The sequence below is a fragment of the Streptomyces radiopugnans genome (genome assembly GCF_900110735.1).
Lineage (GTDB): Bacteria > Actinomycetota > Actinomycetes > Streptomycetales > Streptomycetaceae > Streptomyces > Streptomyces radiopugnans.
On sequence record NZ_FOET01000010.1, the window covers coordinates 55,779 to 113,449 of the forward strand.

Sequence of the window (57,671 nt, forward strand, 5' to 3'; positions counted from 1 at the left end):
CGGCGGCGCGGACGGCCAGGTTGGTGCGGTCCAGCGGCACCTGGTCGGTGTCGGGTCCGGAACAGGTGACGCGCGGGCCCTCACCGGGCGCCGTGGCGGTGGCGGTGACCTCGTCGTACAGGCCGACGGCGAGGAAGACGTTGGCCAGGTCGTGGAAGCCGTCCGGCCGCAGCCCGCCCACCGCGAGCTGCACGTTGACCTTGGCGGGTACGCGTACGGTGACCGGCGCGGCGGTACGGGCGGTGCCCGTGCCGGCCGTCTCTGCGGTGCTCATGCGCTGGTGGTGCCCTTCCGCTCCGCGATGGCCGCGAAGTCCTCGATCGTCAACGACTCCCCCCGGGTACGGGGGTCGATCCCCGCGGCCGTCAGCGCCGCCTCGGCCGCCGCGGCCGAACCCGCCCAGCCCGCCAGCGCCGCCCGCAGCGTCTTGCGGCGCTGGGCGAAGGCGGCGTCCACCACGGCGAAGACCTCCCGCCGGGTGGCGCCGGTGCGCGGCGGGTCGCGCCGGGTCAGCGACACCAGCCCGGAGTCCACGTTGGGCGCGGGCCAGAAGACGTTGCGCCCGATGGCCCCGGCCCGCCGCACCTCCGCGTACCAGGCGGCCTTCACCGACGGCACCCCGTAGACCTTCGAGCCCGGTTCGGCCGCGAGCCGGTCGGCGACCTCGGCCTGGACCATCACCAGGCCGTGCTCGATGGAGGGGAAGGTCGCCAGCATGTGCAGCAGGACGGGCACGGCGACGTTGTAGGGGAGGTTGGCGACCAGCGCGGTGGGCTCCGGGCCCGGCAGCTCCGCGACGCGCATCGCGTCGTGGTGGACGAGCGCGAAGCGGTCGGCCCGGCCGGGCAGCCGGGCGGCGACGGTCGCGGGCAGCGCCGCCGCCAGCACGTCGTCGATCTCCACCGCCGTCACCCAGGCGGCCTCCTGGAGCAGTGCCAGCGTCAGCGACCCCAGCCCCGGGCCGACCTCGACCACCACGTCCTCCGGGCTCACCCGCGCGGTCCGCACGATACGGCGGACGGTGTTGGCGTCGATGACGAAGTTCTGGCCGCGCTGCTTGGTGGGGCGAACCCCCAGCGCGGCGGCCAGCTCGCGGACGTCGGCGGGGCCGAGGAGGACGTCGGCGCCGGAACCGGGACCGGTGCCGGAACCGGGACCGGTGCCGGGACCGGTGTCGGCGCCGGGAGACGGGGGAGGGGAGGGGGCTGAGCTCACCGGTGCAGTTTACGGCCGCACACCGGCCAGGGACTCGCGCCCTTCTGCACGTACAGCTTCTTCGCCCGGTAGGTCTGCTCGGCCGGGGGCGCGTCCTGCGGACGGCCCTTCCCGCCCAGGCCGCGCCAGGTGCGGGTGTCGAACTGGTAGAGCCCGCCGTGGGTGCCGGTGGGGTCCACCGCGTCCGGCCGGCCGCCGGACTCGCAGCGGGCCAGAGCCCCCCAGTCCAGGCCGTCGGCGCCCCGCACCGAGGAGGGCGGCTCGGCGGTGCCCACGCGCACGATCCGCGGCCTGGGCTCGCGCACCACCACCGTCCCGGTGTGCCGGGGTCGCTGCCGCACCCCGTTGACCGTGCGCACCTCGTAGGTGAGCCGGCGCAGCCCCGGCACGCCCGTCCGCTCCACCACCTCGGTGCCGCGGAACAGGGTCGGGTCCTCGCGCCGCTCGGTGGTGTACGGGACGGGCTCGTCGCGCACCTGCTCGGTCTCGGTGATCCGCAGCACGGTGACGGCCTGGCCGTCGCGCGGGAAGGAGTCCAGGGCCACCGAGGCGCGGTCCGCGCCGCGCAGTTCGACGCCCGCGTCGGCCAGCGCCCCGCGCACGGTCGCGGCGCTGGTGCGCACGGTGTGCTCGCGGCCGTCGGCGAGGACGGTCACGCTCCGCTCGGTCCACACGGTCAGCGCCAGGCCGCCGCGCCCGATGCGCCGGTCGCGGGGCACCGACACGCGCGCCCCCTCCGGGCGCACCCCGAGCCCGCGCAGCGCAGCCTCCACGGTGGCGGCCGTGGTCCACACCCGCCGGGGACGGCCGTCGAGGGTGAGGGTCAGCGGGCGGCCGTAGCGGACGGTGACGCTGTCGCCGTGGGAGAGGGGCTCGCCGGGGGCGGGCGAGACGGCGTCGTGCGCGCCGACGGACACGCCCTCGTCGGCCAGGAGTTCGGAGACGTCGTCGGCGAAGGTGTGGAGGGTGCGCGGCCCGTCCTCGCCCTCCACCGACAGGCTGACGGCCTTGTCGTCCACGACGAAGGCGCAGGTGCCGCCCGCCAGGAAGGCGACGACGAGGGCCTGCGGCAGCAGACGGCGCAGGGCCTCGGGGCGCTGGGCGGCCTTCCGCTCCCGCGCGGCCCGCCGGGCGGCGGCCCGGCCCCCGGTGGGGCCGCCGGGCGCCTCGCGTGCGGCGTCGCACGCGGCGCCGCCGTCGGGACCGCCGGCGGACTGCCGGGGCAGCCACAGGGCGGGGCCGAAGGCTCCGGGGTGCCCGGGGGACTCCTGGTACGCGGGTGCATCCGGGAGCGGGGGAGCCTCGGGCGGCCCGTAAGCACCATGCTCCCCGTACGCGCCGTACCCGTCGCACGCGCCGTACCCGTCGTACGTGCCGTACCCGTCGTACGCGCCGTACGGCGCGCCGTGGAACTCGTACGAGGGCCGGTAGGTGTCGTACGGGTCCCGCCCGTGCTCCGGCCCGCCGTGCCCCTGGGTGTGGTACTCCCACGGGTTCCACGGCTCCCACGGCCGGTGCGGCGGCGCGGAGGGGTACGCGTACTCGTACTGCTGGATCCCCTGCGGATGGCTCACGACGTACTCCCAAGCGGTCCTGGTGGCGGGCCGGGACCCTAGCGGAGCATCCGTCACTCTCCCAAGTCGTATGACTACCCAACGTTGCGAAAAGCGGGCCGCCGCGCCGCGCGCGCCCGCCGCCGCGCGCCCGTCAGTAACCGAACGCGCGGGCCGTGTTGGCCGCGACGTGCTCCGCTAGCGCGTCCTCGTCCAGCCCCTTCACCTCGGCCATCGCACGCAGCGTGTACGGGATCATGTACGGCGCGTTGGGGCGCCCGCGGTAGGGGGCCGGGGTCAGGAACGGCGCGTCGGTCTCCACCAGCAGCAGCTCCGGCGGGGCGGCGGCCAGCGCCTCGCGCAGCGGCCGCGCGTTCTTGAAGGTGACGTTGCCGGCGAAGGACATGAACCAGCCGTTCGCGGCGCACACCTCGGCCATGGCGGCGTCGCCGGAGAAGCAGTGGAAGACCGTCCGCTCGGGGGCGCCCTCCTCCCGGAGGACGCGCAGCACGTCCTCGTGGGCGTCCCGGTCGTGGATCACCAGGGCCCTGTCCAGCCGCTTGGCCATCTCGATGTGGCGGCGGAAGGAGTACCGCTGAGCCTCCCGCCCCTCCTCGCCCGTCCGGAAGTGGTCCAGGCCGGTCTCGCCGACGGCCAGCACCTCCGGCCGCGCGGCCAGCTCGGCGATCTCCTCCAGGGCGGCGTCCAGCGCCTCGCGCCCCCCGCTCAGCTCCAGCCGCGGCGCCTCGTTGGGGTGCAGGGCGACGGCGGCCCACACCGCGTCGTGCTCGGCGGCCACCCGCGCCGACCAGCGGGAGCGCTCGAGGTCGCAACCGACCTGCACCAGGGTCGTCACGCCCACCTCGGCGGCCGCCGCGACGGTCCGGCCGACCGTGGCGTCCTGCATGTCGATGTGGGTGTGCGAGTCGGCGACCGGCACGTTCAGCGGTACGGGCGGCGGCGCGGGCTCCACGGCCCCGCCGGCCTGCTTCGCGGGCCTCGCGGCCTTCGCGGACTTCTCCATGCCCGCGATCCTAGGCCGCCCGGCGGCCCGGACCGCCGGCCGCCCGCCCGTGCGGCGGGGTCCGGCGGCCCGCGCGGGCGTCACTCCTGCGGCAGGGCGTGCTCCGTCGTGTACACCTGCCCCGCCCGCATGATCCGCACCACGTGCGATTCGCAGTTCGGGCAGACCGGGCGCGTCAGCGGCGACGGCACCCGCCCGCCGTCCACCGGATCGTGGTAGGTGACGAAGGGCCGTCCGTCGAGGTCGGTGTGGTGCCGTATCTCATACGCGCGCTCCCAGCCGTGGCCGCAGTGCATACAGGCGAAGGAGTACTCCTCGTGGCCGGTCGTGTCCCTGGGGTCCATGGGAACCTCCTCCCGGTTCTCCTTCCTACCAGTGGACTCCTTCCCGGCCCGAAATGCACGGGCAGGCCCGCCGCCCTCCGCCCCGGGTCCCCGCCGACGCCGGCGCCCTCTCCGCCCCGGGCCCAGCCCGCCGTCCGGCCCTCTCAGGCCGTCTCCGCGTTCTTCGCCGCGACCACCGCGTCGAACACCTCCCGCTTGGGCAGCCCCGCCTCGCGCGCCACCTCCGCGATGGCCTCCTTGCGGCGCTCCCCGGCGGCCTCGCGCACCGCCACCCGGCGCACCAGCTCGGCGGCGTCCACCGTGCCGGGCGCCTCGGCGGGCGCGCCCTCGACGACGACGGTGATCTCGCCCCGCACGCCCTCCTCGGCCCAGGCGGCCAGCTCGCCCAGCGTGCCGCGCCGCACCTCCTCGTAGGTCTTGGTCAGCTCCCGGCACACCGCGGCCCGGCGGTCGGCGCCGAAGGCCTGGGCCATGGCGGCCAGCGCGGCGGCCAGCCGGTGCGGGGCCTCGAAGTAGACCAGTGTGCGGCGCTCCCCGGCGGACTCGCGCAGCCGCGCCAGCCGCTCGCCCGTCTTGCGCGGCAGGAAGCCCTCGAAGCAGAACCGGTCCACCGGCAGCCCCGACAGCGCCAGCGCGGTGAGCACGGCGGACGGTCCGGGCACGGCCGTGACCCTGATCCCGCGTTCGACGGCGGCGGCCACCAGCCGGTAGCCGGGATCGGAGACCGACGGCATCCCCGCGTCCGTGACCAGCAGCACCCGGGAGCCCTCCGACAGCGCGTCGGCCAGCTCCGGCGTCCGCGCGGCCTCGTTGCCCTCGAAGTACGACACCACCCGGCCGGAGATCCGCACCCCCAGTGCCTGGGTGAGACGCCGCAGCCGCCGGGTGTCCTCGGCGGCGACGATGTCGGCCCCCTCCAGCTCTGCCGCGAGCCGGGGCGGTGCGTCGGCGGTGTCGCCGATGGGTGTGCCTGCCAGTACGAGTGTTCCGCTCACCCCGCCATCCTCGCAGCTCCGGCGGGGACCGGGGGCGGCGCGGCGCCGCCCGGCCACCGGTGCGCGGCGCCGCGCCGGGGGGCCGTTCCCTACGATGGCCCGCGTGACCAGTGACACCGCGACTCAGGCCCGGCACGGGGAGCCCGTCGGGGAGCAGACCCCGTCGTGGCGCGGGCGGCTGCGGCGCTACGGATACGCACCGCCGCCCCGGGCGGGCGCGCGGGAGCGGCTGGTGCCGCCGTACCCGGAGCCCGGCCGCGGCCGGGTGTGGAGGCTGTTCGGACTGGACGGGGACGACGCGCGGCTGCTGGGCCGCTGGACGGCGTGGGGCGGCCCGGTCCTCGTCGCGCTCCTCGCCGGACTCCTGCGCTTCTGGAACCTCGGCTCGCCGCACGCGGTGATATTCGACGAGACGTACTACGCCAAGGACGCCTGGGCGCTGTACAAGCTCGGCTACGAGGGCACCTGGTCCGACGGCGCCAACGACACCATCCTCGACAACCCCGCGGCGGCCCCGCTCAGTGAGGCCGCCTCGTACGTGGTGCACCCGCCCGTGGGCAAGTGGATCATCGCCCTGGGCGAGGCGGCGTTCGGCCTCACGCCGTTCGGCTGGCGCTTCATGATGGCGGTGCTCGGCACGCTGTCGGTGCTGATGGTCTGCCGCATCGGGCGCCGGCTGTTCCGCTCCACGGCCCTGGGCTGCCTGGCGGGCCTCCTGCTGGCCGTGGACGGGCTGCACCTGGTGATGAGCCGCACCGCGCTGCTCGACCTGGTGCTGATGTTCTTCGTGCTGGCGGCCTTCGGCTGCCTGCTGATCGACCGCGACCACGCCCGCGCCCGGCTGGCCGCGGCCCTGCCGCCGGACGGGCGGCCCGACGCGGGCGTCGGCGACCGGCTGGGCCTGGGCGCGCGCCCCTGGCGCCTGGCCGCCGGGCTCTGCCTGGGGCTGGCCTGCGCCACCAAGTGGAGCGGCCTGTACGTCCTGATCGCCTTCGGGATCCTGACGGTCCTGTGGGACGCGGCCTCCCGGCGCACCGCCGGGGCCGGGCGCCCCCACCTGTCGATGCTGCGCCGGGACGCCGCCCCCGCCTTCCTCTCCCTGGTGCCGGTCGCCGTCGCCGCCTACGCGGCCTCCTGGGCCGGCTGGTTCGCGAGCCGGGACGGCTACTTCCGCACCTGGGCGGAGGGCCGCCGGGGACTGTCGCCGGAGTCGCTGCCCATCCCCTTCACGGGGCTGGAGCTGTCCCTGCCCCAGTTCGACATGACCTGGGTCCCGGCCCCGCTGCGCAGCCTGTGGCACTACGAGAGCGAGGTCTACAGCTTCCACGTGGGGCTGACCTCCGAGCACACCTACCAGTCCCACCCCTGGAGCTGGCTGGTGACCGCCCGCCCGGTGTCGTACTTCTACGAGTCCTCCGACAGGGGCGAGAACGGCTGCACGGCGGAGGGCGGCTGCGCCCGCGAGGTGCTCGCGCTGGGCACCCCGCTGCTGTGGTGGGCGGCCTGCTTCGCGCTGCTGTACTGCCTGTACCGCTGGGCGCTGCGGCGCGACTGGCGCGCGGGCGCGATCCTGTGCGGGGTGGCGGCGGGCTGGCTGCCGTGGTTCCTGTACCAGGAGCGCACGATCTTCTACTTCTACGCGGTCGTCTTCGTGCCGTTCCTGTGCCTGGCGCTGGCGATGGCGATCGGCGCGCTCCTCGGGCCGCCCGGCTGCGCCGAGCGGCGGCGGGCGGTGGGCGCTGTGGGCGCGGGTGTGCTCGTGCTGCTGATCGTGTGGAACTTCGTCTACTTCCACCCGCTCTACACCGGGGTGCAGATCCCCAAGGACGCCTGGCAGTCCCGTATGTGGCTGGACACCTGGATCTGATCCCGACCTCCGGGACCCGCAGGCCCCGCAGCCCCGCGGACCCCGGGAAAAGCGGCGCCGCCCGCCGGTGAGACCGGCGGGCGGCGTTCTGAGACGTTCCGACGCGGGGCGCCGGTCGCTTCAGTGCTTCTTGAAGGCGTTCTTGTTCTCGAGCTCCTGCTCGCCCTCCTGCTTCTGGCCCTGCTTGTTCTCCTGGCCCTGGCCCTGACCCTGGGCCTGCTCCTGCTTCGGAGCGACGTGGATGTCGGACTCCTTCTCGACCTTCACGATCTTCTTGACGTGGACCTCCTCCTTGGAGTTCCGCGAGCAGTCGAGGTTGTTGATGTCGCTCGACAGGATCGGGATGTTGATGACCTCGAGGTTCGGGCAGGGCAGGATCTGCGCGTTGTTCTCGAACTTGGCCTCACCGGCGTGGGCGCTGGCGGCCCCACCCGCGAGGGCCATGGCGGCGGCGAAAGAAACGACGAGCGTCTTCTTCAGCATCATGCTGTCTTGTCTCCTTGACGAGAGAAGGAAGGTTCCGATGTCCCCGGCCGCCGCCGAGCGGCCGGATAACCGGTTTCCGGATTGCGGCCGCAGTTCGGCCGGCTCACCGGAAAGGCGGGAGTTGCCCCCACGTCGGCGACATTAACCCACCGAATCCCCGATTGCGCGCTTCTGTGTTTCTGCGTGTCCTGTGGAAAGTGGCGCCGGATCATCTCCGATCGGCGCGCCACCTGGGCTTCTGTACCACCACTGCGCCAAGCGGGTGTTGTTTCGGTCTATATCCCGTGAGCGTGTCGTGGAAAGGTGAAAGGCCGCCCCGGTGTGCCGGGGCGGCCTTTCGGAGTGCTGTGCCGGTGGTCCGGTCGGCTCCTCAGTCCCTGAAGGACTTGTAGGAGGCAACCTTCTTCGACTCCACGTAGGTGACCGAGCAGTCGAGGTTGTTGATGTCCGCCGACGCGATCGGGACGTTCAGCAGCTCCAGGTTGACGCAGGGGAGGATCTGCGCGTTGTTCTGGAACTTCGGGCCGTCTCCGGCGTGGGAGACGCCGGCCCCGCCGATCACCAGGGCGGTGGCGGAAAGCGCGACGGCGGCGGTCCGCTTCATCTTCATGGCATGTACCTCCAATGTACGAAGCCGCTTCACGGGCTTGCATGCGTAATGCTAGGAACTAGCGAGCCGAGTACACCGTAAGCCTTGCCGCGCGCCGCGCGACTCTTTTCTGCTCCATACGTGTCACGGGCCCGCGCCGCCGGCTGCGGCGCGGGCCCGTGACGTTAATTGCCGGAAGGAGGATCGGCCTTCTGCTTCGCAGTGACAACGACGGTGAGGGGCGATGGTTGTGCTTCCGGAAGAGTGAAAGAAGTGATACCGGGTGCATGAGCGGGTAATCGGAGCCTCTTTCCGCCATTCATCTTCCGAAAAACATACTAATCATTCCCGTGGTGGAGCCCGTGGTGGAGGGGAAAGCCGCGCGGCCGTTTTGCGGAGCCCCGCCGGGCTCCGGCCCGGACGCCTGGCCCCGGTCCGCGCCGCCCGTGTGCTCTAGGGTTCTTCGCACGGGTCCCCGGCGGTGTCGGTCCGGGGCAGGGGCGGAGATTCGGGAGACTCATGCGTGACGGTCGGAAGGTGGCGGTGATCGGAGCGGTCTTCACCGCCGTGGTCGGAGCCGCCGGGTTCGGGGCGTACACCCTGATCGGCGACAGCGGCGCAGCCGGCGGCGAGGGCAGGCAGGACGTGGCCTTCTCCGACGGCAGGGCCGGTGAACCGGCGGTCGAGACGGGCCCGCCCTCACCGGAGGAGGTCCGCGAGACCGCCGGGAGGTTCCTGAGGGCGTGGCAGGAGGGGAAGGCCGACGAGGCCGCCGCGCTGACCGACGACGAGGCCGCGGCCGCCGAGGCCCTGACCGGCTTCCGCAAGGACGTCCGGGCCTCGGGCGTGCGCCTGGAACCGGGCGCCGCCGCGGGCGCCGACGTCCCGTTCACGGTGACGGCCGAGGTGGAGTACGACAAGGGGGAGAGACCCGCCACCTGGACGTACGAGTCGGAGCTGACGGTCGTACGGGACGACCGGAGCGGCGAGCCCGTCGTCGACTGGGAGGCGTCCGTCCTCCACCCCGCGCTCACCGATGGCCAGAAGCTGGAGACCGCCGAGGCCGGGGCCCCGCCCATCAAGGCCCTGGACCGCAACGGCGCCGAGCTGACGGCCGAGGCGCACCCCGAACTGGCCGCGATCCTGGCCGACCTGCGCAAGCGCTTCGGGGACAGGACCGACGGGAAGCCCGGTTACGAGACCCGGATCGTCGACGCCGCCGGCAAGGAGGTCAAGACCCTCAAGCGGCTCAGCAAGGGCACCCCGGGCGAGCTGAGGACCACGCTGGACGCCAAGGTGCAGAAGGCCGCCGTCCAGGCCATCGCGGGCAAGCCCAAGGCGTCGGTCGTCGCGCTGAAGGCCGGCACCGGCGAGATCCTGGCCGTCGCCAACACCCCGGCGGACGGCTTCAACACCGCCTTCAAGGGCTCCCTCGCCCCCGGCTCCACGATGAAGGTCGTCACCGCGTCGATGCTCATCGAGAAGGGCCTGGCCTCCAGCGCCAAGCAGCACCCCTGCCCGAAGTACTTCACGCACGGCGGCTGGAGGTTCCAGAACCTCGACAAGTTCGAGATCAACGGCGGCACCTTCGCCCAGTCCTTCGCCGCCTCCTGCAACACCGCCTTCATCAGCCAGGCCGGCGAGCTGTCGGACGACGACCTCACCAAGCAGGCCCGCGACGTCTTCGGCATCGGGCTGAACTGGCAGGTCGGCACCGCCACCTTCGACGGCTCGGTGCCCGTGCAGTCCGACGCGCAGATGGCCGCCTCGCTGATCGGGCAGGGCGGGGTCCGGGCGAACCCGCTGATCATGGCCTCGGTGTCGGCGACGGTGAAGAGCGGCGTCTTCCGCCAGCCGTACATCGTCTCGCCCGAGGTGGACGGCCGCACCCTGGCCAAGGCCCCGCGCACCCTCTCCCCGGCCGTCGCCCAGGAGCTGCGCTCGCTGATGCGGCTGACGGCCACCAGCGGCTCGGCGGCCGAGGCGATGGCCGGCGCCACCGGCGACTTCGGGGCCAAGACGGGCTCGGCCGAGGTGGACGGCCAGAAGAAGCCCAACGCCTGGTTCACCGCCTACCGGGGCGACATCGCCGCGGCGGCGGTCGTCCCGGCCTCCGGCCACGGCGGCAAGAACGCGGGCCCGGTCGTCCGCCAGGTGCTCGACTCCGTCGGCTGACCCCGCCCCGGGCGGCCCCCCGGACTCCGTACGGCCCGCGCGAGACGGCATCGCGCGGGCCGTACCCGCTGTGCGGAGGAGGTCGGCGCCGGCGCGGTGCGGTGACCGGGCGGAGCGGAGGCGTACGCGGGAGCGGGGGCGCCTCGGCCCGGCCGGGCGCGCCCCACCGGGATCGCGCTGCGTGAACTCTCTGTGACGAACATCTCCCCGTAGCCGTTGCGGAACGATACGGTACGGCCCTGAAACGCAAGACCGACGCCGCGAGAGAAGGCGGCTTCGGAAGAAGGGGGGACCCGTGCCCACTGACTACGCGTGCCAGGCGGCGGCCGAGCAGGCCGCCCGCGGCATCGCGCCCGTACGGGCGCTTCTGCTGCCGGCCCAGCGATCCGCCCCGGCGCAGCAGGAGGAGGTCTCGGTCGTCATCCGGTCGTTCCTGGGCCCCGACGCGGCCGGCAGGCCGCCCGCGCCCGACGACTCCGCGCCGCGCGTCGAGCCCGTCAGCGCTCCCATGGGCGCCGCGGTCCTGCTGAGCTTCCTCGACGGGCTGCGGGCGGACCTGAGCGGTGCGCTGGTCGACTGGTACTCCTCGATCCCCGCACAGCTCCCCGTGACGCTCGGCGCACCGGGCGCGGAGTCGCCGGGGCAGAGCCCGGCGCGGCTGCCCAACGGCTGGCAGTCCCTGGCCGACCTGCAGAGCAACGCCCAGGACGTGCTGACCGTCCTGGCGAGCCGGCCGCGCGACGGACAGCAGGTCGGCCCCGCCGAGCTGAGCTGGCGGCTGGCCCTGCTGGAGGACGTGTTCTCCGGGGCGCTGCGCCGGATGGGCATTCCGGACCAGCCGGCGGCGGACTGCGCCGCCGAGCTGACGGCCGCCACCGGCTCGCTGTTCGGCCTCAACCGGCCGACCCCGCGCTCGGCCCCGGCCCAGCACAGCCCGTCGTACTGAGCTGGGGGCCGGAAGGGCGGTCCCGGCGCGGGCGGCGGCGGGCCCTCGCCGACCCGGGCCGTGAACGCCGCCCGCGCCCGCGGCGGGCCCGTGGCGGCGTCCGCGGTGGCGCGGGGCCCGTGGCGGCGCCGTGGCCGGCGGGGCGGTCGCCCCAGGGCGGGCATGAGCACGTGCGCCCGGACGGCGACTAGGCTGAGAGGCTGACCAGCCCACCCGAAGACCACACCAGCCCGGCGTGCCGGGCAGCGGGAGCCCCATGGCCACGAACCTCGTCAATCTGGAAGCCGTCGGCAAGGTGTACGGCACCCGTGCGCTGCTCGACGGCGTCTCCCTCGGCGTCAGCGAGGGAGACCGGATCGGCGTCGTCGGGCGCAACGGCGACGGCAAGACCACCCTCGTCCGTATCCTGGCGAAGCTGGAGCCCGCCGACGACGGCCGGGTCACCCACGCCGGCGGGCTGCGGCTGGGAGTGCTCACCCAGCACGACTCGCTCGACCCGGCCGCCACCGTCCGGCACGAGGTCATCGGCGACATGGCCGACCACGAGTGGGCCGGGAACGCCCGCATCCGCGACATCCTCACCGGGCTCTTCGGCGGACTGGACCTGCCGGGCTTCCCGCAGGGGCTGGACACCGTCATCGGCCCGCTGTCCGGCGGCGAGCGGCGGCGCATCGCACTGGCGAAACTGCTCATCGCCGAGCAGGACCTGATCGTGCTGGACGAGCCCACCAACCACCTCGACGTCGAGGGCATCGCCTGGCTCGCCGGGCATCTGCGCACCCGGCGCTCGGCGCTGGTCTGCGTCACCCACGACCGCTGGTTCCTGGACCAGGTGTGCACGCGGATGTGGGACGTGCAGCGCGGCACCGTCCACGAGTACGAGGGCGGCTACAGCGACTACGTCTTCGCCCGCGCCGAGCGCGAGCGCATCGCGGCCACCGAGGAGGCCAAGCGGCAGAACCTGGTCCGCAAGGAGCTGGCCTGGCTGCGGCGCGGCGCCCCCGCCCGCACCAGCAAGCCCCGCTTCCGGGTCGAGGCCGCCAACGAGCTGATCGCCGACGTGCCGCCGCCGCGCGACAGCGCCGAGCTGATGAAGTTCGCCAACTCCCGGCTGGGCAGGACCGTCATGGACCTGGAGGACGTGACCGTCCAGGCCGGGCCCAAGGTGCTGCTCAAGCACCTGACCTGGCAGCTCGGACCCGGCGACCGGATCGGCCTGGCCGGTGTCAACGGCGCCGGCAAGACCTCGCTGCTGCGCGCGATGGCGGACGCGGCGTACAGCGGCGGCGAGAAGCAGCCGGCGGCCGGCCGGATCAAGGTGGGCAGGACGGTGCGGCTGGCCTACCTCTCCCAGGAGGTCGCCGAACTCGACCCCGCCTGGCGCGTGCTGGAGGCCGTGGAGCGGGTGCGCTCGCGCGTGGACCTGGGCAAGGGGCGCGAGATGAGCGCCTCCCAGCTGTGCGAGCGCTTCGGCTTCGGCAAGGAGAAGCAGTGGACGCCCGTCGGAGACCTCTCCGGCGGTGAGCGCCGCAGGCTCCAGCTGCTGCGGCTGCTGATGGACGAGCCGAACGTGCTGTTCCTGGACGAGCCGACCAACGACCTGGACATCGAGACCCTGACCCAGCTGGAGGACCTGCTCGACGGCTGGCCCGGCTCGCTGGTCGTCATCTCCCACGACCGCTACTTCATCGAGCGGACCACGGACCGGGTGTACGCGCTGCTGGGCGACGGCACGCTGCGGATGCTGCCGCGCGGACTGGACGAGTACCTGGAGCGCCGCGAGCGGCTGCGCCGGGCCACCACCGCGCCCGGCGCCCCGGCACCGGGGACGGCCGCCGCGGCCGCCACCGCCCCGGCGGGGCAGACCGGTTCCGCCGGTTCGGCCGGTTCAGCCAAACCCGCCGCCATCTCGCGGGCGGCGCAGAAGGAGCTGCAGCGCATCGAGCGCAGGCTGGAGCGGATCGAGGAGCGCCAGGCGGTGCTGCACGCAGAGATGGCCGAGCACGCCACCGATTTCGGGAAGGTCGCCGGGCTCGACGCCGAGTTGCGCGAACTGGCCGGTGAGCGCGATGAGTTGGAGACGCGCTGGCTGGAACTGGCCGACGGGGACTGACCGGGAGCGGCGGAGGCCGGCGGGGAACGGCCGGAGGCGGCCGCGCCGGACGGGTAACGGCGAGGTCGCGGGCCGGTCTCACCTGGTGGCCCGGAACGGGAACCGGAGGCGGCTTTCCGGGTGTCCGGTGATAGAAAGAATCCCCTTCCGACCGTCGGCGCCAAGGGCCGACAACAGCCGAGAAGCGGCGGGCCGTGTCCGATTCGCTCTGCCCCACGGGGGGCGAGGGGCTGGGCAGTCGGTCCGCGCGTGAATGAGGAAACCCATGTCGCAGCCGCCTCCGCCACCAAGTCAGCCGCCGTCCGGCGGCTTCGGTCCGCCCCCGGAGCAGCCGGACGACCGGCCGGATCAGCCGGAGCGGCAGCCGGAACAGCAGCCGGAGAAGGCCGAGCGGGAACAGCCTCCGCAGGTTCCGCTGTCCAAGTCGCCGCAGTCTCCGGCGGATCCGCCGGGGCAGCCGCCGCAGGCGCCCGCGGGCCCGCAGACGCCTCCGGGCCCGCCGTCGTACGGCTATCCGCAGCAGCCCGGTCAGCCCGGTCAGTTCGGCGGGCCGGAACAGCCGGTTCAGCCCGGCCAGTTCGGCCAGGCGCCGCAGTTCCCGCCCGGCCAGCCCCAGGCGTACGGCTATCCGCAGCAGCCCGGCCAGATGCCCCAGGCGCCGTACGGCCAGGCCCCCGCGTACGGCCGGCCTCCGGCGTACGGGCAGCCTCCGTCGTACGGCTATCCGCAGCAGCCCGGATACGGCCAGTACCCGACGCAGCCCATGTACGGCGGCGGTGCGCAGCCGCCCGGCGGCGGCAACGGCGGCAACAAGAGCGCCAAGATCCTGGCCGTCGTCGCCGCGGTCGTCGCGGTCCTGCTCGTCGCGGGCGGCGGTGTCTGGTTCCTGACCAAGGACGACGGCGGCACCGAGGCCAAGAAGGGCGACAAGGGCACCACCCAGGGCGCCGACGGAGGCTCGGGCGACTCCGGTGGCTCCGGCGGCGAGAAGGGCCTGATCGACGCCGAGCTCGCCTGGACGGTCGACCCGCCCAAGGTGGACAAGCAGGACATCATCGCGGAAGCGCCCGGCACGTGGTTCGTCGGCGGGAACATCGTCAAGGCCACGACGAGTTCCACCACGGCCTACGACATGAAGACCGGCAAGGTGGCGTGGTCCATCGACATGCCCCGCCCGAAGGACTGCACCGCCGCCTTCGAGATGTCCGAGGACCGGACCGTGGTCCAGTACGGCCGGCGCTGCGAGTTCGTCATGGGCATCGACCTGGCCGCGGGCAAGAAGCTGTGGAACAAGGAACTGCCGTCCAAGCGCGACAGTTCCTCGGAGTTCAGCTACACGGAGATGGCGGTCAGCGGCGACATCGCCGCGGCGGCCTGGATCGGCAACGCCGTCGGTTACGACCTGTCGACCGGCAAGGAGCTGTGGCAGCAGGAGGAGGGCTCCGACTGCAAGGACCGCGGCTACTCCGGAGGCGCCCAGCTCGTCGCCAAGCTGGAGTGCGGCTTCGGCGGCTCGCAGAAGGTCCAGGGAGTGGGCCCGGGCGGCAAGAAGAAGTGGGAGTGGGACGTCCCCGACGGCATCGAGGTCCTCAAGGTCCTGTCCACCGACCCCCTGGTCCTCGGGGTCAACGCCGGCGGCGAGTCCAGCATCGACATCACGGACGTGATGGTCCTCTCGGACAGCGGCGAGCTCCAGGACAAGATCTCCATCGACAAGGACCGCCACGAGCTGGGCTGCCGGGGCATCACGCTCAGCAACTGCCCCGGCACGGTGGTGGACGGCGGGACCATGTACATCTCCTCGAAGCCCCACCAGGGCGGCGAATACGGGCAGACCAGCGAGATCATCGCCTTCGACCTCACCACCGGGAAGTCGAAGTGGCTGGGGGAGCCGACCACGGGCGGCCGGATCGTCCCGGTCACCGTGGAGGACGGCTCGCTGCTCGCCTACGAGCTCCCCGGCTACGACAAGCCGGGGCAGGTCGTCACGCTCGACCCGAAGACCGGCAAGCCGTCCCCGCGGATGAAGCTGCCGGAGAGCGGTGTGAAGCAGGAGTACGACATGGCCACCGGCTCCGATGTGCACCCGTTCTGGAAGGACGGCCACTTCTTCCTGGTGAACCACAGGTTCTACGCCACCGCCGGCCTGAGCGACCTGGCGATAGCCGCCTACAGCTGAGGTTCCGCGGCCGCTCCCGGCCTCCCGCGGCGGACCGCCGCCACCGCATCGGCCCCGCGCCCCTCCTGTGGAGGGACGCGGGGCCGCTCGCGTGGGTCCGCGGGAGTTCCCGCCGGTTCTTGCCGGAAGGGACGCGGGATGCCGGGGGAGCGTGTAGCTTCCGGGGGCAAGACGGAGCCGGGTGGCTCGAAGGGCCGTACGGGGGCCCGGCCCGGCCCCGGGACGGGGCCGACGGAACGACAGGGGTGTGGATGACCGTGCGGCTCATGGTGGTCGACGACCACCGTCTGCACGCCGAGGCGCTCGCCTCGGCGCTGAAGTTGCGCGGGCACCGGGTGCTCGCCGCCGCCGCGCCGGCCGCGGGGGCGGCGGAACTGGTGGTCAGCAGGGCCCCCGAGGTGTGCCTGTGGGGCACGGCGTCGCCCGCCGAGCCCGGGGCGTTCGATCCCGTGGCGAGGATCAGGCGGGAGCGGCCGCAGACCGCCGTGGTGGTGCTGGGCCCGGTGCCCAGCCCGCGGGGGATCGCGGCGGCGTTCGCGGCGGGGGCGTCGGGCTACATACGGCACGACGAGCGGATCGAGGGCGTAGAGCGCGGCATGGTCAGGGCGCGGGCCGGGGAGGCGGCGGTGGCGCCGCAGCTGCTGCGGGGCGCCTTCGCGGAACTGCTCAACCCGAGAACCGAGCCGGACGACGAGGGCGTCAGGCTGCTGCGGATGCTCACCCCGCGCGAGACCGAGGTGCTGGTGCGGGTGGCCGAGGGGGAGGACACCCGGACGATCGCGGTGGGCATGGGGATCGCGCCCAGCACGGCCCGCACCCATGTGCAGCGGGTGCTGATGAAGCTCGGAGTCGGTTCGCGGCTGGAGGCGGCGGCGCTGGCGGCCCGTACCGGACTGCTGGACCGGGCGGCCGGGGCGCGGGGCGGGGGCCTGCACGGCGGCACGGACAGAGGCACGGACAGGGGCATGGACAGGGGCGCGGGGCCGGGCTGACGCACCGGCCCCGCGCCCCTGTCCGCACGGCGGGAGGCGCGTGTCACTCCCCGGCGGACGGTACGGCTCCCGGGCCGCCGTCGTCGGCCTCCCGCCGCGACGGCGGCGGGACCGTGGGGCTCAGCCGCAGCCAGAGCAGGAACAGCAGCCCCAGCACCAGCATCGACAGCCCGGCCCAGAGGTTGATGTTGATGTCCTGGGCCTTGGCCAGGTCGGCGTCGGAGACGAAGATGCCCGCCGCGGTGACCAGGACGCCGTAGATCACGAAGAGCAGGCCGATGACACGGCGGATGTCGAACAGCCGGGCGGCGCTGGCCGAGCGCTCCTCCAGTTCGCGCTCCTCCTCCCGCCAGTCCGGCTCCGGGTCGCCCTTGCCGACGCCGGGGACACCGGGGTCGGCAGGGTCGGCGGGGTCGGAGGGACCGCGGGAGCCCGAGGGCCCGCGGTACTCGTGGGCGCCGTGCGGACCGCCTGCGCCGTTGTTGCCGTTCTCGCCGTTGCCGTCGTTCGTCATGGTGGATCACATCCTTCGCTGTGCGGTGCGCGGGGCGCTCAGAAGGAGAAGGGGATGTAGCAGAGGGCGGCGAGGATGATCGCGCCCCAGCCCAGCAGCGCGGGCCTGCGGTACCAGGCCTCGTCGCCCGCGGCCGGGGGTTCGGCCAGACCGGGGGAGCGGGTGCCGTACACCAGGCCGGCCAGCCGCTCGACGGGCTTGGGCCTGGTCAGGGGGGTGAGGACCACGACGACGAGCGTGCCCACGACGAAGGCGACGATGGCGGAGACGAAGTTGGCGCCCTGGTCGGTGGGGATGTCGACCAGCCCGCCCCGGTAGAACCAGAAGTAGTTGACCATCGCCGCGACCGTGCCCGCCAGCAGCCCCCAGAAACCGGCCGCTGCCGTCATCCGCTTCCAGAACATGCCGATGATGAAGACGGTGAACAGCGGCACGTTGAAGAAGGAGAACAGCGTCTGCAGGTAGTTCATGATGTTGCTGAACGTCGCCGCGATGAACGCCGTCCCCATGCCCAGCAGCACGCCGATCGCGGTGACCACGCGCGCGGTGAGCACGTAGTACGAGTCCGGGCGGCCCTTGACCAGGTAGGGCCGCCAGATGTCGTGGGTGAAGACGGTGTTGAAGGCCGAGACGTTGGCCGCCATGCCGGCCATGAAGGCGGCGAGCAGACCGGTCACCGCGACGCCCAGCACGCCGTTGGGCAGCAGGTCCCGCATCAGCAGGGGGACCGCCTCGTTGTACTCCAGGCCGCTGCCCGGACCGATGTCCGGCGCCACCACCAGCGCGACCAGACCGGGGATGACGACGATCGCCGGAATGAAGACCTTGGGGAAGGCGGCGATCAGCGGGGTGCGCTGGGCGGCGGAGAGGTTCTTGGCGGACAGGGCGCGCTGGACCTCGGCGAAGTTGGTCGTCCAGTAGCCGAAGCTGAGGGCGAAGCCGAGGCCGAGCACGATGGTGAGCCAGTTGGCGCCCAGCGGGTTGTCCGAGCCGATGCCGGTCCCGCCCCAGGCGGAGACGAAGTTCTCGCCCTGCGAGGCGGTGAGCGAGTCGCGCAGCCCGCTCCAGCCGCCCACCCGGGTCAGTGCGAGGACGGTCAGCGGGATCAGGCCGGCCAGGATCACGAAGAACTGCACGACCTCGTTGTAGATGGCCGAGGACAGACCGCCCAGGGTGATGTAGAGCAGCACGAACAGGCCCGAGACCACGATGGACACCCACCGCGGCCAGCCCAGCAGCGCCTCCAGCACGATGGCCAGCGCGTAGAGGTTGACACCCGCGATCAGCACCGAGGCCGCCGAGAACAGGATGCCGCTGAGCAGGTGGGACGAGGGCCCGAAGCGGTGCAGCAGGAACTCGGGGACCGAGCGCACCCGGGACCCGTAGTAGAAGGGCATCATCACCAGGCCGAGGAAGACCATGGCCGGGATGGCGCCCACCCAGTACCAGTGCACGGTGTAGACGCCGTACTGCGCGCCGTTGGCCGCCATGCCCAGGATCTCCAGGGCGCCGAGGTTCGCCGCGATGAAGGCGAGGCCGGTCACCCAGGCGGGCAGTGAGCGGCCGGAGAGGAAGAAGTCCAGGCTGGTCTTGATGCTGCGCCGGGCAGCGAACCCGACTCCCAGGATGACGAGGAAATAGACGGCCAGGATCGTGTAGTCCAGGGCGTTCGTGGGGAGCCGAAGATCCTGGGCCAACTGGTACGACGGCATGAGCAGGTCGCCTCCATGGCGTGACGGGGCCTTCTGTGGGGGTGGGTCCCTTGACGTCAATGTTCACTCATGGTTTTTTATGTTCGATTATGTTTGGGTCGTAGTATAGGGAGACCCCAGGTGAAAAAGACCTCGACCCGCCTCGCCGACGGTCGCGAACTCGTGTACTACGACGTTCGCGGCGGTCACGGCGCCGCGGAACGCGACGCGGTGGACCGGCGCCCCCTGGACGCCGTCGCCACGGCGTCGGAGATCCGGCACGACCCCCTGCTCGGCGAGTGGGTCGCGGTCACGGCGCACCGCCAGGCCCGCACGTACCACCCGCCGGCCGACGAGTGTCCGCTCTGCCCCTCCCGGGACGGGCGCATGACGGAGATCCCGGCCGAGGACTACGAGGTGGCCGTCTTCGAGAACCGCTTCCCCTCACTGGCCGGCCCCCCGGGCCCGGCGGCCGCGGAGGACGGCACCGGCCTCTTCCTGCGGGCCCCGGGCGCCGGGCGCTGCGAGGTGGTGTGCTTCACCTCCGACCACGAGGCGTCCTTCGCCGACCTCACCGAGGAGCGGGCCGCCCTGGTCCTGGACGCCTGGACCGACCGCACCGCCGAACTGTCGGCGCTGCCGGGCGTGCGCCAGGTGTTCTGCTTCGAGAACCGGGGCCGGGAGATCGGCGTCACCCTCGGCCACCCCCACGGCCAGATCTACGCCTACCCCTTCGTCACCCCGCGCACCGGGCGGATGCTGCGCTCGGCCGCCGCCCACCGGGAGCGCACCGGCGGCAACCTCTTCGACGACGTAGTGGAAGCCGAGCGCGCCGACGGACGGCGCGTGGTGCTGGAGACCGGCCACTGGACCGCCTTCGTGCCGCACGCCGCGCGCTGGCCGTACGAGGTGCATCTGTACCCCAGGCGGCGGGTGCCGGACATGACGGAACTCCAGGCGGACGCCCGAGCCGACTTCCCCGGCGTCTACCTGGAACTGCTGCGGCGCTTCGACCGGATCTTCGGCCCCGGCGAGCCGCCCACGCCGTACATCTCCGGCTGGCACCAGGCGCCGCTGGGCCCGGACGGGGGCAGGGACTGGGCCGGACGGGCGGACTTCGCCCTCCACCTGGAACTCTTCACGATCCGCCGCACGTCCGGGAAGCTGAAGTACCTGGCGGGCTCGGAGTCCGGTATGGGGGTCTTCATCAACGACGTGCCGCCCGAGACCGCGGCGCAGCGACTGCGGGAGGTGGCGAGCCGGTGAGCGGCACGTATCTGGTGACCGGCGGGGCCGGCTACGTCGGGAGCGTCGTCGCGGCGCACCTGCTGGAGGCGGGACACCGGGTGACGGTGGTGGACGACCTGTCCACCGGCTTCCGCGCGGGCGTGCCGGCGGGAGCGGACTTCGTCCGGGGACGTATCCAGGACGCCGCCGACTGGCTGGACCCTTCCTACGACGCCGTGCTGCACTTCGCGGCCAGCTCCCAGGTCGGTGAGTCCGTCGTCCACCCCGAGAAGTACTGGCGCAACAACGTCGGCGGCACGATGGCGCTGCTGGACGCGATGCGCGGGGCCGGCGTGCGCACCCTGGTCTTCTCCTCCACCGCCGCCACCTACGGCGAGCCCGAGGAGGTCCCCATCCGCGAGGACGCCCCCACCGCCCCCACCAACCCCTACGGCGCCTCCAAGCTCGCCGTCGACCACATGATCGCCGGCGAGTGCGCCGCCCACGGCCTGGCCGCCGTCTCGCTGCGCTACTTCAACGTGGCCGGCGCGTACCGCAGCGCGCACGGCGCCCTCGGCGAGCGGCACGACCCCGAGTCGCACCTCATCCCGCTGGTGCTCCAGGTCGCGCTCGGGCAGCGGGAGGCGATCTCGGTCTACGGCGACGACTACCCCACCCCCGACGGCACCTGCGTACGCGACTACATCCACGTCGCCGACCTCGCCGAGGCCCATCTGCTGGCGCTGGACGCCGCGGAGCCCGGGGAGCACCTGGTGTGCAACCTGGGCAACGGCAGCGGCTTCTCCGTCCGCGAGGTGATCCGCACGGTCCGCGAGGTCACCGGCCACCCCGTGCCCGAGAGGACGGCGCCGCGCCGCGGAGGCGACCCGGCGTTCCTGGTCGCCTCGGCGGACCGGGCCAGGCAGCGGCTGGGCTGGCGGCCCTCGCGCACAGACCTGAAGGACATCGTCGCCGACGCCTGGGCCTTCGCCCGGGGCAGGGCGCTGGACTCCGCCGGCGGCGGCGAGGGGAGCGGAACGTGAACGGGCCCCTGGACCCCGAGGCCGGGGCGGAGGCGGAGGCGCTGAACGCGGCGCAGACGGCGGAGGCGGCCGAAGGCTTCCGCGCGGTCCACGGCGGTGAGCCCACCGGGATCTGGGCCGCGCCGGGCCGCGTCAACCTCATCGGCGAGCACACCGACTACAACGACGGCTTCGTCATGCCGCTCGCCCTGCCGCACACCACCCGGGTGGCGGCGGCCCGCCGCGACGACGGCGTGCTGGGCCTCCACTCGGCCGACGTGTCGGGCGGCACGGTGCGCCTGCCGGCCGAGAAGCTCGCGCCCGGCACGGCCGACGGCTGGGCCGCGTACCCGGCCGGCGTGGTGTGGGCACTGCGCGAGGCCGGCCTGCTGTCCGGCAGGGAGGGAGGCGCCGACCTCTACATCCGCAGCGACGTGCCCACCGGCGCGGGCCTGTCCTCCTCGGCCGCCCTGGAGGTCGCCACGGCGGTGGCCCTGAACGACCTGTACGGCCTGGGGCTGGCCCCCGAGCGGATCGCCCGGCTCTGCCAGCGGGCCGAGAACGAGTTCGTCGGTGTCCCCTGCGGGATCATGGACCAGATGGCGTCGGCCTGCTGCACGGCCGGGCACGCCCTCCACCTCGACACCCGGGACCTGGCCGCCCGCCAGGTCCCGTTCGACCTGGCCGCCGCGGGCCTGCGGCTGCTGGTGGTGGACACCCGCGTCAAGCACGCGCTGGGCGACGGCGAGTACGCCCGGCGCCGGGCGGGCTGCGAGGAGGCCGCGGCGGCCCTGGGGGTCGCGGCCCTGCGCGACGTCCCGTACGGGGAGCTGGACACGGCGCTGGCCGGGCTGGCCGATCCGGCGCTGCGGCCGCTGGTGCGCCACGTGGTCACCGAGAACCGGCGGGTGGAGGAGGTCGTCGGCCTCCTCGACGCGGGCGACCCCCGCTCGATCGGCCCGGTCCTGACCGCCGGGCACGCCTCGCTGCGCGACGACTTCGCCGTCTCCTGCCCCGAACTGGACCTGGTGGTGGAGACGGCGAACGCGGCGGGCGCGCTGGGCGCCCGGATGACCGGCGGCGGCTTCGGCGGCTCCGCGGTCGTCCTGGTGGAGGCGGCCGGGGCGGAGGAGGTCGGCGCGGAGGTCGCCGACGCCTTCGACGCCGCGGGCCACCCGGCCCCGCGGCTGTTCGAGGCGGTGCCCTCGACGGGAGCACGCCGGCTGGACGGTTGAGGGCGCCCGGCCGGCGGACCGGGTGTGCGCGGGCGGTGTGCGGCGCGGCGAACAGCGCGGCGAACGGTGCGGTGTGCGGCGCGGTGATCGGTGTGATGATCGCAATGTGTCGGAAGCGATCGGTCCGTGCCGCGCCGCACACCGCCGACCGTGCACGTCCGGTCGCCGCGGACCGTGCCGGCGGTCGGTTTCCGCCAATCCGCCTCGTCGGCCCCACCCCGGCCGTACGCTGATGGACGGCACCGGCCGCCGGGGGCCGGTGCGCATCAGGGGGCGGCACACGCCGGATGCGGCGCACGGAGGCCGGGTACGAGCAGGGCACGGCGGCGGCCGTGCGGCCCGCCCGGCCCCCGCACCGGGCGCCGCGCCGAACGCGGGTGGGCCTTTCGGCGGCAGGGGGTGTGCGTGCAACGTATCCGGGTTCTCGTGGTGGACGACCACCGCATATTCGCCGAGTCGCTCGCCGCGGCACTCGCGGTGGAGCAGGACGTGGAGGTGGCCGCGGCCGGCAGCGGTCCCGCGGCGCTGCGCGCCCTGGAGCGGGCGGCGGCCGACGGCCGCCGCTTCGACGTCCTGCTGATCGACGCCGATCTGGGGGTCGCTCCCCCGGATGCCGGCGAGACGCCGGCGCCGGACCCGGCCGCCGCCGACGCGCCGGCCGCGGCCGGCGGCATCGCCCTGGTCTCACGGGTGCACAGCGACCACCCCGAGGTGCGCACCGTGGTGCTCGCCGAGCGCGACGACCCGCGTCGCGCGGCCGCCGCGCTCCAGGCGGGGGCGTCGGGCTGGGTCGCCAAGGACTGCTCGCTCTCCCGGCTGCTCCAGGTGGTCCGGGGGGTGCTGCGCGGCGAGACGCACCTGCCGCCCGCCCTGCTGACCGGGGTGCTGCGCGAGCTGACCGCGACGCGCCGGCACCGCACCGAGAGCGAGCGGCTGGTGGAGTCGCTGACCCCGCGCGAGCACGAGGTGCTGCGCTGCATGGTGGCCGGGCTGGGCCGCAAGGCGGTCGCCGAGCGGCTGTACCTCTCCCCGCACACCGTCCGCACCCACATGCAGAACGTGCTGGGCAAACTGGGGGTGCACTCCACGCTGGCCGCGGTCGCGCTGGCCCGCAAGGCGGGCGTCGGCCCGGTGGACCTGGAGCACGTGACGACCTAGTCCCCGCCCGCGCCGGGCCCGTGGCACGGAGCCGTCAGGGGATGTTGTCGAACGGCGCGGTGAGCTGCCGCAGCAGCCCCGCCAGCTCGGCCCGCCGGCTCGACGGGAGTTCGGCGAGGATGGCCCGCTCCTGCTCCAGCAGTCCGGCCAGGGCCCGGTCGGCCCGGTCGCGCCCGGCCTCCGTCAGCCGGACCAGTACGCCGCGCCGGTCGCTGGGGTCGGGCAGCCGCTCCACCAGCCCCTTCTTCGCCAGCCGGTCGATGCGGTTGGTCATGGTGCCGGAGGTGACCAGGGTCTGGGTCAGCAGTTGGCCGGGGGAGAGCTGGTACGGGGCGCCGGCGCGGCGCAGCGCGGTCAGCACGTCGAACTCCCAGGGCTCCAGCCCGTGCTCGGCGAAGGCGATGCGGCGGGCCCGGTCGAGGTGGCGGGCGAGCCTGCTGACCCGGCTGAGCACCTCCAGGGGCTCCACATCGAGATCGGGGCGCTCGCGGCGCCACGCTGCCACCAGTCGGTCGACCTCGTCCTCCATACGGACAGTGTAGTAGTTCTGTCGATGTGAAGTCTCTTGACATCGAGATAACTCCGGCGGACCCTACTGCCATGGAACCAGCCGACCCGCTCCGGCGCACCGGCGTCCCGGTGTGGGACCCCGCGCAGTACCGCAGCCATGCCGGCCACCGCCTGCGTCCGCTCCACGACCTGCTGGCCCGCGTCCCCCCTCTGCCCTCGCCCCGGCCCCGCATCGCCGACCTGGGCTGCGGCCCCGGCGAGCCGACCGCTCTGCTGGCCGAACACTGGCCCGCGGCCCGGATCACCGGCTACGACCTGTCCGAGGCGATGCTCGCCGAGGCCCGTGCGCACGCCGGGCCCACCTCCGGGGGCGGAGCCGTGGACTTCGCCCGCGCCGACCTTGCCGCCTGGCACCCCGGAGAGCCGCACGACCTGATCGTCTCCAACGCGGCGCTGCACTGGTGCCCCGGACACATCACCCGTTTCCCCGACTGGATCGCGGCGCTGCGCCCCACAGGTGTCATGGCCTTCCAGGTCCCCGGCAACTTCGCCGCTCCCGGGCACACCCTGCTCACGGACCTGTGCACCTCACCGCGCTGGCGCGACCGCCTCGGGGCCGGAACCCGCCGCACCCCCGTGGGCGAGCCCGCCGAGTACGCCGAGACGCTGGCGGCACTCGGCTGCGAAACGGACGTGTGGGAGACGACGTACGTGCACGTCCTCACCGGCCGGGATCCGGTGCTGGAGTGGATGAAGGGCACCGCCCTGCGTCCCGTCCTCACCGCACTCGACCCCGACGCGGCCGCACGCGAGGCGTTCCTGACCGAGTACCGCGACCTGCTGCGCGAGGCCTACCCGCCGGGCCCCCACGGCACCCTCTTCCCGTTCCGCCGGATCTTCGCCGTCGCCGTCAGGTGTACCTGACGGCGCGAGCGCCCAGGAACCCACGCCAGGGCGCCCGCCGGACGGGCCTTCGGAAGGAGACACCGTGATCGAGGCACTCGACCACGTACAGCTCGCCGCCCCGCGCGGATCCGAGGAGGTCCTGCGCGCCTTCTACACCGGACTGCTCGGTATGGCGGAGACCCCCAGGCCGCCCGCCCTCGCGGCCCGCGGCGGCTGCTGGTTCGAAGCCGGCTCCGTCCGGCTCCACCTCGGGATCGAGGAGGATTTCCGACCCGCGCTCAAGGCCCACCCCGGCCTGCGGGTGGCGGACGCCGAAGCCCTGGACACCCTGGCCGCCGCCTGGCGGACGCCGGCCACCCGGTGGCCTGGGACGACTCCGTCCCCGGCATGCGCCGCTTCCACAGCGCCGACCCCGTCGGCAACCGGCTGGAGTTCCTTCAGCCGGCCGGGTGACGGGGCGCGGCAGGGGAAGCGCGCGGAAGGTGGAACGCGCGGGAGGCGGCCCGCCGGCACGCCCGCGCGCGGGGGCCACGCCGCCGGCCCGGCCGCCGGGCCTCAGCTGCGGCGGTGGCCTATCAGGCGCGGCTTGGGCTCCAGGCCGTCCAGCCCGTGCCAGGCGAGGTTCACCAGGTGGGCGGCCACCTCGGGCTTGTTGGGCTTGCGGGCGTTCAGCCACCACTGGCCGGTCAGGGCCACCATGCCCACCAGGGCCTGCGCGTACAGCGGCGCCAGCTTCGGGTCGAAGCCGCGCGCCTTGAACTCCAGGCCCAGGATGTCCTCCACCTGGGTGGCGATGTCGCTGATCAGCGAGGCGAAGTTGCCCGTCGACTGGGCCACCGGCGAGTCCCGCACCAGGATGCGGAACCCGTCGGTGTACTGCTCGATGTAGTCCAGCAGCGCGAACGCCGCCTGCTCCAGCAGCTCGCGCGGATGGCCGCCGGTCAGTGCCCCCGTCACCATGTCCAGCAGCCGCCGCATCTCCCGGTCGACCACGACCGCGTACAGGCCCTCCTTGCCGCCGAAGTGCTCGTAGACCACCGGCTTGGAGACCCCGGCCTTTGCCGCGATCTCCTCCACCGACGTGCCCTCGAAACCGCGTTCGGCGAAGAGCGCGCGACCGATGTCCAGCAGTTGCTCGCGGCGCTCCTTCCCCGTCATCCGGCGGCGGGTCCGCCGGGTGGAGCCTGAGTGCCTGCCCTTGGTACTGCTGTCGTCGGTCGCCACTCCTCCATCATGCCGCTTCGGCGGCCTCCTCCCGGCGGCGGGCGTCGATCCGCTTCCTCGACGGCCAGCGCACGTCGTACGCCCAGCCGGCCTTCTCGAACCAGCGGATCAGCCGGGCGCTGGAGTCGATCTGCCCCTTCAGCACGCCGTGCCGGGCGCAGGTCGGATCCGCGTGGTGCAGGTTGTGCCAGGACTCCCCGCAGGAGAGCACCGCCAGCCACCACACGTTGCCCGAGCGGTCACGAGACTTGAACGGGCGCTTGCCCACCGCGTGGCAGATGGAGTTGATCGACCAGGTGACGTGGTGCAGCAGCGCCACCCGCACCAGGGAGCCCCAGAAGAAGGCGGTCAGCGCGCCCTGCCAGCTCATCGTGACCAGCCCGCCGACCACCGGCGGAATGGCCAGCGACACGGCCGTCCACAGCACGAACTGGCGGGAGATGCGGCGGATCACCGGGTCCTTGACCAGATCCGGGGCGTACTTGTGCTGCGGCGTCTGCTCCTCGTCGAACATCCAGCCCACATGGGCCCACCACAGGCCCTTGAGCAGGGCGGGGACGGTCTCGCCGTAGCGCCAGGGGGAGTGCGGGTCGCCCTCGGCGTCGGAGTACTTGTGGTGCTTGCGGTGGTCGGCGACCCACCGCACCAGCGGACCCTCCACGGCCATCGACCCGGCGACGGCCAGCGCGACGCGCAGGGGCTTCTTCGCCTTGAAGGCGCCGTGGGTGAAGTAGCGGTGGAAGCCGATGGTGATGCCGTGGCAGCCCAGGAAGTACATGCCGACCAGCAGCCCGAGGTCCAGCCAGCTCACCCCCCACCCCCAGGCGAGCGGAACCGCGGCCACCAGGGCGATGAAGGGAACGGTGATGAACAGCAGCAGGGTGATCTGCTCGACGGAACGGCGCTGATCGCCGCCGAGCGTGGCCGAGGGGAGCGGTTCCCCGGACGCCGGGGCGGATTTCGCCGTGTCTTCGGAGTTCTCGGAGTTCGTGCGAAGCACGTCCGGACTGATCGTCATAAATTGCTCTCGTTTGAAGCTGAGGGACGGGGGTCGCGTTACTTACGGTTCCGTAACCTACGCAATCGTAAGTATGGCAGCCGTGGGTGTGGGGGCAAGAGGGGCCGCATGGTGGACTGGATGATCCACGCGCCCCCGAGGCGGCCTATCCTGGGGGTCGTCGGACAACGCGGTCCGTGACCTGCCAGAAGCATCGCCGCAAGGAGCCGCACCTGTGAGCAGTGCCGACACCTCCCCGAACCCGGTTGGCAAGAATCCTTCCCCGGCCGTGGAGGTCCCCACGACGGGCTGTCCGAGTACCCCGGACGCCCGAAATGAATCCAGTGCCCCCGAAGCTCCGCCGGAGGCCTCCGCCGAGGCCCGTGCCGAGACCAGCGCGGCCCTGCGGGCCGACATCCGCCGGCTGGGCGATCTCCTCGGCGAGACGCTCGTCCGCCAGGAGGGCGCCGAGCTGCTGGAGCTCGTCGAGCGCGTACGCGCCCTGACCAGGACCGACGGCGAGGCCGCCGCCGCCCTGCTCAGCCGAACCGACCTCGCGACGGCCACCAAGCTCGTGAGGGCCTTCTCGACCTACTTCCACCTCGCCAACATCACCGAACAGGTCCACCGCGGCCGCGAGCTGCGCGCCAGGCGGGCCGCCGAGGGCGGAAACCTCGCCCGCACCGCGGACATGCTCAAGGACGCCGACCCCGCCCACCTGCGGGAGACCGCGGCGAACCTCGGCGTGCGCCCGGTCTTCACCGCCCATCCCACCGAGGCCGCCCGCCGGTCGGTGCTCACCAAGCTCCGCAAGGTCGCCGAGCTGCTGGAGAACACCGACCCCAACGAGCGCCGCCGCACCGACCTGCGGCTCGCCGAGAACATCGACCTGATCTGGCAGACCGACGAGCTGCGCGTGGCCCGCCCCGAGCCGGCCGACGAGGCGCGCAACGCCGTCTACTACCTCGACGAACTGCACCGCGACGCCGTCGGCGACGTCCTGGAGGACCTCGCCGCCGAGCTGGAGCGCGCCGGAGCCCCGCTCCCGCCCGCATCCCGCCCGCTGACCTTCGGCACCTGGATCGGCGGCGACCGCGACGGCAACCCCAACGTCACCCCCGCCGTCACCTGGGAGGTGCTGCTGCTCCAGCACGAGCACGGCATCACCGACGCCCTGGAGCACATCGACGAGCTGCGCGCCGCCCTGTCCAACTCCATCCGCATCAGCGGCGCCACCGAGGAACTGCGGGACTCCCTGAAGCGCGACCTCGAACTCCTGCCGGAGATCAGCCCCCGCTACAAGCGGCTCAACGCCGAGGAGCCCTACCGGCTCAAGATCACCTGCATCCGGCAGAAGCTGCTCAACACCCGCGAGCGCCTGGCCGAGGGCGACCCGCACGTGCCCGGCCGCGACTACCTGGGCACCGCCGAACTCCTGGCCGACCTGGAGCTGGTCCAGAGCTCCCTGCGCGAGCACCGCGGCTCGCTGATCGCCGACGGCCACCTGGAGCGCGTGATGCGCACCCTGGGCGCCTTCGGCCTCCAGCTGGCCACCATGGACGTGCGCGAGCACGCCGACGCGCACCACCACGCCCTCGGGCAGCTCTTCGACCGGCTCGGCGAGGAGTCCTGGCGCTACGCCGACATGCCGCGCGACTACCGGCGGCGGCTGCTGGCCAAGGAACTGCGCTCCCGCCGCCCGCTGGCCCCGCAGCCCGCGCCGCTGGACGCCGCCGGGGCCAAGACCTTCGGCGTCTTCGAGACCGTCCGCAAGGCGCTGGACACCTTCGGCCCCGAGGTCATCGAGTCCTACATCATCTCCATGTGCCAGGGCGCCGACGACGTCTTCGCCGTCGCCGTCCTCGCGCGCGAGGCGGGCCTGATCGACCTGCACGCCGGCTGGGCCCGCATCGGCGTCGTGCCGCTGCTGGAGACCACCGACGAGCTGCGCATCGCCGACGAGCTGCTGGACTCGATGCTCTCCGACCCCTCCTACCGGCGTCTGGTCGCCCTGCGCGGCGACGTCCAGGAGGTCATGCTCGGCTACTCCGACTCCTCGAAGTTCGGCGGCATCACCACCTCCCAGTGGGAGATCCACCGGGCCCAGCGGCGGCTGCGCGACGTCGCCCACCGCCACGGGGTGCGGCTGCGCCTGTTCCACGGCCGCGGCGGCACCGTCGGCCGCGGCGGCGGCCCCACCCACGACGCGATCCTCGCCCAGCCCTGGGGCACCCTGGAGGGCGAGATCAAGGTCACCGAGCAGGGCGAGGTCATCTCCGACAAGTACCTCATCCCCTCCCTGGCCCGGGAGAACCTGGAGCAGACGGTGGCCGCCACCCTCCAGGCGTCCGCCCTGCACACCGCGCCCCGCCAGTCCGACGAGGCGCTGGCCCGCTGGGACGCGGCGATGGACACCGTCTCCGAGGCCGCGCACAGCGCCTACCGCGCGCTGGTGGAGAACCCGGACCTGCCCGCGTACTTCTTCGCCTCCACCCCCGTGGACCAGCTCGCCGACCTCTACCTCGGCTCCCGCCCCTCGCGCCGCCCCGACTCCGGCGCCGGCCTGGACGGACTGCGGGCGATCCCGTGGGTGTTCGGCTGGACGCAGTCGCGGCAGATCGTGCCCGGCTGGTTCGGTGTCGGCACCGGGCTGAAGGCCGCGCGCGAGGCCGGGCTCGACAGCGTGCTGGACGAGGCCTACGAGCGCTGGCACTTCTTCCGCAACTTCCTGTCCAACGTCGAGATGACGCTGGCCAAGACGGACCTGCGGACCGCCCGGCACTACGTGGAGACGCTGGTGCCGCAGGAGCTGCGGCACATCTTCGCCACCATCGAGGCCGAGCACGAGCTGACGGTGCGCGAGGTGCTGCGGATCACCGGCGAGCGGGAACTGCTGGACGCGCAGCCGGTGCTCAAGCAGACCTTCGCCATCCGCGACGCCTACCTGGACCCGATCTCCTACCTCCAGGTCACGCTCCTGGCCCGGCAGCGCGAGGCCGCCGAGCGCGGCGAGGAGCCCGATCCGCTGCTGGCCCGCGCCCTGCTGCTGACGGTCAACGGTGTCGCCGCGGGCCTGCGCAACACCGGCTGACGCGTGCGCCGGCCCCGGCGGGCACCCGCCGGGGCCGGCGCACGTGAGCGGACACGCGAAAGGCGATGGGCCCCTCTCCCGGGTGGGAGAGGGGCCCATCGCCCTGTCTGCGGCCGTGCGCCGTGCGCCGTGCCCGTTGCGCCCGGTGCCGTGACCACGGCCCGGCACCGGGCGCTCGGGGATCAGCCCTGGGTGGCCTTGCGGCGGCGCATCACCAGGTACGAGCCCGCGCCCAGCAGCGCCGCGGCGGCCGCCGCGAGCGCGGCGACGGGAGCCTCGGAACCGGTCTCGGCCAGGTTGCCGCCGTCGCCCGTCGAAGCGCCCGGCTCCTCGCCGCCCGCGGCGCCCTCGGTGGCCTCACCGGTCGAGCCCTCGCCGGTGGAACCCTCGGTGCCGCCGGTGGTCTCCTCGCCGCCCGCGGCGCCCTCGGTGGTCTCACCGGTGGTGCCTTCGGTGGTCTCGCCGGTGGAGCCCTCGGAGGCGCCCTCGGTGCTGCCGCCGGTGGTCTCCTCCGAGCCGCCGGTGGTGCCCTCGGTGGTCTCACCGGTGGAGCCCCCCGAGGTCTCGCCCGGGGTGTCGGGGTCCTCGCAGTCGGTCCAGAAGACCTTGTGCTTGGCCCGGCCGTTCTCGCCCTCGAAGTTCCACTCCAGCTTGTAGTGGCCGTCGGGGAGGGTCATGTCGTCGGTACGGCCGTGCCCGTCGCCGTCGAGGGTGATGCTGCCCTCCTCGGCGAGTTCCCTGCCGGTGGGCGGGTGCTGGTAGATCTTCCAGGTGACTTCCTGGACGGCGTCGAAGCCGAAGGCGTCGAGATAGAACTCGCAGACCTTCGGCTCGTTCTTGCGGAACTCCTCGCCGGTCTTGCTGTCGTGGATCTTCACGGTGCCGTTGTCACCGTTGCCGCCCTTGGTTACGGGCGAGATGGCGTGCGAGGTGGGGGCCAGGAGCAGACAGGCCGCTGCGGCCGCCGTCACCACAGACGCCGAAGAGAGAATGCGCATGAACTACCACCTTCGGTGGCGGGGGACATCTTGGACGTGTGGGGAGTGAGGGGGGTGGGCGTAGCCTTTCCCGCCATACGGAACCGGTCAAGCGCGATGCGTCACCTCTGACCCCATGTGTCACACTTGTCCCGGAAGGCCTCGTGTAACAATCAGATCAATCTCAAGATCAAAAAGATTGAAGCGGAGAGACACCGGAAGGCGCCGCTCACAGCAGCGCGAACGCCGCCCCCATCAGCGCGAGCCCCGACAGCCCCGCCCCCCACGCGGTGCGCCGCATACCCAGACCGCCCGCGATCACCGGCGAGGCCAGCACCAGCGCGCCCGCCAGCGGCAGCCACGCGTACAGCACACCGGCGGTACCGGTGCGCACCGCCTCGGCCCCGCCCGCCCTGCCCGACCCGTCCGATCCCTCCCGGCCGGGCCACAGCGCCACCGGGAGCCGCTCACCGGCCTCGTACGACACCGGCGCCTCGACGGCGACCTCCGCCCGCGCGCCCCCGCCGCCGCCCTCCGGCGCGAACGGCCCCGTGCACGTCCCCCCGTCGCACTCGGCGACGGTCATCGTGCCGCGCACCGCGCCGCGGTCGGCCACCGCCTGCCGCGTCCCGTCCAGGGAGACCCACACGCCGGCCATCAGCAGCACCGCCGCGACCGCGCCCATCAGCGCCGCCCTCGCCAGCAGCAGCAGACCGTACGCGCTCTCGCCGGCCCGGCGCACCCGGCTGCGCCCGACGGAGGTGCCCAGGAACCCAGGAGACATGGCGGGATCCTGGGGCACCGGAAGCGGACGGTCAACCTCCATGCGCCCCCGGCGTGCGCCCCGGGGCTGCGAGGCTCGGTGCGGCTCGGACGCGGCTCAGGAGTTGTACGTGCCCTGCGCCCGCTCCAGGCCGTCCACCACCAGGCACTCCACGGCGTCCGCGGCCCGGTCCACGAAGTAGTCGAGCTCCTTGCGCTCGGTGGAGGAGAAGTCCTTCAGCACGAAGTCGGCCACCGGCATCCGGCCCGGCGGGCGGCCGATGCCGAAGCGCACCCGGTGGTAGCCGGGACCGAGCGACTTGGTGATCGACTTCAGCCCGTTGTGGCCGTTGTCGCCGCCGCCCTTCTTCAGCCGCAGCACCCCGTAGTCGATGTCCAACTCGTCGTGGATCACGACCAGATGCTCCACGGGCACCTTGTAGAAGTCGCGCAGCGCGGTGACGGGGCCGCCCGAGAGGTTCATGTACGACATCGGCTTGGCCAGCACCACCCGGCGGCTGCCGGCGCCCGGAGCGCCCAGCCGGCCCTCCAGCACCTGGGCCCGGGAGCGGTGCGTCCTGAACTTCCCCCCGATCCGCCCGGCCAGCAGGTCGGCGACCATGAACCCCACGTTGTGCCGGTTCGCCGCGTACTCCGGGCCGGGGTTGCCCAGGCCCACCACCAGCCAGGGGGCGTCGGCGTCGCTCATCGTCGTCCTCTCCTACAGCGGACCTACAGGGGGGAAGAACCACGGCCGCCGGCCCGCGCCCACGGCGCGGGCCGGCGGCCGGAGGAAGGGGGTGAGCCCGCGGGTCACTCCGCGGCGGTCCCGCCCTCGCCCTCGGCGGTCTCGCCCGCCGCGGGCGCCTCGGCCTGCGCGGCCAGCACGTTGAGGACGACGGTGTCCTCCTCGACGGCCAGCGAGGAGCCCTTGGGCAGCGGGATGTCCTTGGCCAGGACGGAGTCGCCGGCGGTCAGACCCTCGATGGAGACGGTCACGGCCTCCGGGATGTGGGTGGCCTCGGCCTCGACCGGCAGCGTGTTCAGCACGTGCTCCAGCAGGTTCGCGCCCGGGGCCAGCTCGCCCTCGGTGTGGACCGGGATCTCCACGGTGACCTGCTCGCCGCGCTTGACGACCAGCAGGTCGATGTGGACCAGGAAGCCGCGGATGGCCTCGCGCTGCACGGCCTTGGGGATCACCAGCTCCTGGCGGCCCTCGACGTCCAGCGTGATCAGCACGTTCGAGGTCTTCAGGGCCATCATCAGGTCGTAGCCGGGAAGGGCCACGTGGACCGGCTCGGTGCCGTGCCCGTAGATGACACCGGGAACCTTGTCCTCGCGGCGGAGCCTGCGGGAGGCACCCTTGCCGAACTCCTTGCGGATCTCGGCGGAGATCTTGACGTCAGCCATGACGCACTCCTCGTCTCTCAAGTCGGTTCTGTGGCGGTTGCCAGAGCTACTCGGCCACGACTGACCTGCTGCGAAGAGCGCGTCGATAACGGATCACCGTGCCACCGCGGGCACGGCTCCCTCGCCGAGCAACTCCACGAGTCTACCGCCCCGCGAAAGCGGCGGCGGACACGGCGGGGGCGCCGCACCCGGGCACGCACCCGGGTACGGCGCCCCCGCCGAACCGTTACGCCTGCTCGTCGAAGAGGCTCGTCACCGAGCCGTCCTCGAACACCTCGCGCACCGCGCGGGCGATCGTCGGCGCCATCGACAGCACCTTGATCTTGTCGACGTCCACCTCGCTCGGCGTCGGCAGGGTGTTGGTGAAGATGAACTCGCTCACCTTGGAGTTCTTCAGCCGGTCCGCCGCCGGGCCGGACAGCACACCGTGCGTGGCCGCCACGATCACGTCCTCGGCGCCGTTGGCGAACAGCGCGTCCGCCGCGGCGCAGATCGTGCCGCCGGTGTCGACCATGTCGTCCACCAGCACGCACACCCGGCCCCGCACGTCGCCGACGACCTCGTGGACGGTCACCTGGTTCGCCACGTCCGGGTCGCGGCGCTTGTGCACGATCGCCAGCGGCGCGCCCAGCCGGTCGCACCAGCGGTCGGCGACCCGCACCCGGCCCGCGTCCGGCGAGACCACCGTCAGCTTGGAGCGGTCCACCTTGCCGCCCACGTAGTCCGTCAGCACCGGCAGCGCGAACAGGTGGTCCACGGGACCGTCGAAGAAGCCCTGGATCTGGTCGGTGTGCAGATCGACGGTGAGGATCCGGTCCGCGCCGGCCGTCTTGAGCAGATCGGCGATCAGCCGCGCCGAGATCGGCTCACGGCCGCGGTGCTTCTTGTCCTGCCGCGCGTAGCCGTAGAACGGCACGATCACGGTGATGCTCCGGGCCGAGGCCCGCTTGAGCGCGTCCACCATGATCAGCTGCTCCATGATCCACTTGTTGATCGGAGCGGTGTGGCTCTGCATCAGGAAGCAGTCGGCGCCACGGGCGGACTCCTGGAAGCGCACGTAGATCTCGCCGTTGGCGAAGTCGAACGCCTTCGTCGGGACCACGCTGACACCGAGATGCCCCGCGACCTCCTCCGCCAGACTGGGGTGGGCGCGGCCGGAGAAGAACATCATTTTCTTCTGGCCGGTCGTCTTGATCCCGGTCACAACACAATCTCCTTGCGAGCATCGATTCGTCGGGGCGCACCACGGTGTGCGCTTCTCACGGTACGCCCTGGTCGGGGCGCCTCCGCCGGGTCATCCCCCGGTCACGGGGCCGTCGCCGCTCTCCTCCGCGGCGGCCTGGGCCGCCCGCGCGGCCGCGCTCCCGGGGCGCTTACGGGCCACCCAGCCCGCGATGTTGCGCTGCTGGCCGCGCGCGACGGCCAGCGAACCGGGCGGCACATCCTTGGTGATCACGGACCCGGCGGCGGTGTACGCCCCGTCCCCGACCGTGACAGGAGCCACAAACATGTTGTCCGACCCCGTCCGGCAGTGCGAGCCGATCGTGGTGTGGTGCTTGTTCACCCCGTCGTAGTTCACGAACACGCTCGCGGCACCGATGTTCGAGTGCTCGCCGATCGTGGCGTCGCCCACGTACGACAGGTGCGGCACCTTCGTGCCCTCGCCCACCTCGGCGTTCTTCATCTCCACGTACGTGCCGGCCTTCGACCTCGGCCCCAGCCGCGTCCCGGGCCGCAGATACGCGTACGGGCCCACCGAGGCGCCGGGGCCGATCTCCGCCGAGTCCGTCACCGCGTTGGACACCACCGCGCCCTCGCCGACGACGGTGTCCGCCAGCCGGCAGTTCGGCCCGACCTCGCAGCCCGCGCCCAGACGCGTGGACCCCAGCAGCTGCGTACCCGGATGCACCAGCGCGTCCGGCTCGTACGTCACCGTCACGTCCAGCCACGTCGTCGCCGGGTCCACCACCGTCACCCCGGCCAGCATCGCCCGCCGGAGCAGCCGCTCGTTCAGCAGCCTGCGCGCCTCGGCGAGTTGCACCCGGTTGTTGATGCCGACGATCTCCCGGTGGTCGCCCGCCACACAGGCGCCCACCCGGTGCCCCTGGGCGCGCAGGATCCCCAGCACGTCGGTCAGGTACTCCTCGCCCTGGCTGTTGTCCGTGCCGATCCGGCCCAGCGCCTCGGCCAGCAGTCGCCCGTCGAACGCGAAGACCCCCGAGTTGATCTCCCGGACCGCCCGCTGCTCCTCGGTGGCGTCCTTGTGCTCCACGATCGCCGTCACCGCGCCGTCCTCGGAGCGCACGATCCGCCCGTAACCGGTCGCGTCCGGCACCTCGGCCGACAGCACCGTCACCGCGTTGCCCTGCTCGGCGTGCGCCGAGACCAGGTCCGACAGCGTCTCGCCGGTCAGCAGCGGGGTGTCGCCGCAGACGACCACCACCGTCCCCGCGGGCCGCACCCCGTCGGCCGTCAGCGCCCGGAGCGCCGTGCGCACCGCGTGCCCGGTGCCCCGCTGCTCGGCCTGCACCGCCGTGCGCACCTTCGCGTCCAGCGCCGCCAGATGCTCGGTGACCTGCTCGCGGCCGTGGCCGACGACCACCACCAGCTCCTCGGGATCCAGCTCACGGGAGGCCGCCACCACATGACCCACGAGCGACCGCCCGCAGATGTCGTGCAGGACCTTGGGCCTGGCGGACTTCATGCGGGTGCCCTCACCCGCTGCGAGGACGACGACGGCTGCCGGGCGGTTGGCGCTCACGGGTGTGCCCTTCGGCTTCGGGACGGAACTTCGGACGTCTTGTGGACGGATGGCGGGACGGGCTGCCGGACCGACACGGAACCCACCCGGGGGACCACTCCCGCACACCCGGCGGTCACCGCCGGTTCACGGGAGGGACCGCGGCGAAACCGCGCGGGAAGGTGTGGTGTCCTCCGCAGGATACCGGGGGGAGCCGGTCATTCCGGCGGTGCCCCCTGGCCCGGCACAGTCGCACCGCCCGTACCGCCGGGGCCGTCCGCACCGCCGCGCCCGCTCATGCCCTCGGCGCCGTCTGCGCCGTCTGCGCCGTCCGGGGCGTCCACACCGCCCGGACCGCGCCCGGTGATCGCCGCCAGGCTCGCGCGCACATGCGCCATGTGCTGCCGCACCGCCTCCCGCCGCTGCTCGTGCGCACGCACGATCCGCTCCGTCTCCCGCTCCACGCGCTCCTGCCGCAACCGCGCCCGCGCCAGCAGCTCCGCCGCCCGCTCCTCGGCCTCCGCCTGGAGCCGCCGCGCGTCCTCCTCCGCCCCGGCGGCCTCCCGCCGCGCCCGCTCCAGAACCGCCTCGCCCCGCGCGGACAGTTCGGCGACCCGCTCCGCCACCGCCGACTCGCGCCCGGCCAGCTCCCGATCCCGCTCCTCGGCCTGCTCCGACTGCTTCCTCTCCTGCGCCAGCAGCAGCGCCTCGCACCGCTCGGCCATCTCCCGCAGCTCGCGCTCGCCCGCGCCCCGCAGCTCGTCGGCCTCCGCACGCGCCTCCGCCCGCAGCTCCCCGGCGCGCTCCCGCGCCCGCCCGAGCAGCGCCTCCGCCTCCGCGTCCGCCTCCGCCCGCACCCGGGCCGCACCGTCGTGCGCCGCCTCCCGCCGCGCCCGGCCCTCCTCCTGGGCCCGCTCCAGCACCCGGCGCGACTCCTCCCGCGCCCGCGCCCGCAACTCCCCGGCCTCGGCTTCCGCCTCGGACAGGATCAGCAGGGCCCGTTCACCCAGCGCCTCGAACGTCTGCGGAGGCAGCGCGGCGACCACCCCCCGAAGCCGGTCCGCCTCCGCCTCCAGCTCCCCGGCCAGCACCCCCAGCCGGGTCAGGCGCTCCCGCGCCTCCTCCAGATCCCCGTAGAGACCGCTGGTGAAGCGGTCGACCTGCTCGGGCCGGTAACCGCGGCCCCGTACGACGGCGAAGCCGTGAGGCGACCTGGACGCAGACGACGCAGACATCGTGAACCCCAACCTCGACACAATCCGGCGGATATCCCACCCAGCATGCGCCATGAGACCCCGTGCGCCGCAACCGACACAAACCCCGCGAACACCCACGGAAGCGTGATCCTCCCGGCACGCCCCCTCGACCGGAGGAACAGCCGTGCCCGGCCCCCGCTCAGCGGAGACCGGGCACGGACACACCGGGAACGGCCGGGCGCGACGGCTACAGCAACCCGTCCCACATCTGCTCGAGCAGCACCGACCACCAGTTCTCCGGACCGGCCAGCGCCGCCGGATCCAGGCACGCCAGCATCCCCTGGAAGTCCACCGTCCAGCGGCCCGCCTGCTCCGGCGTCAGCCCGTACCGCAGCCGCCACATCCGGCCCAGCAGCGCCAGACACCGCACGAACTCCGGCAGACCGCTGTTGACGAACTGCACCGCGGCCGGCCCGCCCCCCGCCGGGGCCTCCAGCGGCACCGCCACGATGTGCGCCGTGCCGTACTGCACACACAACTGGCGCCCGTAGTCGTTGCCCATCACCAGATACGAGGCCGCGTCCGCCGCGGACAGCACCCCGCGCTCCTGCGCCAGCTCCGCCAGCGTCGGCACCGGGCGCCCGGGCTGCGCCTGCGCCCAGAAGAACGGACCGAACTCCACCGGCAGACCCGCCCACATCAGCGTCTGCGCCACCACGTCCGGCACCCCCTGACGGGAGACCGCACGCTGGTCGAAACGGAACACCGCCTGCGGGCCGAACGCCTGCGCCAACTCCTGCGCCACACCCTCCGGCCCGGCCGGCGGCGCCGGCTGGAGCAGATGCGGCGGCGGCAGCGGCACCCGGACCGGCGCCGGACGCGCCGGGCCGTCGGCCACCTGGTGCAACTCGCCCTGGTGCTCTATCAGATGACGCACACCCTGCTGGCGGGAGGCCACATCGCGCCCGTACGGCGCGGTGTGGCTGATCCGCACCTGCGGCCAGGACTCCCGCACCATCCGCGCGCAGTAGCCACCGGGAACGTCGCAGCACTCCAACTCCGTGTGCAGCTCCAGCACCTGCTGCGGCGGAACGTTCATCGCCCGCAGCTCGTGCAGGATCTGCCACTCCGGATGCGGAGTGCCCGGCGCCGAACGGCGGATCAGCTGCTGCTCGGAACCGTCCGGCGCGCGGTAGCGCAGCACCGCCATGTAACCGGGCCCGACCATCGGCACACCGGAGGGCTGCTGCGGATAGCCGTACGACGGCGCACCGGGAGGAACCCCCGGCGCACCCGGCGCACCCGGCGCTCCAGGCGCCCCCGGCGGCGGCGGAGTCCCCGGGCCGCCGGGGCCCGCCAGCATCGTCGCCGCGTGGTGCACCCCGCCGCCCGGGGCGCCCGGCGGTGCAGGGGCCCCCGGCGGCGGGGGAGTGCCGGCACCCCCCTGGGACGCCACCTCCTCCGCCGACACCAACTGCGTCGGCGCATAGGCCGCACCACCGGAGGAACCCCCCGGCGAAGCCGCCCCCGCGCCCCCCGGACGAGCCCCGGGCACACCCGGAGCACCGGGCGGCGGCGGCACGGACGACCCGCCGCCGCGCTTCGGCGCACGGCCCGTGGCGACGTCCCCCGGCACACCCGGCGCACCGGGCGGCGCGGGAGCACCCGGCGCACCCGGCGGCGGGGGAGTGCCGGTGCCGCCGGCACCGCCCGCCGACGGGTCGGCCAGCATCGTCGCCGCGTGGTGCACCCCGCCCGGCGGAGTCCGCGGCGGCAGGTCCTGATCCCGCCCCTGCGACGGCCGGCCCGGATCCTGCGCGGAACCCTGCGGGTCCTGCGGACCGCCGACCGCCGGAGCCACCGTCGTCCTCGGCAGCGCACCGCTCTCCGGCAGCAGCGCCGTCTTCGCCTCCGCGCTCGCCCCGGGCGCCTGACCCGGCCCGCCGTCCTCGTCGTCACTCCCGCTGATCGGCGGCGCGAACACCGTCATCGGCGGCCGCACCGAGGCCACATCGCCCCCGCTGCCGCTGGTGTCCGCCGCATCCCACTGCGAACCGGAACCGGAACCGGGACCGGGAGCCGCCGCCGGAGGAGGCGTGGGAGCGGACGCGGACACCGGGGCGGGCCCCGGCGCCGGCGGCACCGAACCGCCCGACGACCGGCCCGAACCGTCCGAACCCTCCGAGCCGGAGGCCTCACGGCGGCCCGGAATCCCCAACTGGTCCGCCGCCTCCTGCAACCACTCCGGCGGCGTCAGCAGGAACGAGGTCGCCTCCAGGTCCACCCGCCGCGGCGGAGCCGCGGGCACCGGCGCGGCCGACGCCCCGTACTCCTCCTCGTACCGCCGGATCACCTCACCCACCGGCAAAGCCGGCCACAGCGTCGACTCACCGCTGTCCCGCGCGATCACCAGCCGCTGCCGGCCACCGCCCGACGACGGACCATCGGAGCCGGGGGCACCACCCGGGCTCCCCGAGCCCAGGGGGCCCTCCGCCCACGCCACGAAACCCAGATCGAACTCCCGCACCCGCACCTCACGGTGCTGATACGCCGGAACACCGCCGTTGATCCAGCGCTCCGCACGCTCCTGCGCCTGCGCGAACGTCACCATCGAGCCTCACCCCTCCACCGGAACGGCACGCGCGAACCCGCCGTCCACCATCAGGCCGGCCACGGTCTCCAACTCCGGCGGATTGCCCGCCAGCCGCAGCAGGAAGTCGTCGAAATCCGCACCGCACGGCAGCAGAAGCCCCGCCACCCGCTCCTGCACCGTCAACCCGTCCCGGTCCCGCGCGTCGTCGTACGCGCAGAACCACACCGACCCCGGCGCCTCACCGCGCACCTTCACCGCGACGATCCCGCCCTGCACGAAGGCCACGGCCAGATAGTCCTTCGTCAGGTGGTCGCGCAGACACTTGTTCACGTACACCAGATCGTTGACCGCCGCCTCCTCACGCACCGTGAAGAACGGCTGATCCACCAGCAGCCCCGACTCCGCGTCCAGCGCCACCCCCGCCGGCGCACAACCACCCGCCGCCTTCAGGAACGACCGGTACGCCTCCGGCAGCCGGTACCCCAGGGCCTCCTCCACATCCAGCACCTGCTCCTCGGACACCGCCACACCGTGCGGCACCTCGAAGTGCACCGGACGCGTCTCCTGCAACGGCCGCGTCCCCCGCTTCCCGTGATCCACCACAGCCGTCGCCAGACCACCGTGGTGCCGCAGCAGCGCCTTCACCTCCACCGGCACCAACTCCAGCCGGCGGCAGCCCGCCACGTGGTGCCACGTCCAGCCGTGCGGAGTCGCCACCGGCGGCAACTCCGCCCACAACTCGTGACCCTCCGCATGCAGCGCCGCGTTCGCCGACACGTAGTCCGTCAGCCGCAACTCGTCCGCACCGAAACCCTCCGGCGGCTCCGCGATCTCCACCGCCGCACGCGCGAACGGCGAGAAATCCGGATAACCCCGCTCGTCCACCCGCACACCGCCCGGATACCGGGCGGCCCGCACCGGATCCGGAAAACGCACGACCTGCCCGGCATAGGCCGCATTCGGCGGCGCGGACCCCTCCCCGGGACGAGAACCGGGAGAAACCCCCAACCCAGGCCTACCTGTCGTCATGGCGGTGCCCCCTGCTGGCAACTGGCTCACGGGCGCCGATGGGCGCTGACGAGCACAGCCTATGCGCTACCCCCGCCACCGGTCCCGCCCCGCCCGGGCACCCCGCCACACCCGCGGCGGCCACCCCGGCGATCAACACGCCGACCCGGCACGGCACACTCGCACCACGGCCCCACCGGGCCGGGACACGCCCCACGACATGCCCCGAAACCGACCCCGCTTTCCCAAAAGCCCAGGCGTTTGGCACTCTGAACCAACGCCATCGGGGGGATGCGCGGGGAGGAAACCCAACCATGCACGCCACACAACACAACACCGCCGCACACCCCGGAGACCCCCGCATCGGCTGGGGCGCGCCCGACGACACCACCCCCGTCCCGCGCCACCGCCGCGACGGCATCATGCCCACCGTCGCCGCAGCCCTCTCCGTACGCGGCCAGACCCTCACCTGCACCGCCGGCAAGGCCGACAACCCCCCGGCCCTCCACCCCCTCGTCCAGGACTACCTCGACACCCTCACCACCCCGCAACGCGAACGCCACACCGGACGCTGCCCCGAAGCCGTCCTCATCTCCCGCCACCTCACCACCGCCGAAGCCGCCCGCGGCAAACGCGCCAGCCGCAAACCACTCAGCACCGGCGAAGCCCGCAAAGCCCTCAAAGGCGCCAAGATCACCACCCGCCGCATCCGCGAGGACGGCGACCCCGCACACGGCACCTACGCACCCCCCTGCCGATCCTGCACAGCCCTCCTCGCACACTTCGGCGTACGCCCCGTCGACCCCGCAGGAGAACGGTGAACACCCCCATCCCCCACCCCCGCGACACCACCACACGCTTCCCCGTCCCCGTCGACGCCGCCCTCCGCAACGCCGGCTGGACACCCGGACGCCACCACATCGCACAAGCCGAGATCTGGGCCGACACCCTCCGGGCACACCGCTCACCCACCGGACACCAGCACGCCGTCTTCCCCGCCGCCGTCGAGGCCTGGGCCGAATTCGGCGGACTCCACATCGTGGGCACCGAACCCGGCCGCCACATCGCCCCCACCGCCGTCCGCATCGACCCCCTGCACGGCCTCCACTGGCCCCGCACCCTCAACGACCTCGGACGCGCCCTCGACACCGCCATCGCACCCCTCGGCGAAGAGGACAACGGCAACGCCCTCCTCGCCGTCGACGAACAAGGCCGCGTCTACAGCATCGACCACACCGGCGACTGGTACCTCGGCCCCACCCTCGACGCCGCACTCACCACCCTCGTCACCGGCACCAACCCCAAACGCCTCACCCGCGATCCGGAATGACCGCCGACACCCGGAAACCCCCCGCCTCCGTCGGCCCCGACACGAACCCCCCGCCCAGCGCCGCCACCCGCTCACGCATCCCCACCAGGCCGTTGCCCCCACTGGGCAGCCCCGCGCCCCGCACACCCTCCGTCGGCGCCTCGTTCTCCACCAGCACCGCCACCTCACCCGCACGACGCGCCAACCGCACCCGCGTACGCGCACCGGCCGCATGCTTGTGCACGTTCGTCAACGCCTCCTGAATCACCCGGTACGCCGTCTGCTCCACCCGCCGCGCATACGAACGCACCTCCCCCTCCACCGACAGCTCCACCGGCATCCCCGCCGCCCGCGACTGCCCCACCAGCGCGTCCAGCTCACGCAGACACGGTCCACCGGACTCCTCCGAGCCTCCCGCCAGGCCCTCCGCGCTCTCCGCCGGGCCCCCCGGACCCTCCGCCGGGCCCCGCACCACGGCCGCCGCGGCCACCTCCGCGACCTCCGCCACCCGAGCCAGCGGACGCTCCGACTCCACAGACCCCGCCGACACGCCCCCCGGCACCTGCGCAGACCCCGTGGACTTCCCCTCGTGCGCCCGCAGCACACCCAGCATCGTCCGCAACTCCGTCAGCGCCTGCCGCCCCATGTCACCGATCAACGCCGCGTTCCGCGACGCCTTCTCCGGATCCTTCCGCGCCACCGCCTGCAACGCCGCCGCATGCACCACCATCAGACTCACCCGGTGCGCCACCACGTCGTGCATCTCCCGCGCGATCCGCGTCCGCTCCTCGTTGCGCGCCCACTCCGCGCGCTCCTCCGCGCGATCCGCCAGCAGCGACAACTCACGCTCCAGACCGTCGGCACGCTCCCGCAGACTCTCCACCAGCCGCCGCCGCGCCCCCGCGTACAACCCCAGCAGCACCGGCGGCGCCGTCACCCCCAGCGACATCAGCACCGACACCAGGGGAACGAACCACGCCGGCGGGTCATAGCCGTAGTCGTCCCGCCCCACGTTCCGCTGGAGCTCCATGGCCGAGACGACCAGCGTCCCCAGCCCCTGCATGCCGGCCAGCAAGCCGATGATCCGCCGCGGCACCTCCGACGCCGCCAGCGTGTACAGCCCCACCGTCCCCAGCAGGAAACCCATCTGCGCCGGCGTGACCGCGATCGCCACCAGCACCACCGCGATCGGCCACCGGCGCCGCAGCACCAGAGCCAACCCCGCCAGCGCACCCAGCGCCACCGACAACCCCACCGGAACGCCCGCGTCACGCGCGAACGGAACCCCCTGCGCCGCACACTCCGCACCCGACGCCAGTGCGAGCACCACATCCAGCACCGCACTCCGACGCCGCGTCCACCACAACGGCCCCCGAGGCGCATCACCCTGGTCACGGGCTCCGACGCTTTCCCCCGTCTCGGTCATACCGCCCAGCCTACGACCGCCCGCCAGCGGTTTTCGGGGCGGCTCCGCCCGCGGAAAACCGTGTGCGTGCCGGTATGCGCGGTGATGAAGAAGCCACTTTTCACCCGAACCACTGAATCATCCGGATTTTCGAACCGCGCACGCTTCTACGGGTCCAGGCTGGCGTCATGGTTCGAGCCAAGACGGAGATGAAGGAGCGCGCCCGCGCCCTGCGCCGCGCGGGCCGCACATACGACGAGATCGTGGCGGAGCTGGGGGTGTCGAAGAGCTCGGTGTCGCTGTGGGTGCGGGATCTGCCGAGGCCGGCGACCCCGCCGGAGCGACTGCACCGCATGCGGGAGGCGCGCTGGGCGCCGCACCGCCGTGAGCAGGCGATCATGCGTCAGCAGACGAAGCTGGCGGCGGCCAACGAGGTCCACCCCATGACCGACCGCGAGTTGTTCATGGTCGGAGTGGGGCTCTACTGGTCGGAGGGGGCGAAGAGCAAGCCGCACAGGCCGAAGGAGGATGCGGTGTTCGTCAACAGTGACCCCGGGATGATCCAGGTCTATCTGGCCTGGCTCTCCCTGCTCGGTATCGAGGCGGACAGGCGGCGGTTCCGGCTGATGATCCACGAGTCGGCGGATGTGGGAGCCGCCGAACGCTTCTGGGCCGACCTGGTGGGGGTGGACGTGTCGTCACTCGACAAGACGACGTTGAAGAAGCACAACCCGAAGACCTCCCGCAAGAACGTGGGAGAGGAGTACCGGGGGTGTCTGGTCGTTCGCGTCCGGCGCGGTGCCGACCTTTACCGTCGCATCGAGGGCTGGTGGTACGGCATAGTAGTGGAGGCCGGTCGGAGGTCTGAGCGGATGTCCGATTTGGCCTGAGTTGCCATCCCCTGTGGTGTAATCGGCAGCACAGTGGTTTTTGGTGCCACTTGTCCAGGTTCGAGTCCTGGCGGGGGAGCTCGAAGTTCGAACGAAGGGCCCCGACCCACCGGTCGGGGCCCTTCGCCGTATGCGCGAGCGGCCCGTCGGCCCCGCACCGGGTTGAGGTTGACGTAGGGGTAAAGGGCATCCTCGGGGCCGAGTCCCCTAGGGGGTGGTACCCCCTTCCTCCTACCCGCGGTTCGTCCCCTGGCAGGACGAGGGCGGGGGGGATCGCTCCCTAGGCTGCTTGATGCAGGGGGCGCCGCACCGGTGGGGGTGGTGCTGGCCCCCGTACGGATACGGCACCGCGCACCATCGCGGCGCCGGTCCGTGCACGGCAGGCTCTTCGCGTAATCCAGATCCAGATCCAGTCAGTTCAGTGCCGGCCGGCGCCGAGGGCTTCGGGGAGGCCCCGGCCCGGCGCGGTCGATGGCAGTCGATATAGGAGACATACCGTGACAACGGCTGTGGTGAATCCCAGGACCGGGGGCAGTGGAGGAAGTACGGCCGTCGCCGCGCGGGCGCGGCAGGTCGTCAAGGCGTACGGCGCCGGCGAGACGCGGGTGGTGGCGCTGGACCAGGTGGACGTGGACATCGCGCGGGGGGCGTTCACCGCGATCATGGGCCCGTCGGGCTCGGGCAAGTCGACGCTGATGCACTGCCTGGCGGGGCTGGACTCGGTGTCGTCGGGGCAGGTGTGGATCGGTGAGACCGAGATCACGGGGCTGAGGGAGAAGAAGCTGACCCGACTGCGCCGGGACAAGATCGGTTTCATCTTCCAGGCGTTCAACCTGCTGCCCACCCTGACGGCGCTGGAGAACATCACGCTGCCGATGGACATCGCGGGCCGCAAGCCCGAGCGGGAGTGGCTGGACCGCGTGGTGGAGACGGTCGGCCTGTCGGGCCGGCTGGGGCACCGTCCCAACCAGCTCTCCGGCGGCCAGCAGCAGCGCGTGGCCGTCGCCCGCGCCCTGGCCGCCCGGCCGGAGATCATCTTCGGTGACGAGCCGACCGGCAACCTCGACTCGCGTGCGGGTGCGGAGGTGCTGGGCTTCCTGCGGCGTTCGGTGGACGAGCTGGGGCAGACGATCGTGATGGTGACGCACGACCCGGTGGCGGCGGGGTACGCGGATCGGGTGCTGTATCTGGCGGACGGGCGCATCGTGGACGAGATGCTGCGGCCGACGGCGGAGGCTGTGCTGGACCGGATGAAGGCGTTCGACACGTTCGGGCGGGTGTCATGACCGTTCTGAGGACTTCGCTGCGCAATTTCGTGGCGCACAAGGGCCGGATGCTGCTGAGCGGTGTCGCGGTGGTGCTGTCGGTGGCGTTCGTGTGCGGGACGCTGGTGTTCACGGACACGATGAACACGACGTTCGACCGGCTGTTCTCGCAGACGGCGGCGGACGTGACGGTCTCGGCGAAGGGCGCGGAGAGCGACGGGCAGCCGGGGACGGGGCGGCCTGCGACGGTGCCGGGTTCGCTGCTGGAGGAGCTTGAGGGGGTCGAGGGGGTCTCCTCGGTCTCGGGCGGTGCGTACAGCACGAGTGTGACGGTGGTGAACGCCGACAACGAGAACATGGGGTCGTCGACGGGTGCGCCGACGATCGCGAGCAACTGGACCGAGATCGACGAGAAGTCGATGGAGGTCACCGAGGGCCGGCTCCCGCGTGGCGCGGGCGAGGTGATGGTTGACGCGGACACGGCCAAGAAGCACGGTCTGGAGCTGGGGGAGGAGCTGCGCACGATCTCGGCGCTGGGTGACTTCCGGGCGGAGATCGTGGGTGTGGCGGCGTTCAGGTCGACGAATCCGGGCGCGACGGTGGTGTACTTCGACACCGACACGGTGCAGGAGAGGCTGCTGGGGGACTCGGACGCCTACACGGACGTGTATGTGATGGCGGCCGGGGACGTGAGCGACGAGAAGCTGAAGGAGCGTGTCGTCGCGGCGCTGGGTTCGGGGGAGTACAAGGTCCGGACCCAGGAGGAGTACGCGGCGGAGGGCAAGGACGAGATCGGGTCCTTCCTCGATGTGATCAAGTACGCGCTGCTGGGTTTCGCGGGGATCGCGCTGCTGGTGGGTGTGTTCCTGATCGTGAACACGTTCTCGATGCTGGTGGCGCAGCGGACGCGTGAGATCGGCCTGATGCGGGCGATCGGTTCGAGCCGTCGGCAGGTGAACCGTTCGGTGCTGGTGGAGGCCGTGCTGCTGGGTGTGCTGGGCTCGTTGGTGGGTGTGGCCGCCGGTGTGGGCCTGGCCGTGGGGCTGATGGAGCTCATGGGCCTGGTGGGCATGAACCTGAGCACGGACGATCTGACGCTGCGGTGGGTCACGCCGGTGGTCGGTGTGGTGCTGGGCGTCGTGGTGACGGTGCTGGCGGCGTACCTTCCGGCGCGGCGTGCGGGCCGGGTGTCGCCGATGGCGGCGTTGCGGGACGACGGTCTGCCGGCGGCGGGGAGCCGGGTGGGCCGGGTCCGTTCGGGTGTGGGCCTGGTGCTGACGCTGGCCGGTGCGGGTGCGCTGGTGGTGGCGGCGGGGTCGGACGACGCGGCGGGCGGGTCGCTGTTCCTGGCCGCGGGCGTGGTGCTGACGCTGGTGGGTTTCGTGCTGGTCGGTCCGCTGCTGGCGGGCGGTGTGGTGCGGGTGCTGGGCGCGGTGGTGCTGCGGGTGTTCGGCCCGGTGGGGCGGATGGCGGAGCGGAACGCGCTGCGCAATCCGCGCCGTACGGGGGCGACGGGTGCGGCGCTGATGATCGGGCTGGCGCTGGTGGCGTCGTTGTCGGTGGTGGGCGCGTCGCTGGTGGCGTCGGCCGGTGACGAGCTGGACCGGTCGGTGGGTGCGGACTTCATCCTGCAGTCGAGTGCGGGGCAGCCGGTGGTGCCGGAGGCCGTGGAGCGGGTGCGCGGTACGGAGGGCGTGGAGCACGTCACCGAGTACCGGTGGCTGGAGGCGCGGCTGACGGGTCCGGACGGCGAGACGGTGGAGGAGCCGGTGACGGCGGCTTCCGCGACGTATGCCGAGGACCTGCGGGTGGAGACGGTGGCGGGTGAGCTGCCGGCGGCGTACGAGCGGGATTCGATGTCGGTGCCGGAGGACTTCGCGAAGGCGCACGGTGTGGAGGTCGGCGACCGGGTCGAGGTGGATTTCGCGGCCGGTGGTACGGCGGAGCTGACGGTGCGGGCGATCACGGCGGCGGACACGAGTGTGGACCAGGGCGCGATGTACCTGAGCACGGCGACGGCCGAGCGGTATGTGCCCGAGGACCGGATGCCGCTGAACATGATGCTGTTCGCGAAGGCGGAGGAGGGGCAGGAGGACGCGGCGTACGCGGCTCTGAAGAAGGAGCTGGAGCCGTTCCCGCAGTACGAGGTCCGTAACCAGGCGGACTACAAGGAGCTGCTGGAGGACCAGGTGGGGCAGTTGCTCAACATGGTCTACGGGCTGCTGGCGCTGGCGATCGTGGTGGCGGTGCTGGGCGTGGTGAACACGTTGGCGCTGTCGGTGGTGGAGCGGACGCGTGAGATCGGTCTGATGCGGGCGATCGGGCTGTCGCGGCGGCAGTTGCGGCGGATGATCCGGCTGGAGTCGGTGGTGATCGCGTTGTTCGGTGCGCTGCTGGGTCTGGGGCTGGGCCTGGGCTGGGGTGTGGCGGCGCAGCGGTTGCTGGCGCTGGAGGGGCTGAAGGTGCTCCAGGTGCCGTGGCCGACGATCGCGGGGGTGTTCGTGGGGGCCGCTGTGGTGGGTCTGGTGGCGGCTTTGGTGCCGGCGTTCCGGGCGGGCCGGATGAATGTGCTGAACGCGATCGCCACGGAGTAGCGCGCGGGGCCGGCGGGGCTCGTGGGGTCTGTGCTGCGGCCCGGTCGCGGTGGGTGCGGTGTGCGCCTGCCGGGGCCGGGCCGCGGTGCTGTGCGGGTGGCGGACCGGCGGTGGACGGCGGGCGGTGGACGGGTGGCCGAGGGGCGACGCGGGGGGTGCCGGTCGTCGTAGGCTGGGACCCCCGGCCCGCTCGGCGTGTCGGGTTGTTCGTGTTGTCCGGGGCGCCGGTGTGCGTGCCCTTGTTGTCCAGCCTCTGGGATGGAACGTCTCGATGAGTCTCACCGGTCTTCTTGATGCGGTCGTGGTGGATCCGGCGCTGGCGGAGGCGGTGCGGGCCGCCGCCGACGGCCGTCGGCGCGAGGTGGATCTGGTGGGTCCGCCGGCTGCGCGGCCGTTCGCGGTGGCGGCGCTGGCGCGGTCGTCGGGGCGGCCGGTGCTGGCGGTGACGGCGACGGGGCGTGAGGCGGAGGATCTGGCGTCGGCGCTGCGGTCGCTGATGCCGTCCGGCCGGGAGGACGCGGTGGTGGAGTACCCGGCGTGGGAGACGCTGCCGCATGAGCGGCTCTCGCCCCGGTCGGACACGGTGGGGCGCCGGCTGGCGGTGCTGCGCAGGCTGGCGCATCCGAGCGCGGACGATCCGGCGGCGGGGCCGGTGAGCGTGGTGGTGGCTCCGGTGCGGTCGGTGCTGCAGCCGCAGGTGAAGGGTCTGGGGGATCTGGAGCCGGTGGGCCTGCGCACGGGGCAGCAGGTGGAGCTGGACGCGGTGGTGGACGCGCTGGGGGCGGCGGCGTACGCGCGGGTGGAGCTGGTGGAGAAGCGGGGGGAGTTCGCGGTCCGGGGCGGGATTCTGGACGTGTTCCCGCCGACGGAGGAGCATCCGCTGCGGGTGGAGTTCTGGGGGGACGAGGTCGAGGAGATCCGTTACTTCAAGGTGGCCGACCAGCGGTCGCTGGAGGTGGCGGAGCACGGGTTGTGGGCGCCGCCGTGCCGTGAGCTGCTGCTGACGGACCAGGTGCGGGCGCGGGCGGCGGAGCTTGCGCGGGCGCATCCGGAGCTGGGCGAGCTGCTGGGGAGGATCGCCGAGGGCATCGCGGTGGAGGGGATGGAGTCCCTGGCGCCGGTGCTGGTGGACGACATGGAGCTGCTGCTGGACGTGCTGCCGTCGGGGAGCATGGTGGTGGTGTGCGATCCGGAGCGGGTGCGTACGCGGGCGGCGGATCTGGTGGCGACCAGCCAGGAGTTCCTGCAGGCGTCGTGGGCGGCCTCGGCCGGCGGGGGAGAGGCGCCGATCGATGTGGGGGCGGCGTCGCTGTGGGGGATCGCGGACGTCCGGGACCGGGCGCGTGAGCTGGGGATGCCGTGGTGGTCGGTGAGTCCGTTCGCCATGGGTTCGGCGGACGTGGCGGACATGGCGGGCGCGGGGGACGCGGTGGACGCGGGGCCGGGGTCCGATTCGCTGACGCTGGGGATGCGGGCTCCGGAGAGTTACCGGGGGGACACGGCGCGGGCGTTGGCGGACACCAAGGGGTGGCTGGCGGACGGCTGGCGGTGCGTGTTCCTGACGGAGGGGCACGGTCCGGCGGCGCGCACGGTGGAGGTGCTGGGGGGCGAGGGGATCGCGGCGCGGCTGGAGCCGGAGCTGGGGGAGATCTCACCGTCGGTGGTGCACGTGTCGTGCGGGACGCTGGAGAACGGGTTCGTCGACCCGGGCCTGAGACTGGCGGTGCTGACGGAGACGGATCTGTCGGGCCAGAAGGCGGCGAGCCGGGACCTGGGGCGGATGCCGGCGCGGCGGCGCAAGACGATCGATCCGCTGACGTTGCAGCCGGGTGACTACATCGTGCACGAGCAGCACGGTGTGGGCCGGTACGTGGAGATGGTGCAGCGCACGGTGCAGGGGGCGACGCGCGAGTACCTGCTGGTGGAGTACGCGCCGGCGAAGCGTGGGCAGCCGGGGGACCGGCTGTTCGTGCCGACGGACCAGCTGGAGCTGATCACCAAGTACGTGGGCGGTGAGCAGCCGTCTCTGCACCGGCTGGGGGGCGCGGACTGGACGAAGACGAAGGCGCGGGCGAAGAAGGCGGTCAAGGAGATCGCCGCGGACCTGATCCGGCTGTACTCGGCGCGGATGGCCGCTCCCGGGCACGCTTTCGGCGCGGACACCCCGTGGCAGCGGGAGCTGGAGGACGCGTTCCCGTACATGGAGACGCCCGACCAGCTGACGACGATCGCCGAGGTGAAGGAGGACATGGAGAAGTCGGTTCCGATGGACCGGCTGATCTGCGGCGACGTCGGTTACGGCAAGACGGAGATCGCGGTGCGGGCGGCGTTCAAGGCGGTGCAGGACGGCAAGCAGGTGGCCGTGCTGGTGCCGACGACGCTGCTGGTGCAGCAGCACTTCGGGACGTTCTCGGAGCGGTACGCGCAGTTCCCGGTGAAGGTGCGGGCGTTGTCGCGGTTCCAGTCGGACGCGGAGGCGAAGGCGGTCCTGGAGGGGCTGCGGGACGGTTCGGTGGACGTGGTGATCGGCACGCACCGGCTGTTCTCGTCGGAGACGAGGTTCAAGGACCTGGGCCTGGTGATCGTCGACGAGGAGCAGCGCTTCGGCGTGGAGCACAAGGAGCAGCTGAAGAAGCTGCGGGCGAACGTGGACGTGCTGACGATGTCGGCGACGCCGATCCCGCGGACGCTGGAGATGGCGGTCACCGGCATCCGGGAGATGTCGACGATCACCACGCCGCCGGAGGAGCGGCATCCGGTGCTGACGTTCGTCGGTCCGTACGAGGAGCGGCAGATCGGTGCGGCGATCCGGCGCGAGCTGCTGCGCGAGGGCCAGGTGTTCTACATCCACAACCGGGTGGAGTCGATCGACCGGGCGGCGGCGCGGCTGCGGCAGATCGTTCCCGAGGCGCGGATCGCCACGGCGCACGGGCAGATGTCGGAGACGGCTCTGGAGCGGGTGGTGGTGGACTTCTGGGAGAAGAAGTTCGACGTGCTGGTCTCCACGACGATCGTGGAGTCGGGCATCGACATCTCCAACGCCAACACGCTGATCGTGGAGCGGGGCGACATGTTCGGCCTGTCCCAGCTGCACCAGTTGCGGGGCCGGGTGGGGCGCGGCCGGGAGCGGGGGTACGCGTACTTCCTGTATCCGCCGGAGAAGCCGCTGACGGAGACGGCGCACGAGCGGCTGGCGACGATCGCGCAGCACACGGAGATGGGCGCGGGCATGTACGTGGCGATGAAGGACCTGGAGATCCGCGGGGCGGGCAATCTGCTGGGCGGGGAGCAGTCGGGTCATATCGCGGGGGTCGGTTTCGACCTGTACGTGCGGATGGTGGGGGAGGCGGTGGCCGACTACCGGGCGGCGCTGGAGTCCGGGGGCTCCGGGGGCGCGGCGGAGGAGGCGCCGCTGGAGGTGCGGATCGAGCTTCCGGTGGACGCGCACGTGCCCCACGACTACGCGCCGGGGGAGCGGCTGCGGCTGCAGGCGTACCGGGCGATCGCGTCGGCGAACTCCGAGGAGGACATCGCCGCGGTGCGCGAGGAGCTGACCGACCGCTACGGTCCGCTGCCGGAGCCGGTGGAGAACCTGCTGCTGGTGGCGGGGCTGCGGATGCTGGCGCGTTCCTTCGGGGTCACCGACATCACGCTGCAGGGTTCGAACGTGCGGTTCGCGCCGGTGGAGCTGCGGGAGTCGCAGGAGCTGCGGCTGAAGCGGCTGTATCCGCGGTCGGTGGTGAAGGCGGCGGCCGGGCAGGTGCTGGTGCCGCGTCCGACGACGGCGCGGATCGGCGGGAAGCCGGTGGTGGGGCGCGAACTGCTGGCGTGGACGGGGGAGTTCCTGACCACGGTGCTGGGCTGATGCGAGGGCCGGTCCGGGAGCCGATCCGGAAGCCGGTCCTGGGAGCGTTCCCGTAGTCGGTGACCTGCGAGGACCGGCCCGGGCTCCCGGGCCGGCCGGAACGTAGGATCGGGTGCCATGGAGCAGCGAGTACTGGGCAGGACGGGCCGCGAGGTGTCCGTCGTGGGACTGGGCACCTGGCAGCTGGGTGCCGACTGGGGGCAGGTGCGCGAGGAGGACGCGCTGGCGGTGCTGGACGCCGCGGTGGAGTCCGGGGTGACGTTCTTCGACACCGCCGACGTGTACGGGGACGGCCGCAGCGAGCGGCTGATCGGCCGCTTCCTGGCGGAGCGGCCGGGCGCGGACGTGTTCGTGGCGACGAAGATGGGGCGCCGGGCGGAGCAGCTGCCCGGCAACTACAACCTGGCCAACTTCCGGGCCTGGACGGACCGGTCCCGCACGAACCTGGGCGTGGAGACCCTGGACCTGGTCCAGCTGCACTGCCCGCCGTCCGAGGTGTACTCCTCCGACGAGGTGTTCGACGCGCTGGACACCCTGGTGGCGGAGAAGCGGATCGCGGCGTACGCGGTGAGCGTGGAGACGTGCGCGCAGGCGCTGGAGGCGATCGCGCGGCCGGGCACGGCGAGTGTGCAGATCATCTTGAACCCGTTCCGGCTCAAGCCGCTGGAGGAGGTCCTTCCGGCGGCGGCCGAGGCGGGGGTGGGCATCATCGCGCGGGTGCCGCTGGCGTCGGGCCTGCTGTCGGGCCGCTACACCCGCGAGACGGTGTTCTCGCCGGACGACCACCGCAACTTCAACCGGCACGGTGAGGCGTTCGACCAGGGCGAGACGTTCTCGGGGGTGGACTACGAGACGGGCCTGGCGGCGGCGGCGGAGTTCGCCGAGCTGGCGCCGGAGGGGATGACGCCGGCGCAGACGGCGCTGCGGTGGGTGATCCAGCAGCCGGGGGTGACCTCGGTGATCCCCGGTGCGCGCAGTGTCGGGCAGGCGCGGGCGAACGCCGCGACGGCGCAGCTGCCGCCGCTGCCGCCGCGGACGCTGGAGGCGATCGCGGCCCTGTACGACCGCAGGATCCGCGCGCAGGTGCACCACCGCTGGTAGGGGCGCCCGCGCGGCAGGCGGGCGGCGGGGCCGGTCGAAGTGGATGGCGACCGGCCCCGCCGTCTTCTCCTCTCCCCCTTCACGCCGCCGGCACCTTCCCTCCCCTTCCGCGCCTTGTGTGCCCGCTTGCCCTGTATGGGGGAATGTCCCCTGTCGCCCTCGGGTAGCCGGAAGGACTCGTGAGGAACCGGCACGAGGGAGTCATCCAAGTGAGTCAGGCGAACGTCTTCGTCATCGGACTGGACGAGGAGAACATCAGGACGCTGCGCGCGGTGCCGCACGCGGTGGAGTACCGCTTCCACCCCCTGCTGAGCGTCGAGGAGCTCCAGCACGGCGAGATCCCGGTGGCCGAGCTGCTGGAGAAGGCGCAGAAGCAGCTGGACGCGTTCGACGGCAGCATCGACGCCATCGTCGGCTACTGGGACTTCCCCGTCAGCACGCTGGTGCCCATCCTGGCCGAGCGCTACGGGACGCGCGCCACCAGCCTGGAGTCGGTGGTCAAGTGCGAGCACAAGTACTGGAGCCGGCTGGAGCAGCAGAAGGTCGTCGACGAGCACCCGCGTTTCGCGCTGGTGGACCTGGAGGGCGAGCCCCGCCCGCCCGAGGGGCTGCGCTTCCCGATGTGGCTGAAACCGGTGAAGTCCTACTCCTCGGAGCTGGCCTTCGGGGTGAAGGACGAGGAGGAGTTCGCGGCGGCGGTGGCCGAGATCCGCGAGGGCATCACCCGCATCGGCCGGCCCTTCGAGTTTGTGATGCGGCGCCTCCAGCTGCCGCCGGAGGTGGCCGAGGCCGGCGGGCAGGCGTGCCTGGCCGAGGAGTCGCTCAAGGGCGTCCAGGCCGCCGTGGAGGGCTATGTGTACGACGGCGAGGTGACCGTCTACGGCGTGCTGGACTCGATCAACTACCCCGACACCCCCTGCTTCCTGCGCCACCAGTACCCCGCCTCGCTGCCCGAGCCGGTGCAGCTGCGGCTGCGGGACGTCTCCCGGCGGGTGATCGAGCAGATCGGCATGGACTGGGCCACCTTCAGCATCGAGTACTTCTACGACGCGGCCACCGGCGAGATCAGCCTGCTGGAGATCAACCCGCGCCACTCGCAGTCCCACGCCGAGCTGTTCGAGTACGTCGACGGCGTGCCCAACCACCACGCCATGCTCAGCCTGGCGATGGGGCGCGACCCCGACCTGCCCTACCGCGAGGGCCCCTACGAGGTGGCGGCCAAGTGGTACCACCGCCAGTTCACCGACGGGCTGGTGACGCGCGTGCCGACGGCCGAGGAGATCGAGCGCGTGGAGCGCGAGGTGCCCGGCGTGCGGGTCACCGTCAAGCCGCAGGAGGGGCAGCGGCTGTCGGACATGCCCGGCCAGGACAGCTACAGCTTCGAGCTGGCGCACGTCTTCGTCGGCGCCGACAGCGAGGAGGAGATGCGGGCCAAGTACGACCGCTGCCTGGCGATGCTGCCGTTCGAGTTCGCCGAGGAGAGCGACCGGGACGGCGACCGGGAGAGCGGCCGGGGCAACGACCGCGAGTCCGAGCAGGCCGCCTGAGCCGGGCGGGGAGAGGAGGTGGTCCGGCCGTGCGCCACGTGACCAGCCTGCCGTACGCGATCAGGGAAGAGGAGCACGTGTGGATCCCGGTCTCCGACGGGACCCGTCTGGCGGCCCGGATCTGGCGCCCGGTCTCCTCCGACGGGGAGCCGGTGCCCGCGGTGCTGGAGTACATCCCGTACCGCAGGCGCGATCTGACCTCGGTGCGCGACTCCATCCACCACCCCTACATCGCGGGCCACGGCTACGCCTGCGTGCGGGTGGACATCCGCGGCACCGGTGAGTCCGAGGGGGTGCTGCGCGACGAGTACCTGGAGGTGGAGCAGACCGACGCCGAGGACGTGCTGGCCTGGCTCGCCGAGCAGCCCTGGTGCGACGGCCGCACCGGGATGATGGGCATCTCCTGGGGCGCCTTCGCCGCCCTCCAGGTCGCCGCCCGCCGCCCGCCGAGCCTGGGGGCGATCGTCATCTCCTCCTTCACCGACGACCGGTACGCCGACGACATGCACTACATGGGCGGCTGCCTGCTGTCGGACAACCTGGCCGAGGCGGGCACGATGTTCGCCTACGGCACCTGCCCGCCGGATCCGGCGCTGGTGGGCGAGCGGTGGCGCGGGATGTGGCTGGAGCGGCTGGAGAACACCCGGCCGTGGGCGCTGGAGTGGCTGCGCCACCAGCGGCGCGACGACTACTGGCGGCACGCCTCGGTCTGCGAGGACTACTCGGCGGTGAACGTGCCGGTGCTGGCCTCCAGCGGCTGGGCGGACGGCTACTCCAACGCCGTCACACGCCTGCTGGAGAACCTGGACGTGCCCCGCAAGGGCCTGATCGGGCCGTGGTCGCACAAGTACCCCCACCTGGGGCAGCCGGGCCCGGCCATCGGCTACCTCCAGGAGGTGGTGCGCTGGTGGGACCACTGGCTCAAGGGCGCCGACAACGGGGTGACGGACGGGCCGGTGCTGCGCGCCTGGATGCAGGAGAGCGTGCCGCCGTCGACGTCGTACGAGGAGCGGCCCGGCCGCTGGGTCGGCGAGCCGTCCTGGCCGTCGCCGCACATCACCCCCACCGAGCTGCCGCTGGGCGCGCACCGCCTCCACCGGCCGGGGGAGAAACCGCAGGAGACGGAGCTGACGGTGCAGTCGCCGCTGTCGGTGGGCCAGTTCGCCGGGAAGTGGGCCTCCTACAACGCGCCGCCGGACCTCCCCTACGACCAGCGCGAGGAGGACGGCGGTTCGATGGTCTTCGACACCGAGCCGCTGGCCGAGCGGGTGGAGGTCCTGGGCGCGCCGAGCGTGGAGCTGGAGCTGTCGGTGAGCGAGCCGGTGGCGATGGTCGCCGCCCGCCTGTCCGACGTCGCCCCCGACGGCCGTGCCACCCGCGTCACCTACGGGCTGCTCAACCTCACCCGCCTGGGCGGCCACGAGGCGGAGCCCGAGCCGCTTCGGCCCGGCCGCCGCTACCGGGCGACGGTGCAGCTCAACGGTGTGGCGCAGGTCTTCCCGCCGGGCCACCGCATCCGGCTGTCGCTGTCGACCTCGTACTGGCCGCTGGCCTGGCCGCCGCCGCGCCCGGCACTGCTGAGCGTGTACGCGCCCGGCAGTTCCCTGAGGCTGCCGGTGCGCCCGGTCGCGGAGTCCGACGAGGTGGCCGGGGAGCCGTTCGGCGAGCCCGAGGGCGCCGAGCCGGTCCGCACCCGCCAGGTCGAGCCGCCCGAGCAGCGCTGGGAGGTCTCCCGGAACCTGGTGGACTACGGGTCGGCGCTGGAGATCGTCAAGGACGGCGGGACGGTCCACTTCGAGGACATCGACCTGGACGTGCACCGCCGCGCCTACGAGCGCTACGACTCGGTGGCCGACGACTTCACCTCGGTCCGCGGCGAGTCGGAGTGGACGATGGAGTTCTCGCGCGGCGACTGGAACGTGCGGACGGTGACCCGCACGGTGCTGAGCTGCACCGAGGAGGAGTTCGTGGTCGACGCCACCCTCGACGGGTACGAGGGGGAGCGCCGGGTGTTCTCCCGCACCTGGAACGAGAGGCTGCCCCGCGACCACGTCTGAACGGCTCCCTCCTGCGGGCCGGGGCTCCTCCCGGGCCGGAGGCCGGCCGCGGCGGCGCCGCGGGCGGGGGACGCGGCCGGGGTGCGGCCGGGCATCGGAACGGTATCGGCCCGCGAACACCGGACCGTACCGTCCGCGGTGGTGTATACCCTTCGCACCGAACGACGTCGCAACAGGGAGTCTGAGCGCTGATGTACGGCCCGGCCGCCACCCCGCCCCCAGCCCCGTCCCGCCGCGGGCCGGGGTTCGGGGGCATCGCGCTGCGACTGTTCTTCGCGTCGTTCCCGGTGTGGTCGGTGGGGCTGCTGGCCTGGGTCCCGTCGCTGCGCTTCGCGGTCATCCGCAGGAGACCGCTGGACTGGGCCGTCTTCGCGGTGAGCGTGGTGCTGACCGTGGTCTACGTGGTGCTGCTGGTCAACGTCCCCGCGAGCGAGCCGGGCGAGGAGGGCATGGCCCAGTTCTGGGCGGGCCTGTACATCGTCCTGCTCATCGGCGGCTCCGTGGCCCACGCCGTCCTCGGCGACCGCTTCCTGCGCGACCCCGCACCGTACCCGGCGGCCGCCCCCCTGCCGGGCGGCCCCCACACCCCTCACCACCCCGCCCCGCCCGCACCCGGGTTCCCCGGGCTCGCCGACGCGCCCACCGCCTACGGCCACCCCCGGCCCGGCCCGGCCGTCCCGCCGCCCGTACCGCCCCCCGCCCCGTCCGCCCGGCCCCCGGCGTACGGCCACCCCCAGCCCCGGCAGTCCCCGCCCGTACAGCCGCCGCAGTCGCCGCGCATGCGCCAGGTCGCCTCCGAACTGGACGAACTCGGCGAGCTGCTGCGCAAGCGCGACGGACACCACGGGCACGGCGGCGGGCAGGACGGCGGCGACGGGTGGCACGGCCGGTGAACGGAC

General features: G+C 73.0%; 46 protein-coding genes, 1 tRNA gene and 1 pseudogene (2 of these 48 cut by a window edge). 25 read left to right on the plus strand and 23 right to left on the minus strand.

Going from position 1 to position 57,671, the window contains the following annotated elements:
• The 6 genes from BMY40_RS18085 to rsmI form a co-directional block, all read right to left on the minus strand.
• Positions 1-274, minus strand: partial view of a 4-(cytidine 5'-diphospho)-2-C-methyl-D-erythritol kinase gene (locus tag BMY40_RS18085; RefSeq protein WP_093660840.1) — the start only. It extends 707 nt beyond the left edge of the window; only the first 274 of its 981 coding nucleotides appear in the window; the start codon lies at positions 272-274; its stop codon lies beyond the left edge, outside the window.
• Entirely contained in the window at positions 271-1,089 is an 819-nt protein-coding gene (gene rsmA / locus BMY40_RS18090; protein WP_245770166.1) for a 16S rRNA (adenine(1518)-N(6)/adenine(1519)-N(6))-dimethyltransferase RsmA, read from the minus strand. The genes BMY40_RS18085 and rsmA overlap by 4 nt, the downstream gene beginning before the upstream one ends.
• Positions 1,090-1,211: 122 nt before the next feature.
• Positions 1,212-2,789: a resuscitation-promoting factor gene (locus BMY40_RS18095; RefSeq protein ID WP_281250792.1), complete on the minus strand. Its 1,578-nt coding sequence runs from the start codon at positions 2,787-2,789 to the stop codon at positions 1,212-1,214.
• Positions 2,790-2,922: 133 nt separating this feature from the next.
• Positions 2,923-3,792: a TatD family hydrolase gene (locus BMY40_RS18100; RefSeq protein ID WP_093660844.1), complete on the minus strand. Its 870-nt coding sequence runs from the start codon at positions 3,790-3,792 to the stop codon at positions 2,923-2,925.
• A gap of 80 nt (positions 3,793-3,872) precedes the next feature.
• A complete protein-coding gene (locus BMY40_RS18105) occupies positions 3,873-4,136 on the minus strand; it encodes a hypothetical protein (RefSeq protein WP_093660846.1) in 264 nt (87 codons plus the stop codon).
• Positions 4,137-4,279: 143 nt separating this feature from the next.
• On the minus strand, positions 4,280-5,131 hold the full coding sequence (gene rsmI, locus BMY40_RS18110) for a 16S rRNA (cytidine(1402)-2'-O)-methyltransferase (RefSeq protein WP_093660848.1): 852 nt from the start codon (positions 5,129-5,131) through the stop codon (positions 4,280-4,282).
• 94 nt (positions 5,132-5,225) lie between these two features.
• On the opposite strand from rsmI, the gene BMY40_RS18115 reads away from it, so the two are divergent.
• A complete protein-coding gene (locus BMY40_RS18115; RefSeq protein WP_093660850.1) occupies positions 5,226-6,998 on the plus strand; it encodes a dolichyl-phosphate-mannose--protein mannosyltransferase in 1,773 nt (590 codons plus the stop codon).
• Between the two features lie 120 nt (positions 6,999-7,118).
• On the opposite strand, the gene BMY40_RS18120 is transcribed toward BMY40_RS18115, so the two are convergent.
• Positions 7,119-7,484 carry a hypothetical protein gene (locus BMY40_RS18120; RefSeq protein ID WP_093660852.1) on the minus strand — a complete coding sequence of 122 codons (366 nt, stop codon included), beginning with the start codon at positions 7,482-7,484 and terminating at the stop codon, positions 7,119-7,121.
• 370 nt (positions 7,485-7,854) lie between these two features.
• Positions 7,855-8,094: a hypothetical protein gene (locus BMY40_RS18125; RefSeq protein ID WP_093660854.1), complete on the minus strand. Its 240-nt coding sequence runs from the start codon at positions 8,092-8,094 to the stop codon at positions 7,855-7,857.
• 498 nt (positions 8,095-8,592) lie between these two features.
• Between BMY40_RS18125 and BMY40_RS18130 the strand changes: the two genes are divergently transcribed.
• The 5 genes from BMY40_RS18130 (at position 8,593) to BMY40_RS18150 (ending at position 16,478) form a co-directional block, all read left to right on the plus strand.
• Positions 8,593-10,248 (plus strand): penicillin-binding transpeptidase domain-containing protein, encoded by a 1,656-nt coding sequence (locus BMY40_RS18130; protein ID WP_177214050.1) that lies wholly within the window; start codon positions 8,593-8,595, stop codon positions 10,246-10,248.
• A 295-nt stretch (positions 10,249-10,543) separates the two neighbouring features.
• Positions 10,544-11,194 (plus strand): hypothetical protein, encoded by a 651-nt coding sequence (locus tag BMY40_RS18135; RefSeq protein ID WP_093660856.1) that lies wholly within the window; start codon positions 10,544-10,546, stop codon positions 11,192-11,194.
• 256 nt (positions 11,195-11,450) lie between these two features.
• Positions 11,451-13,307 carry an ABC-F family ATP-binding cassette domain-containing protein gene (locus tag BMY40_RS18140; protein WP_093660858.1) on the plus strand — a complete coding sequence of 619 codons (1,857 nt, stop codon included), beginning with the start codon at positions 11,451-11,453 and terminating at the stop codon, positions 13,305-13,307.
• A 265-nt stretch (positions 13,308-13,572) separates the two neighbouring features.
• A complete protein-coding gene (locus BMY40_RS18145; protein WP_107436779.1) occupies positions 13,573-15,486 on the plus strand; it encodes an outer membrane protein assembly factor BamB family protein in 1,914 nt (637 codons plus the stop codon).
• A gap of 251 nt (positions 15,487-15,737) precedes the next feature.
• The gene (locus tag BMY40_RS18150) at positions 15,738-16,478 is read left to right on the plus strand and encodes a response regulator transcription factor (protein WP_093661057.1); all 741 of its coding nucleotides are present in this window, start codon (positions 15,738-15,740) and stop codon (positions 16,476-16,478) included.
• 43 nt (positions 16,479-16,521) lie between these two features.
• Here BMY40_RS18150 and BMY40_RS18155 read toward each other — a convergent pair whose 3' ends face one another.
• Positions 16,522-16,809 (minus strand): hypothetical protein, encoded by a 288-nt coding sequence (locus tag BMY40_RS18155; RefSeq protein WP_093661059.1) that lies wholly within the window; start codon positions 16,807-16,809, stop codon positions 16,522-16,524.
• A 221-nt stretch (positions 16,810-17,030) separates the two neighbouring features.
• Positions 17,031-18,704 carry a sodium:solute symporter family protein gene (locus BMY40_RS18160; protein ID WP_093660862.1) on the minus strand — a complete coding sequence of 558 codons (1,674 nt, stop codon included), beginning with the start codon at positions 18,702-18,704 and terminating at the stop codon, positions 17,031-17,033.
• A 120-nt stretch (positions 18,705-18,824) separates the two neighbouring features.
• On the opposite strand from BMY40_RS18160, the gene galT reads away from it, so the two are divergent.
• From galT to BMY40_RS18180, 4 genes are all read left to right on the plus strand, one after another.
• Positions 18,825-19,949, plus strand: coding sequence for a galactose-1-phosphate uridylyltransferase (gene galT / locus BMY40_RS18165; RefSeq protein ID WP_093660864.1), 1,125 nt, complete (start codon positions 18,825-18,827; stop codon positions 19,947-19,949).
• Positions 19,946-20,953: a UDP-glucose 4-epimerase GalE gene (galE, locus tag BMY40_RS18170; protein ID WP_093660866.1), complete on the plus strand. Its 1,008-nt coding sequence runs from the start codon at positions 19,946-19,948 to the stop codon at positions 20,951-20,953. The genes galT and galE overlap by 4 nt, the downstream gene beginning before the upstream one ends.
• A 41-nt stretch (positions 20,954-20,994) precedes the next feature.
• The gene (galK, locus tag BMY40_RS18175) at positions 20,995-22,167 is read left to right on the plus strand and encodes a galactokinase (protein WP_093661061.1); all 1,173 of its coding nucleotides are present in this window, start codon (positions 20,995-20,997) and stop codon (positions 22,165-22,167) included.
• A 405-nt stretch (positions 22,168-22,572) separates the two neighbouring features.
• Positions 22,573-23,325, plus strand: coding sequence for a response regulator transcription factor (locus BMY40_RS18180; RefSeq protein ID WP_093661063.1), 753 nt, complete (start codon positions 22,573-22,575; stop codon positions 23,323-23,325).
• A 34-nt stretch (positions 23,326-23,359) separates the two neighbouring features.
• Here the strand turns inward: BMY40_RS18180 and BMY40_RS18185 are convergent, their stop codons facing one another.
• On the minus strand, positions 23,360-23,854 hold the full coding sequence (locus BMY40_RS18185) for a MarR family winged helix-turn-helix transcriptional regulator (RefSeq protein ID WP_093660868.1): 495 nt from the start codon (positions 23,852-23,854) through the stop codon (positions 23,360-23,362).
• A gap of 71 nt (positions 23,855-23,925) precedes the next feature.
• Here BMY40_RS18185 and BMY40_RS18190 point away from each other — a divergent pair, with 71 nt between their 5' ends.
• Entirely contained in the window at positions 23,926-24,759 is an 834-nt protein-coding gene (locus BMY40_RS18190; protein ID WP_093660870.1) for a trans-aconitate 2-methyltransferase, read from the plus strand.
• A 64-nt stretch (positions 24,760-24,823) separates the two neighbouring features.
• A pseudogene (locus tag BMY40_RS18195) lies at positions 24,824-25,194 on the plus strand (VOC family protein).
• A 102-nt stretch (positions 25,195-25,296) separates the two neighbouring features.
• Here BMY40_RS18195 and BMY40_RS18200 read toward each other — a convergent pair.
• A complete protein-coding gene (locus tag BMY40_RS18200) occupies positions 25,297-25,965 on the minus strand; it encodes a TetR/AcrR family transcriptional regulator (protein ID WP_093660872.1) in 669 nt (222 codons plus the stop codon).
• A gap of 7 nt (positions 25,966-25,972) precedes the next feature.
• A complete protein-coding gene (locus BMY40_RS18205) occupies positions 25,973-26,983 on the minus strand; it encodes an acyl-CoA desaturase (RefSeq protein ID WP_093660874.1) in 1,011 nt (336 codons plus the stop codon).
• A gap of 268 nt (positions 26,984-27,251) precedes the next feature.
• On the opposite strand from BMY40_RS18205, the gene ppc reads away from it, so the two are divergent.
• Positions 27,252-30,053 carry a phosphoenolpyruvate carboxylase gene (gene ppc, locus BMY40_RS18210; protein WP_093661065.1) on the plus strand — a complete coding sequence of 934 codons (2,802 nt, stop codon included), beginning with the start codon at positions 27,252-27,254 and terminating at the stop codon, positions 30,051-30,053.
• Between the two features lie 182 nt (positions 30,054-30,235).
• On the opposite strand, the gene BMY40_RS18215 is transcribed toward ppc, so the two are convergent.
• The 9 genes from BMY40_RS18215 to BMY40_RS18255 form a co-directional block, all read right to left on the minus strand.
• Complete coding sequence (locus BMY40_RS18215) at positions 30,236-31,051, minus strand: LPXTG cell wall anchor domain-containing protein (protein WP_093660876.1); 816 nt, start codon at positions 31,049-31,051, stop codon at positions 30,236-30,238.
• Positions 31,052-31,259: 208 nt separating this feature from the next.
• Positions 31,260-31,814: a hypothetical protein gene (locus BMY40_RS18220; protein WP_177214051.1), complete on the minus strand. Its 555-nt coding sequence runs from the start codon at positions 31,812-31,814 to the stop codon at positions 31,260-31,262.
• A gap of 96 nt (positions 31,815-31,910) precedes the next feature.
• Entirely contained in the window at positions 31,911-32,501 is a 591-nt protein-coding gene (pth, locus tag BMY40_RS18225; RefSeq protein WP_093660878.1) for an aminoacyl-tRNA hydrolase, read from the minus strand.
• 104 nt (positions 32,502-32,605) lie between these two features.
• A complete protein-coding gene (locus BMY40_RS18230; protein WP_093660880.1) occupies positions 32,606-33,202 on the minus strand; it encodes a 50S ribosomal protein L25/general stress protein Ctc in 597 nt (198 codons plus the stop codon).
• A gap of 226 nt (positions 33,203-33,428) precedes the next feature.
• The gene (locus BMY40_RS18235) at positions 33,429-34,406 is read right to left on the minus strand and encodes a ribose-phosphate diphosphokinase (RefSeq protein WP_093660882.1); all 978 of its coding nucleotides are present in this window, start codon (positions 34,404-34,406) and stop codon (positions 33,429-33,431) included.
• Positions 34,407-34,496: 90 nt separating this feature from the next.
• Positions 34,497-35,963: a bifunctional UDP-N-acetylglucosamine diphosphorylase/glucosamine-1-phosphate N-acetyltransferase GlmU gene (gene glmU / locus BMY40_RS18240; protein WP_093660884.1), complete on the minus strand. Its 1,467-nt coding sequence runs from the start codon at positions 35,961-35,963 to the stop codon at positions 34,497-34,499.
• A 197-nt stretch (positions 35,964-36,160) separates the two neighbouring features.
• Positions 36,161-37,177, minus strand: a complete 1,017-nt coding sequence (locus BMY40_RS18245; protein ID WP_177214052.1) for a coiled-coil domain-containing protein — start codon at positions 37,175-37,177, stop codon at positions 36,161-36,163.
• Positions 37,178-37,385: 208 nt separating this feature from the next.
• A complete protein-coding gene (locus tag BMY40_RS18250) occupies positions 37,386-39,749 on the minus strand; it encodes an SUKH-4 family immunity protein (protein WP_093660886.1) in 2,364 nt (787 codons plus the stop codon).
• 6 nt (positions 39,750-39,755) lie between these two features.
• Entirely contained in the window at positions 39,756-40,760 is a 1,005-nt protein-coding gene (locus BMY40_RS18255) for an SMI1/KNR4 family protein (RefSeq protein WP_093660888.1), read from the minus strand.
• A 293-nt stretch (positions 40,761-41,053) separates the two neighbouring features.
• Between BMY40_RS18255 and BMY40_RS18260 the strand changes: the two genes are divergently transcribed.
• Both BMY40_RS18260 and BMY40_RS18265 read left to right on the plus strand, forming a co-directional pair.
• Complete coding sequence (locus BMY40_RS18260; RefSeq protein WP_093660890.1) at positions 41,054-41,560, plus strand: YwqJ-related putative deaminase; 507 nt, start codon at positions 41,054-41,056, stop codon at positions 41,558-41,560.
• Positions 41,557-42,069, plus strand: coding sequence for an SUKH-3 domain-containing protein (locus tag BMY40_RS18265; RefSeq protein ID WP_425443137.1), 513 nt, complete (start codon positions 41,557-41,559; stop codon positions 42,067-42,069). Before BMY40_RS18260 ends, BMY40_RS18265 begins: the two co-directional genes overlap by 4 nt.
• On the opposite strand, the gene BMY40_RS18270 is transcribed toward BMY40_RS18265, so the two are convergent.
• Positions 42,050-43,474, minus strand: coding sequence for a sensor histidine kinase (locus BMY40_RS18270; protein WP_093660892.1), 1,425 nt, complete (start codon positions 43,472-43,474; stop codon positions 42,050-42,052). The genes BMY40_RS18265 and BMY40_RS18270 overlap by 20 nt on opposite strands.
• A 167-nt stretch (positions 43,475-43,641) precedes the next feature.
• Here BMY40_RS18270 and BMY40_RS18275 point away from each other — a divergent pair, with 167 nt between their 5' ends.
• From BMY40_RS18275 to BMY40_RS18320, 10 genes are all read left to right on the plus strand, one after another.
• Positions 43,642-44,343: a hypothetical protein gene (locus BMY40_RS18275; protein ID WP_093660894.1), complete on the plus strand. Its 702-nt coding sequence runs from the start codon at positions 43,642-43,644 to the stop codon at positions 44,341-44,343.
• 7 nt (positions 44,344-44,350) lie between these two features.
• Positions 44,351-44,422: transfer RNA gene (locus tag BMY40_RS18280), tRNA-Gln, on the plus strand.
• A gap of 418 nt (positions 44,423-44,840) precedes the next feature.
• On the plus strand, positions 44,841-45,629 hold the full coding sequence (locus BMY40_RS18285; RefSeq protein ID WP_093660896.1) for an ABC transporter ATP-binding protein: 789 nt from the start codon (positions 44,841-44,843) through the stop codon (positions 45,627-45,629).
• Positions 45,626-48,202 (plus strand): ABC transporter permease, encoded by a 2,577-nt coding sequence (locus tag BMY40_RS18290; protein ID WP_093660898.1) that lies wholly within the window; start codon positions 45,626-45,628, stop codon positions 48,200-48,202. Before BMY40_RS18285 ends, BMY40_RS18290 begins: the two co-directional genes overlap by 4 nt.
• Positions 48,203-48,473: 271 nt before the next feature.
• Complete coding sequence (gene mfd / locus BMY40_RS18295) at positions 48,474-52,067, plus strand: transcription-repair coupling factor (RefSeq protein WP_093660900.1); 3,594 nt, start codon at positions 48,474-48,476, stop codon at positions 52,065-52,067.
• Positions 52,068-52,184: 117 nt separating this feature from the next.
• Positions 52,185-53,168: an aldo/keto reductase gene (locus BMY40_RS18300; RefSeq protein ID WP_093660902.1), complete on the plus strand. Its 984-nt coding sequence runs from the start codon at positions 52,185-52,187 to the stop codon at positions 53,166-53,168.
• Between the two features lie 209 nt (positions 53,169-53,377).
• Entirely contained in the window at positions 53,378-54,715 is a 1,338-nt protein-coding gene (locus BMY40_RS18305) for an ATP-grasp domain-containing protein (protein ID WP_093660904.1), read from the plus strand.
• Between the two features lie 29 nt (positions 54,716-54,744).
• Positions 54,745-56,772: a CocE/NonD family hydrolase gene (locus BMY40_RS18310; protein ID WP_093660906.1), complete on the plus strand. Its 2,028-nt coding sequence runs from the start codon at positions 54,745-54,747 to the stop codon at positions 56,770-56,772.
• A 191-nt stretch (positions 56,773-56,963) separates the two neighbouring features.
• Positions 56,964-57,665, plus strand: a complete 702-nt coding sequence (locus tag BMY40_RS18315; protein ID WP_093660908.1) for a hypothetical protein — start codon at positions 56,964-56,966, stop codon at positions 57,663-57,665.
• A protein-coding gene (locus BMY40_RS18320) for a serine/threonine-protein kinase (protein WP_093661071.1) crosses the window boundary here: on the plus strand, positions 57,662-57,671 show its 5' portion. Its footprint extends 1,358 nt past the window's final position; 10 of the gene's 1,368 nt are visible here — the first part of the coding sequence; it begins with the start codon at positions 57,662-57,664; its stop codon lies beyond the right edge, outside the window. The genes BMY40_RS18315 and BMY40_RS18320 overlap by 4 nt, the downstream gene beginning before the upstream one ends.

Bases quoted from the DNA above. Each gene is read 5' to 3' on its own strand.
- BMY40_RS18275 (WP_093660894.1), top strand. From the start codon at position 43,642: ATGGTTCGAGCCAAGACGGAGATGAAGGAGCGCGCCCGCGCCCTGCGC.
- BMY40_RS18130 (WP_177214050.1), top strand. From the start codon at position 8,593: ATGCGTGACGGTCGGAAGGTGGCGGTGATCGGAGCGGTCTTCACCGCC.
- BMY40_RS18300 (WP_093660902.1), top strand. From the start codon at position 52,185: ATGGAGCAGCGAGTACTGGGCAGGACGGGCCGCGAGGTGTCCGTCGTG.
- BMY40_RS18115 (WP_093660850.1), top strand. From the start codon at position 5,226: ATGGCCCGCGTGACCAGTGACACCGCGACTCAGGCCCGGCACGGGGAG.
- BMY40_RS18260 (WP_093660890.1), top strand. From the start codon at position 41,054: ATGCACGCCACACAACACAACACCGCCGCACACCCCGGAGACCCCCGC.
- BMY40_RS18125 (WP_093660854.1), bottom strand. From the start codon at position 8,094: ATGAAGATGAAGCGGACCGCCGCCGTCGCGCTTTCCGCCACCGCCCTG.
- BMY40_RS18185 (WP_093660868.1), bottom strand. From the start codon at position 23,854: ATGGAGGACGAGGTCGACCGACTGGTGGCAGCGTGGCGCCGCGAGCGC.
- BMY40_RS18160 (WP_093660862.1), bottom strand. From the start codon at position 18,704: ATGCCGTCGTACCAGTTGGCCCAGGATCTTCGGCTCCCCACGAACGCC.
- BMY40_RS18140 (WP_093660858.1), top strand. From the start codon at position 11,451: ATGGCCACGAACCTCGTCAATCTGGAAGCCGTCGGCAAGGTGTACGGC.
- BMY40_RS18150 (WP_093661057.1), top strand. From the start codon at position 15,738: ATGACCGTGCGGCTCATGGTGGTCGACGACCACCGTCTGCACGCCGAG.
- BMY40_RS18220 (WP_177214051.1), bottom strand. From the start codon at position 31,814: ATGTCTCCTGGGTTCCTGGGCACCTCCGTCGGGCGCAGCCGGGTGCGC.
- pth (WP_093660878.1), bottom strand. From the start codon at position 32,501: ATGAGCGACGCCGACGCCCCCTGGCTGGTGGTGGGCCTGGGCAACCCC.
- BMY40_RS18205 (WP_093660874.1), bottom strand. From the start codon at position 26,983: ATGACGATCAGTCCGGACGTGCTTCGCACGAACTCCGAGAACTCCGAA.
- BMY40_RS18250 (WP_093660886.1), bottom strand. From the start codon at position 39,749: ATGGTGACGTTCGCGCAGGCGCAGGAGCGTGCGGAGCGCTGGATCAAC.
- BMY40_RS18190 (WP_093660870.1), top strand. From the start codon at position 23,926: ATGGAACCAGCCGACCCGCTCCGGCGCACCGGCGTCCCGGTGTGGGAC.
- BMY40_RS18270 (WP_093660892.1), bottom strand. From the start codon at position 43,474: ATGACCGAGACGGGGGAAAGCGTCGGAGCCCGTGACCAGGGTGATGCG.
- BMY40_RS18105 (WP_093660846.1), bottom strand. From the start codon at position 4,136: ATGGACCCCAGGGACACGACCGGCCACGAGGAGTACTCCTTCGCCTGT.
- BMY40_RS18145 (WP_107436779.1), top strand. From the start codon at position 13,573: ATGTCGCAGCCGCCTCCGCCACCAAGTCAGCCGCCGTCCGGCGGCTTC.
- BMY40_RS18315 (WP_093660908.1), top strand. From the start codon at position 56,964: ATGTACGGCCCGGCCGCCACCCCGCCCCCAGCCCCGTCCCGCCGCGGG.
- BMY40_RS18290 (WP_093660898.1), top strand. From the start codon at position 45,626: ATGACCGTTCTGAGGACTTCGCTGCGCAATTTCGTGGCGCACAAGGGC.
- BMY40_RS18230 (WP_093660880.1), bottom strand. From the start codon at position 33,202: ATGGCTGACGTCAAGATCTCCGCCGAGATCCGCAAGGAGTTCGGCAAG.
- BMY40_RS18215 (WP_093660876.1), bottom strand. From the start codon at position 31,051: ATGCGCATTCTCTCTTCGGCGTCTGTGGTGACGGCGGCCGCAGCGGCC.
- BMY40_RS18255 (WP_093660888.1), bottom strand. From the start codon at position 40,760: ATGACGACAGGTAGGCCTGGGTTGGGGGTTTCTCCCGGTTCTCGTCCC.
- BMY40_RS18120 (WP_093660852.1), bottom strand. From the start codon at position 7,484: ATGATGCTGAAGAAGACGCTCGTCGTTTCTTTCGCCGCCGCCATGGCC.
- mfd (WP_093660900.1), top strand. From the start codon at position 48,474: ATGAGTCTCACCGGTCTTCTTGATGCGGTCGTGGTGGATCCGGCGCTG.
- BMY40_RS18245 (WP_177214052.1), bottom strand. From the start codon at position 37,177: ATGTCTGCGTCGTCTGCGTCCAGGTCGCCTCACGGCTTCGCCGTCGTA.
- BMY40_RS18100 (WP_093660844.1), bottom strand. From the start codon at position 3,792: ATGGAGAAGTCCGCGAAGGCCGCGAGGCCCGCGAAGCAGGCCGGCGGG.